The organism is Gilliamella sp. X-46 (genome assembly GCF_057063525.1).
Map to the genome: position 1 here is coordinate 1 of NZ_JBXSQH010000016.1, position 50,673 is coordinate 50,673.

Below are 50,673 nucleotides of genomic sequence, written 5' to 3' on the forward strand. Positions count from 1 at the left end.
AACACCTTGGTTTTGTGACGGGTTTTAGTCCTTCAATGCCTTTTCTTCTATATAAATTTACCCAACATTCAACTGTATTAGCAGGCATTTGGAAGCGTCGGGCGGTTAAACCATAACCATCATTACTCTTAAAATAATGTTCAATAACTTGTTTTTTAAAATCGAATGTATATTTTTTTGCCATAATTTTGTTCCCAAAAGTAGATTTAAACAATCCAACTTTTGGGGGGCAGTTCAAAACCGCACCCAATTTATTCTATTCACCAAAACAAAAAAGGCCTGATTTTCCGCCAAAAATCGGTCAGAAAAGGTATTGATTTTATTAAAGTTTTTTTGAGTGTTTTTTTCTAAAAAAAACAATCTCCCCCCACATTACAATTGGTTTTCATTTTGCATCTTGCCCTAATTATCGGTATAGTGACATCATCATTATTGCTCGGCTATCAATCACAAATACAACACCATGTCTATTTATCAAAAAATTGCAATTATTGTTCTTGTGGGGTTAATTAAAGTTAACTTTTCATACGCTGATGACAATCAGCTACTCCAATCCCTACGTCATTCGATCGAAGAACAAGAAAAGCGCCTAGCACAGCAAAAAAAAGAACGTACCGAGCTGGTTAATGATCTTAAAGAGCAAGAAACCGAAATCGCGAAATTGTTAACGTCGATTGAAAAAAACGATTTATCACTTAGAAAACTTGATCAAGACATCAATAGCTTAGTTAAACAAATTGATTTACTAACAGTAAAACAAAAACAGCAACGAGCTGTGCTGGCAAAACAGTTAGAAAGTGCATTTAAACTGGGTAATGCGACGGGGTTTGAACTTGTTTTTTCGGGCGAGAAGAGTGAGCGTAATGATCGCATTATTACTTATTTCAGTTATATTAATAATGCACGACAACAGCAAATTAGTGCGCTTGAAGATACGCAAGCCCAATTAGCCAATAAAAAGCAAGAACTGCAAAAAAAACAAGAAACCCATAAAGCCTTGCAAAGCAAGCAAAAAGAACAGCAAGCTGGGCTTGAAAAGAACCGTCAAAATCGGCAAAAGACAATATCTTCGCTTGAATTGTCAATGCAAGAAAATCAACAAAAATTAGCCAGTTTGCGTAACAATGAGGCCAAATTACAAGCCAAAATTGCTCAAGCAGAAAAGGAAAGCCGACGCATAGCTGAAGAAGAAGCAAGGCAGGCAAAACATATTGAAGAGAAGCAAAAAAATACAAGCTATACCCTTAACCCTGATGAGCGGGCATTGATGGCGCGGGTGAGTGGTATTGGTAAGCCGAAACATCAGTTTAATTGGCCTGTTAGCGGTAGTGTTGCTCACCGTTTTGGCGAATCGCTTCAAGGTGAGTTACATTGGAAGGGGATGGTCATTAATGCTAAAGATGGTGCTCAGGTGCGAGCTATTGCCGATGGACGGGTGATATTGGCGAGTTGGTTGCAAGGTTATGGTTTTGTTGTGGCGCTTGAGCATGGTAAGGGCGATATGAGTTTGTATGGCTATAATCAACGTATTTTGGTTGAGGTGGGCGATAAGATTCAAAACGGACAAGCCATTGCGTTGATTGGTTCGAGTGGGGGGCAAAATACGCCTGCTTTATATTTTGAAATTCGCCGTGATGGTAAGGCACTTGATCCAAGTGGGTGGTTAAAGTAATGCGCTGTTTTATTGGTATGCTGGTTATTAGTTTATTGGTGCTAAATTCACCGGTTTTATCTGCGGGGCAATTGGTGCTGGTTATTGATGATTTTGGTTATCGTCAACATAATGAGGAGCAGATTATTGGGTTTTCGCCTTTTATTACCATTGCTGTTTTGCCACACTCGCCTAATGCTAAACGTATTGCTACGATGGCTCATGAGCATGGTAATGATGTGATTATCCATTTGCCTATGGCGCCAATGAATAAACAACCGTTAGAAAAAGATACTTTGTTTCCTTCGATGAATGAAAGCGAAGTTAAAGTCATTGTCGATAATGCTGTTGAACGGGTGCCTTATGCCGTTGGGGTTAATAACCATATGGGTAGTTTGATGACTTCTAATCTAAGCGGTATGATAAATGTGATGAAAGCGCTGAGTCGTTATTCAATGTTTTTTTTGGATAGTAAAACCATCGGTAAAACCCAAGTTAAAAAAGCTGCTCTGGACTATAATATACCTGTGTTAACGCGTGATGTTTTTTTAGATGATAAGCAAACCGAAAGCGCAATTAGTCAGCAATTTGATTTGGCCGTGAAATTGGCTCGTAAAAATGGTGTGGCGATTGCTATTGGTCATCCACATCCGCAGACGGTTAATGTGTTAAGAACTAAGTTAGCTAATTTACCTGCAGATATTAAGTTGGTTAAACTCAGTCAGCTAATTACGACGGTGTCAGATTCTGTAAACCATAAACCTAAAATAACGTTGAAAGAAATTATTGAAAAATGCGAACGCCGACTTGAGGAAATCGTAAACCTTAAGCTGGTTGATGAGTAGAACTGTTTTTTTCGCGTTTTTCTAACGTTCGGTGACGTATTTGTACTTGTTTGTTTTGTGCTTTAAAAAACGATGCTAATTGTTCAACAATAAAGACCGAACGATGTTGTCCACCTGTACAACCAATGGCGATGGTTAAGTAGCTGCGGTTGTTTTTTTCTAACAATGGTAGCCATTGATTTAAGTAATTGGCTGTTTGGTAGATGAAGTGGGATACTTCGTCATGTTTTAGTAAGTACTCTTTGATAGGTGCATCTAGCCCTGTTAGTGGGCGCAAACTAATATCCCAATGTGGGTTGGGTAAAAATCTGACATCGAAGACAAAGTCAGCATCAACCGGTAAGCCATGTTTAAAGCCGAATGATTCAAATATGATGGTTAATTCGCGCTCTTTTTTACCTAAAATACGTGATCTTAAAATATCGGATAGTTCATGGACTGAAAGGTTGTCGGTGTTGATGATGAGGCTTGCGTGCGATTTTAATGGCTCTAGGTAAGCCTCTTCAAGGTCGATGGCTTCTTCAAGAGAGTAGCGTTGATTGGTTAATGGGTGGATGCGCCTTGTTTCGCTATAGCGTCGAATTAGGGTGTTGCGACTGCAGTCGAAAAAGATGATTTCTGGCGTTACTGATTGTGGTAAGCGTTGAAAAATGTCGTTATTGACGTCAAAATTTTCAGGTAAGTTCCGTATGTCAATGCTAATTGCCACAGGTGTGTTGTTGTCTTTTAATGAATTGGCTAATTGTGGTAATAACGCAACGGGGATATTATCAACACAATAAAATCCCATATCTTCCAGCGCTCGTAGGGCTATTGATTTGCCCGAACCGGAGCGACCACTTACTATCAGTAGAATCACAATATTAACTCCACGCCCATTGATGCATTAATTATATACTGTTTGTTTCTTGATATACAATTTTGAATATAAATAATATTGTTAATCATTAATAATCAGTTTTAATTTTTGCAATAAGTTGCTTAAGTGCTTGGCCTCGATGTGATATTTGGCTTTTTTGTTCTTTGGTGAGCTGTGCTGCAGTGCAGCCTAATTCTGGGATGTAAAAAAGTGGATCGTAGCCAAAACCGCCTTCACCTTGTTCTTCATTTAAGATAAAGCCATTCCATTTGCCTAAACAGACGATGGGGGTTGGATCGGCTTCGTGTCTCATAAAGACAAGCGCGCAATAGAAGTAGGCTGTGCGGGCTTCTTTGGGGACGTTTTGTAATGCTGTAAGAAGTTTTTGATTATTGCTTTTGTCGTTGCCATGTTCACCCGCATAACGCGCTGAATAGATCCCCGGTTGTCCACCCAGCGCATCGACCGCTAGGCCTGAGTCATCAGCAATGGCAGGCAGTCCTGTTAATTTGGCAGTATGCCTTGCTTTTAATATGGCATTTTCAATAAATGTTAAACCTGTTTCATCGGCATCAGGTACGTTAAATTGGCTTTGTGCAATAATATCAAAACCGGCATCGGCGAGTAATTTTTGCAATTCATTCACTTTACCTTGGTTGTTTGTTGCTAATACAATTTTTTGCATTTTAATTTCCTTTATTTTAATGAGTTTTAGCCATTGGTATAAACCGGTTTTGTATTTCAAAAATCGGGCTCAGAGCTAAACGTCATACTTTCGCCTGTTTTTGGGTGATTAATCGTGAGTAATTGAGCGTGTAATAGCAGTCTTTTAGACATAGCAAATGCTTCGGGATGCGCATAAAATTTATCGCCTAAAATTGGGTGGCCAATGGCTTGCATATGAACACGCAATTGGTGAGAGCGTCCGGTAAAAGGAAATAATTCTACTCGTGTTGTATTGTCGGGATTGCGAGCAATAACTTGATATTCAGTCAGTGCATGTTTGCCATTTTCTAAATCGACCATTTGCCTTGGGCGGTTGGGCCAGTCGCAAATTAGGGGTAATTCAACACGGCCAGTGTCCTGCTCAAGGTGCCCATGAACAACGGCGATATAGGTTTTTTTGGGAATGCGTTCCCGAAACTGTTTTTTTATTTCACGATCGGCAAGTTTCGATAAGGCGGCAACCATGATGCCACTGGTTGCCATGTCTAGTCGGTGTACGGATTCGACATAGCTATATTTTTGTTGCAAACGGTGAATAATACTATCAATAAATTGAGGTTTATTCCCTGAAACCGATAAGATACCAGGTTGCTTGTTGACAACGACAATGTGATCATCTTGATATAAAATAGACAGCCAAGGTTTAATAGGTGGGTGATATTCCAAAAGCATTTGTGTGTGACAATTTGTAAAATAAAATTGTCACACATTCTAACAAAATCAACAAAAAGTGCTAGCTCTATAAATAGTGTTACTTGCTCCACATTGAGCTTTTAGGTGCTGAAAATAGCTGTGATACTAATATGGCTAAGCCGACAATAAGGTAGCAAGCAAAGATGATGATCATCCATTGTGACATTTCGATAGTTAAAAATGTCCATATTTTATCAGCGCAAGATCCGTAAGCATTAAATAAACTAGGTAACCATGAGTCTAATGGTAACCAAGCTGGAAACTGAGGACTGAGTGAGCAAGTGTCACTTAAGTTTGGTTCAAATTGTAGATGGGCATGAAATGTTGCTAAAGCAAATCCTTTATAGGCGCTAAAAAGCCAAATTAAAATGGCCACTAACCGTGCAAATATGTTTTTAGGTGCAATTAGTCCTATGATGCTAGCTAGCATGATGCCAAATATGGCACAACGTTGGTAAATACAAAGTGTACAAGGTGCCAGCCCTAGACCATGTTGAAAATAAAGTGCGGTTATTTCAAAACTAAGCGTGGAAAAGAACAATAAGAACCAAGCGAACCTGCTTTGTGAGTATTGATTAAGCAGTGACAACATACTATTTTATTCCTCCATATTCCGTTATAATCATTTTTCTTTAATTATATTGGATATTATCTATCGTGATTCTTTAATGTCGATAGTGTAATTTATTTTTGAATAATGTAAACGACTTTATTTATTGATGGCGGATTAATCATTTTTTATGGACTCAAATGCTCCACAAACCAAGTTACAAGTCTCATTTGTTACCATTTCAGAGGAAAATGCGACACAACGAATTGATAACTTTTTAATCACCTATTTAAAGGGTGTGCCAAAAAGTATGATTTATCGTATTTTAAGAAAGGGCGAAGTTCGTGTTAATAAAAAGCGAATTAAACCTGAATATAAATTAAATATTGGCGATGAAATTCGTATCCCTCCTATTCGCGTAGCTGAAAAAGCCACGCCAGAAATTTCAACCAAGCTTAATAAAGTCGCTGATTTAGAAAAGTCCATTATCTATGAAGATGATGTCTTATTAGCGATTAATAAACCATCGGGTATTGCCGTTCATGGCGGTAGTGGTTTAAGTTTTGGTGTAATTGAAGGCTTACGTGCGCTAAGACCCGAGGCTAAGTTTTTGGAGTTGGTGCATCGTATTGACCGCGAAACATCGGGTGTGTTGTTGATCGCTAAAAAACGCTCTACATTAAAAGCGTTACATGAACAGTTGCGCCTTAAACAAATGCAAAAAAATTATTTGGCGCTTGTTAAGGGGAATTGGTCTTCTGAATGTAAGGTGATTCAGGCTCCATTACTTAAAAACGTATTGAAAAGCGGCGAGCGAGTGGTGAAAGTCGATAAAGAGGGTAAGCCATCGGAAACACGGTTTAAAGTTGAAGAGCGTTTTGATTTTGCCACTTTGATTAAAGCCAGCCCTGTGACTGGACGTACCCATCAAATCCGCATCCATACGCAATATGCTAATCATCCAATTGCTTTTGATGATCGTTATGGTGATAGGCAGTTTGATGTATTGTTAGCTGGCACTAAGCTTAATCGGTTGTTTTTACATGCCGCTAGCGTCAAATTTATTCATCCTAAAACGGGACAAGAGATGCAATTAAATGCACCTATGGATGATGCTTTACAGAGCTGTTTAAACTATCTTAGAAAAGATAAATATCAGCAAACAGAATTTTTAAATAGAAAAGGTAGTTAGTACGAATGAAAGATTTAAATTTATATTTAATTAGACATGGTCAAACGCAATGGAATGTTAAAGATCAGATGCAAGGGTCAAAAGATTCTCCATTAACCGAACAAGGTATTTTAGGTGCTAAATTAACTGGGCAATATTTAAAAGATGTACCTTTTATGCAAGCTTATTCAAGTCCTCAAAAACGTGCAATGGATACACGTAATTATATTGTGAATGAAAATAATATGGCTATTCCTACTTCTGAGCTTGCGGATCTGCGTGAAATGGATTTTGGCCTTTGGGAAGGTAAGTATGTGCCCACTTTAAAACAAGATGTGCCGGAATTTAATGTCTATTTGACTGATCCGGCTAATTTTGATTCGTCTGTTAACCAAGGCGAAAGTTACCCCGATATTTTAGCGCGTATGAAGCAAGGACTAAACACTATTGTGCAAAATGCGCCTCATGATTCGGGGAACATTTTGGTTGTGTCACATGGTACGGTATTGCGTATATTGCTTTGTGTTTTAAATGGTGGCGATTGGCGTTTACATCGTGATGAGGATTATTTTCCGAGGATGCTCAATACGAGCATTAGTGTAGTTAATTATAAGCAAGATGATAATCAGTCAGCTGGAAAATTTACAGTAAAATTCTACAATAATGTGGATCATTTGTCTGAAAAATAAGCTTTTTGTTAACTTCTCGACTAGTACTATTTCGATGATTAGTCGAGAAGTTATTGTTACAATCCATTATCGCATATAAGCCGCATAACGTTTTTGTAGTTGTTGTAATTGGTTGATTCTGGCATCGATTTTGGACATCATTATTTGATTGCCTTTGGTTTGGTTTTTCGCGTTTTGTAAAATTATAATCGCTTGTTTAAAATTCCCCTTTAATGCACTGACTTCTGCTTGAGCACTCATTTCTTGAGCTCTTGAACGTAACCCACCATAAGCTGTAACGAGCAAATCCCAACCATTAGTATCGTCATTATGGTCGAAAGTGTAACGATGTAATAAACTCACCGCTTGTTGATAATTTTGGTTTTTTATGTATGCATTTGCTAGATTTAATTGCAATGCCGAGCTATCGGGTGCTTTTTTTAACGCCGCTTGTAAGCGAGTAATGGCTGCATTGTTATTATTGAGTGCTAAATCAATATCTGTCATTAAGTCGATATACCAAATATTATTAGGATCATTGTCTAGTAAGGGTTGTAATTGTTGTTTAGCTTTTTGGTTGTTACCGCTTACGTTGTCAGTTAAAGCGTTGCCATAAATAGCGGCAATGTTACTTTGTTCATTGTTTAGTTTTTTGTAATCTTGTATGAGTAGTTTACCGGCATTTTTTTTGTTATTGATTAAAATTGCTAATCGTGCTTTTGCTAAATAATAGTTTAATGAAGGTGTTACGTTTTTTTTGCTGTATTGTAATGTGCGATTGCGAATATCGGTTATTCGGCTGTTGGGGAGTGGGTGAGTGAGTAATATTTCGGGTGGTTTGCTACTAAAACGGCTTTGATCGGCTAGTTTTTGTAAAAACTCCGATGAAGCATAAGGATCAAATCCTGCTTTTGATAGCGTTTTAAGACCAACTCGATCGGCTTCTTGTTCGTTACTTTGTGTAAAGCTAATCATATTTTGCGCCGAACCTGCCATAGTACTTGTTATTGCCGCCATGCCAGCTTCGGGATTCGCTAAAGTCAGTAAGATGGAGCCTAATGTTGCTCCCCACACATAAGGGCTGTTACGGTTTTGGTTTTCCATTGCTCGGGCTAAGTGGCGTTGGGTGACGTGTCCAATTTCGTGCGCCATGACTGAAGCTAATTGGCTTTCGTTGTCGGTGTCTAATATCAATTGTGAATGAATGACGACATTCCCACCAAAGAAAGCAAAGGCGTTAAGTACATCGCTTTTCATAATGTAAAATTGAAAAGGGGTTTTTACTGATTCTGATTTAGTGACTAATTTTTTGCCTAACTCATTAATATATTGGTTTAAAACTGGGTCGTTAATAATTGGCGCACTGGCACGTAACATTCGTATGTAGTAATCGCCCATTTCCATTTCTTGGCCAATACTGAGGGTTGTGGCCGCGGCAGTACCCATGTCTGGTAGGTTGATGTTATCAGCATAAACGATAGGTGTGCTTTGTAATAATAACGAGGCAGATAGTGTAAATGCCATGACTTTTTTTAACATTATTTCAACCCATTGAGATAAGATTTATTTTGATTTATTTTAGCTGAAAAAAAATACAATATCACTTTGAATTTGTAATCAAATTTAGCTTTTTAGTGGTTGCTTAGGTGATGGTGGTTTGGAGTACGATAAAAAATGCAAAAGCACAACAGTAATTGGTTTATTGCAGTTGTGCTTTTAGGCTATTTAGTAAGTTATTTGAACGTTAAGCTAATTGAGTTCGATGTTTGATAAAGTCGATAATGTTATCTGTTTTTACCATTTGTTTGTCGCCACCAGCGCGATGTTTGTATTCAACCTCGCCGTTTTCAAGGTTACGCTCACCAATGACAATTGTGTGTGGAATACCAATTAGTTCAGCATCAGCAAACATTACTCCTGGGCGCTCTTTGCGGTCGTCAAAAAGAACTTCAATGCCAGCAGCTTGTAGATCAGCGTAAAGTTTTTCGGCCGTGGCTTGGACTTTTTCTGATTTGTGCATATTCATTGGAATAATCACGACACTAAATGGTGCAATGGCTTCAGGCCAAACAATACCACGTTCATCGTGGCATTGTTCAATTGCTGCTGCCACAATTCGGCTAACCCCAATACCGTAGCAACCCATGATCATAACGTGATTTTGCCCATCTTCGCCTTGAACTGTTGCTTTCATAGCTTGAGAGTATTTGGTTCCAAGTTGGAATATGTGACCAACTTCAATCCCTCGTTTGATTTGTAATGTGCCTTTGCCATCAGGGCTGATGTCGCCTTCAACCACGTTGCGGATATCTTCAATACGAGGCAGGGCAACGTCGCGTTCCCAATTAATATTGAAGTAGTGTTTGTGGTCAATATTTGCACCCGCACCAAAGTCGCTCATGACTGCAACATCACGGTCGATGATGATTGGCATATTTAAGTTAATTGGTCCTAATGAGCCAGGCCCTGCATTCACAATCGTACGGATTTCTTCTTCGGTTGCAAATTCTAGTGGTGAGGCAACGATATCAATTTTTTCGGCTTTGATTTCGTTTAAGGTGTGGTCTCCACGGACTAATAGCGCAACAAGTTGGTGACCGCTTTCTTTTGTGGCTTTCACCATTAGGGTTTTCACGGTTTTTTCAATTGGTAAATTGAATTGTTCGACTAATTCTTCAATCGTTTTGGCGTTTGGTGTATCAACCAGTTCCATTGCTTTAGTCGGCGCTAAGCGTTTTTGTGTTGGCGCTTGTGCTTGTGCCATTTCGATATTAGCGGCATAGTCCGATTCTGTTGAAAACACGATGTCGTCTTCACCACTGTCGGCCAATACTTGGAATTCATGTGACCAGTTACCACCAATCGATCCTGTGTCAGCTCGCACTGCTCTAAAGTTTAAACCTGCGCGTGTAAATACAGCGCTATAGGCTTTGTACATATCATCATAAGTTTCTTGCAATGATTCTTGTGTGGTATGGAAAGAGTATGCATCTTTCATAATAAATTCACGCGAACGCATCACACCAAAACGTGGGCGTACTTCATCACGAAATTTAGTTTGAATTTGATAGACATTAAGTGGTAATTGTTTGTATGAACTTACTTCATTACGTAGTAAGTCAGTAATGACTTCTTCGTGAGTTGGTCCTAATACAAAATCACGATCACCACGATCTTTAATCCGTAATAGTTCTGGGCCATATTGTTCCCAACGACCACTTTCTTGCCAAATATCAGCAGGCTGCACGACCGGCATTAATACTTCTATTGCTCCTGCTTTGTTCATCTCTTCACGAACAATATTTTCTACTTTTTTAAGGACTCGGTAACCAGTGGGAAGCCAAGTATATAAACCCGCAGCCACTTTACGGATCATGCCTGCACGTAACATTAATTGATGGCTAATGACTTCTGCATCAGCGGGGGTTTCTTTTAACGTTGAAAGAAGATATTTACTGGTTCGCATAAATTTATCCCGAAAATAATTTATTTATAAATATAATAAAAATGTGAGCTAGTTTAGCAGTACCCAACGCAACACTAAAGCAATTTTATTGATAATTATTGTGAATCATAAAGATTAATTGTAAATTATCAGCATGAGTAATAGGAAAAATCGATATGAATAAATTAAATTTATCACGCTTGGTGGCAGCCTTTTTTGTGGTTTTGGTATTATACCAATCAGTTAAATTTATTATTTATTATTTAACTGATTTTAGTTATGAAGAAATGATGGAGCTTATGTGGGTGAATGAGAATACATGTTGAATCCGTATAACAGTAACGGTATTTATATCAAAGATGGGAATGGCTATATTATTGGTAGTGATCTGATGAAAAAAGTTTATTTGAAAAGAAAACCTGATTATATTCCTTTAGAACGATTTACTGGTGGGGAACTGTACGTTAAGGATTTTGAATCAGGCATTACCTGTGCCTTTTATTCATACAAGTAATTTAGTAATAAGTAATAAGAAAATAATGAAACTCAAAAAATTAAAAATATCGCATATTATTTATGTGCTATTAGTCTTTGCTATACTCTATTATCCTGTGAAAATAACCAAATATTATTTAATGGATTTAAGTTATGATGAAATTTTGGATTTTGGCTGGCGAGGAGATGGGTGCGAAACTAAAGATGGTCATAGGATTGATTCTATCGATTGTCCTTGTGGTACAGGATTGATGGAATCGGATGATCCTTATAATAAAATTAGTGATGAAGGGTATTTTTATTACAATGATGAGCTTTTGGGAAAAGTGACCCTAAAAAGAAAGCCAAGTTATTTTTCTGGTGATGAAATTTTAACAGGTGGCGAGTTAGAAATTGAGCATTTAGAAACAGGAATAATTTGTTATTATGATTCAATTCTTGATTGAAATACAATCTTTAATAATTAAGCCTTTAAAATTAGTTATTTTATAATTTTGGGATTTTTAACATTATTTTTTTCACTATAAAATGTTAAATTTCAATAGGTATAATCGCTATATTGTTTATGTCTTTTTTACTAAAAAATACCGTTTATTTGAAATTTCTCTTACTCGTTTTTTGCCAAAATTATTTAAATATTCATTCTAAGCTTAATTATGTTATGGTGAACCGCATAATATTTTCCTATTATGAATAGATTTTTATTTACTTTAAAAATAAAAGATAATAATTTCAAGGAGTAAAATGAGCTCAGTATTTGAAATATTTAAAATTGGTATTGGTCCTTCAAGTTCGCATACAGTTGGACCAATGAGAGCTGGGAAGGCGTTTGTTGATCAACTAATTAGCAATGATATGATGTCATCGGTTACTAAAATTGTTGCTGATGTTTATGGTTCTTTGTCGTTAACAGGTAAAGGGCACCAAACTGATATTGCTATCATTATGGGGTTAGCTGGTGAAAAACCTGATACTGTTGATATTGATAATATTCCTGTTTTTATCGAAAAATTAAGCCAAACTCACCGTTTACCGATTTATCATAATCGTTACGAAATCGACTTTCCTTTGGATAGTTGTATGGTGTTTCATTCCAAATTTTTGCCATTACATGAAAACGGCATGACGTTGAGTGCCTATAATGGTGATAAATTACTATTTCAAAAAACGTATTATTCTGTTGGTGGTGGTCAAATTGTTGAAGAGGAAAAATTTGGTCAACAAGAGCAAGATTCAATAAAACTTCCTTATCAATTTTCTTCAGCGGAACAGTTACTAAAACATTGTGAAGATAATTCATTGTCAATTTCCAGTATTATGATGAAAAATGAGCTGCAATTACACACTTATGAAGAAATTGAACATTATTTTTCGCGAGTTGGAAAAACTATTTTGAAATGTATCAAGCGTGGAATGAATACTGAAGGATTATTACCTGGACCACTAAAAGTCCCTCGTCGTGCGTTTTCGTTATATCGTCAATTATCTACGACCAAAGATAAAATTATTAGTGATCCCATGGTGGTTATTGATTGGGTAAATATGTTTGCGCTTGCTGTTAGTGAAGAAAATGCTGCTGGTGGTCGAGTGGTGACGGCGCCAACAAATGGGGCGTGTGGTATTATCCCAGCTGTGCTGGCTTATTATGATAAATTTATTAACGAAGTGACACCAGATATTTATATTCGATTTTTTCTAACTTGTGGTGCGATAGGGCAACTTTATCAAATCAATGCGTCTATTTCTGGTGCTGAAGTTGGATGTCAAGGAGAAGTGGGTGTTGCTTGTTCTATGGCTGCGGCAGGGCTTGCTGAGCTTTTAGGGGGTAATCCTGAGCAAGTTTGCATGGCTGCAGAAATCGCGATGGAACATAACTTAGGATTGACTTGCGATCCGGTTGCCGGTCAAGTGCAAGTACCTTGTATTGAGCGTAATGCCATTGCTGCGGTAAAATCAATTAATGCAACGAGAATGGCTTTAAGACGAATTACTGCGGCAAAAGTATCGTTAGATAAGGTGATTAAAACCATGTATGAAACAGGAAAAGATATGAATGCAAAATATCGAGAAACATCACGGGGTGGGCTAGCAATTACGGTTCACTGTAATTAATTGGGCGTCATGAGATAAATTTTTCAATTTTATTCTGCGACATAACATAGCTATTATGTCATGATATATCCTTTTGTATGATATGCCCTGTGATGAGCATATCTTATGTTGTTATTAATATATCGTGACTAGATTAATGGTTGCTCTTCTCGATCTTTTATTTGTTTTTTTTCTAGACTTTCTAAAATCTTGTTGTGAATACCATTAAAGCCACCATTACTCATAATTAAAATTACGTCTGTTGGTCGAGCTGATTTGGTGATCATTTCAACTAGTAAATCAATGTCGCCAGTCCAGTAAGCTGGTTGAATACAAGCATCCACTACATCAGCAACTAGCCAAGGGAGATGTTCCGGTTGGAAGATGAAAATTTCGTCTGCACGTCCAAGCGATGGGGCTAGCTCATCTTTAGATATGCCTAATTTCATTGTATTTGAACGGGGTTCAAGAACTGCTAAAATGCGACGGTTAGCACCGATTTTGCTACGTAAAGCTTCTAATGTTGCTAAAATGGCTGTTGGGTGGTGTGCAAAGTCGTCATAGATTTCGATGTTATTAACTTCACCGTAGAGTTCTAAGCGTCTTTTTGCATTCACAAACGAACCTAATGCTAAGCAGGCGTCAGCAGGTTCAATACCCACATTATGAGCAGCTGCGATTGCCATTAATGCATTATGCATATTATGTTCGCCCACTAATGAATATTTGACTTCACCTACTTTTTTATTGTTATAGAAAACAGCGAAATGGCTTGCATCATTGCTGATGCGTTGTGCCAACCAACCTGTTTCTGATTCAGTAAATACTTGTTCGCTCCAATAGCCTTTAGCCAATACTTGTTTTAAATTTACATCTTCTTGTGGTGAGATGATTAGTCCTTTGCTTGGTACTAAACGAACTAGATGGTGGAATTGTTTTTGAATTGAACTTAGATCATCAAAAATATCTGCATGATCAAATTCTAAATTGTTCATGATCAGTGTTTTAGGACAGTAATGCATAAATTTTGAACGTTTGTCAAAGAATGAACAGTCATATTCGTCCGCTTCAATGACAAAAAAATTACCTTCGCCTAATCTTGCTGAAACATCAAAATTGCCAGGTACACCACCAATCACAAAACCTTGCTTATAACCTTGTTTTTCTAAAATCCAATTGATCATCCCTGCGGTTGTGGTTTTTCCATGTGTGCCAGCTACAGCAATGACCCAACGATCGCGTAATACATTATCATGTAACCACTGAGGTGCTGAAATATAAGGAATATTATTATCCAAAATATATTCAACGCAAGGATTACCTCGTGATAGGGCATTACCGATGATGACTAAATCTGGTGTAGATGTTAGTTGTGATGGCTCATATCCTTCAATGATATCAATATGCTCTTTTTGTAAAAGTGTGCTCATTGGTGGGTAAACATTTTTATCTGAGCCTGTTACTTTGTGACCTAGAGAACGAGCTATTAATGCAATCCCTGCCATAAATGTGCCACAAATTCCAAGAATATGAATATGCATTTTTTATCCTTAATGTTGTATAAATTTTATATTAATGATGTTGGGTACCATTGTCTATTTGGTCAGCAATTTAGATGTAAATTCGGCGCAATTTTGTAATTATAATCGATTCTAGTAGCTTATGCGATAGGCCATAGATGTTTAATGATTAAATTTGGTGCTTGGTTACCACGAAATTCATCGACATCTAGATGATAAACTACTTTTACATTTTTTATTGATTGATCTGGCCATTGCTGTCTATTTACATTAAAAAATATCCCATCAATAAGTGGACCCCCATTTTGGGGTTCCAACACTAATTTAAGGTGTTTGTCGGCCAATAATCGCTGTTGATGAATAATAAATTCACCATCAAAAATGGGGGTACAAAATCCTTCGCCCCATGGGCCCGATTCTTTTACCTGTTTGGCAATTGCGTAAGTAAAATCTTGGCTATCTATTTCACCATCGGTTTCAATAATCTGTTTTAGTAAATCAGGTTTTAATCGTGTGTTTAAGAGTGCTTCAATGCTGATTTTAAAACGTTCTAAATCTTCTTCGCGAATAGTTAATCCAACCGCCATTGCGTGGCCACCAAAGCTGGCTATTAAATTAGGGTGTTGCTGATTTAACTCATCAATAAGATCTCGCAGGTGTAGCCCTTTAATTGAGCGACCAGAGCCTTTTAAAAAACCATCTTGAGTTGAGGCAAATGATATAACTGGTCGATAATATTTATCTTTTAAACGTGACGATAAAATGCCAATAATACCTTGGTGCCACTCAGGGTGATAAAACACAAGTAAGTTAGGAATGGAGGTGTTTTGTTTTTCGACTTCTTCAATAAAAGATAAAGCTTCTTTATGCATTGTTTGTTCAATGAGCTTTCGATCGTTATTGAGATTATCAAGATCAGTGGCTTTATTGATAGCTGAATCATAATTATCACAAAGTAATAATTGAACGCCTAATGCCATATTGTCCATTCTGCCTGCTGCGTTTAACCTTGGTGCTATGTAAAAAGCTAAATCTGTTGAGGTTAAAGAAGCTTGATCTTTTTTAGCGATTTGTAATAAGGCTTTAATGCCTTCACTACAATAACCTGATCGAATTCTGTTTATACCTTGATGAACTAAAATCCGATTATTGTGATCAAGTTTAACCACATCAGCAATAGTACCTAAAGCAACTAAATCCAATAAATTTGTCACATTATATTCGGTCAAATTTTTGTCAGCAAACCAATTTTCTTGTCGTAATTTTGCGCGTAAAGCTAGCATAAAATAAAAAGCTACACCCACTCCAGCTAAATGCTTGGATGGAAAACTGCAATTAGGTAAATTAGGATTGATTATTGCATCGGCATTAGGTAATCGGTCGGGGCATAAATGGTGGTCGGTAATAATAACCGATAAATTTGATTGTTTGGCAAAATCAACAGCCTCAGTGGCAGAAATGCCATTGTCAACGGTAATAATGAGCTGGGCTTTTTGTAGAATAGCTTTTTTTACAACCGATATACTTAATCCATACCCATCGTCAAAGCGATCTGGAATGATGTAATCAACAAATTGACAGCCCATATTTTTAAGTGCTCTAACTGTTAAGGCTGTGCTTGTAGCGCCGTCGGTATCAAAATCGCCAACAATCATGATGTGTTCATTATTCTTCATTGCTGAATAAAGAATTTCAACGGCTTTTTCAATACCTTCTAATTTATTGTAATTGCAAAGATTGCGCGTGCTGTAGTCAAGCTCTTGCATGCTAGTAATGCCACGTAAAGCATAAATTCGCTGCAATAATAGCGGAATATCATTAGTAAATTCTGGATATACTTCAACTAATTTACGATGTATTAATTTATTTTTTTTCATATTTTATATGCTAGCGTGTTGGCGCTAGCATGTATTATGTTTTAATTTTTAACAGAAATAATTTGTTAATTGTTATTTAGTTACTTTTTTATCTAAAGTTTCAATTAATTTATCTGCTGGAACATAACCAGAAACCAATTGTCCATCGGGTAAAATAATCGCTGGTGTACCATTAATTCCGATTTTTCTACCGATATTGAATTGCTGTGTTACGTAAGGCACCATACTGTTAGCTTTAGGAATGGTGTTGCCTTTATAAGCATTCTCAAATGCTGCTTTACGGTTAGTTACACTCCAAATGGATTGCATGTTTTTACCAACATCACTGTCAGCGCCTGCGCGAGGGAAAGCAAAATAGTGTACAGAAATACCCGCGTCTAAATATTTATTGATATTTTCATGTAGTAGTTGACAGTAATGGCAAGTGTAATCAGTAAAAACTGAAATGATGTATTTTTCATTATTAGCTTTATAAACGATAGCATCGTTTTCAATTGATTTTATTAAGCTAAGATTGTAGCTATTGGCGATATTTTCAGGTTGATCGCCTTGAACGTCATAAATAGGACCTTGACTTAGGTATTTTCCATCATCAGTAACATAAAAAATACCATCAGGTGTTTTGACACTTTTTAAACCGTTTATGGGGCTAGTTGTAATTTTGATATTTTGTTCATTGTAGCCTAATTTACCCATCGAATTAATAATATCGGCATTACTTGCTAGCGCTGTAGTTGATATTAATACCAAACCTAAAACTAATTTTTTCATTTAATTATCCTTATTTTTTCGAGTATTATGCTCGAGGATGATGTTTACTATGTAATTGTTTTAATCTTTCTGTTGCCACATGAGTATAAATCTGTGTAGTTGATAAGCTACTGTGTCCAAGCAACATTTGTACAACACGTAAATCCGCTCCATGATTAAGTAAATGGGTTGCGAAAGCATGTCGAAGCACATGGGGCGAAAGTGCCTCAATATTGATGCCAGTCAGTATGGCATAATATTTTATTCTATGCCAAAACGTCTGTCGTGTCATTTTTTTACCTAATCGGCTTGGGAAGAGAGCGTCAATAGCACCGTTTTTTAGAAGATCGTTTCGGGCATATTTAAAATAATATTCAAGCCAATAAATGGCTTCTTCACCCAGTGGTACTAGGCGTTCTTTGTTTCCTTTTCCTATAACTCTTACGACGCCTTGTCGTAAACTAATATCACTAATTTCTAAATTTACTAGCTCGGACACGCGCAAGCCTGTTGCATAAAGTACTTCTAACATGGCTTTATCTCTTAATTCGATAGGATCTTCGATACTGGGGGATTCAAGTAACGCACTCACTTGTGATTCGGTTAAATCTTTAGGCAATTTTTTGGGAAGTTTAGGGGATGATAGCACCGCAGAGGGCTCATCGGTACGATAATTTTCTTGATATAAATATTGGAAAAAACGTTTAGTTGCGCTAAGTAAGCGTGCCGAACTAGTTGCTTTATACCCATCTTTTACTCGTTGCATTAAAAATTCTTGCAAATTATGTGTTTGAGTAGTCAGAAAGGTGATATTTTGTTGTTGTAAAAATTGACTTAATGCCAACAAATCATGCCTATAAGACTCAATGGTATTTTCAGCTAAGTTTCTTTCTAGCCATAATGAATCTAGAAAACGTTCTATTAACCGTTTATTTTGGGTTGGCGTGTCTTGATTAGACATCAAAATCATCTCTACATTACATTTATTCGTTACATTATATACTATTTGTCAATAAGTTTCTTTTATAACAGCTGTAGCTTATTTTTTTATTTTCTTGATTAATTACTATATACTGCGGTTTTGGTTATTTTAATATTATTTATGTTAAAGCGAAGTGTTAATCTTTTTATTGCGCTGTTTGCTATCTTTATTATTGCCATGGAAACTTATATTTATTGTCATACTCGATTTCGTCCTTGGCAACCAAGTTCTTCAATAGGGCGATTAGTTTATTATTATAGTTTCTTTACTGTTTTATCGAATTTAATGTTGGCATTGAGTTGTTTTTGGCTAGCTGCCAATCCTAATTGTCAGCGGTATAGTTTTAAAGTTATTCGGTTGAATGGGTTAGTTGGTGTGATTATCACCACTATTATATATAACTTGGTGTTAAGAAGTATTCATAATCCACCTAATACACTGTTGAAAATAGCTAATGAAAGTTTACATGTTGTCATCCCTATTTTGGGAGTATTAAGTTGGTTTATTTGGGGGCCATTTCGACGAATTAATGTTAAGGTTATCGTTGGATCACTATTATCGATGATTGGATATGGCGTTTATATTTTTATTCGAGGTTATTGTACTAATCAATATCCTTATCCTTTTATTAATGTTGTGCAGGTTGGTTATTTTAAAGCGCTATTTGCTGTGAGTAAGATTTTTTTATTCTTTTTGGGATTAGCTTTTTTATGTTGGGCAATTGACTGCTTAAGGAGTCGAAAATGAAACTATATATTTATGAACATTGTCCTTTTTGTGTCAGGGCTAGAATGATTTTTGGTTTAAAAAATGTATCGGTTGAACAGCAGGTATTACTGAGCGATGATTTTGCATTACCAGAACGTATGATTGGTGAAAAAATGGCACCTATTTTACAAAAAGATGATGGCAGTTATATGCCAGAAAGCCTAGATATTGTTGATTATGTTGATACCAATTATGGCGGCAGTCCGATTTTAACTGGTTTGAGATCTTCAGATATTGCAAAGCGAATAAAACAGTTACAACAATACGATTATAAGCTAGTGTGTCCACGTTATATAAAACTGGGTTTAGCCGAATTTGCAACACAAAGTGCTATTGATTATTTTGTCACTAGTAAATCGAAGAAAATGGGTTCGTTTGATGAATGTTTGATGCAAACCGATTCGTTAGTTTCTGACGTTTCAGATGTATTAAATAAACTTGATTCATTGATTGTTTCGCCAAATGCGTGTAATGGTCAATTGTCTTTAGATGATATCTGTTTGTTTCCCATTTTACGAAATTTGACGTGTGTAAAAACTTTAACTTTTCCACCTAAAATTAAGGCTTATATTCAATCAATGGCAGACCGCACGAAGGTTGATCTGTTTTTTGATAGAGCCATTTAATAATCAGGAATGTCGATTTTACTATTTTTTTGATGTTAAGCCATAGTTATAAAACGTCACATCATAATAAAGAACGGGGGAAATAGAAATAACCCCCGTTTGTTTTTTTGATTTATTAATTACTTAATTTAATATCAATTACTTCAATATTATCTTTGCCACCATAGATATCATACCAAGGTGTAGCGTATTGTTTTAATATTTTGTTAAGCTGTTCAACGTTTTCACGACCAGTTTGATCTAACCAACGTTTTAAGCCCTCTTTACCACCATTTGCATAGGCTGCAACACCTTCAAACCATGTTGCACGACCGCCTAAAATACCGCTATATTTAGCACCATTTTCACCAGCAAAAATCAGTTCTTGGTGGAAGGTTTTTGTTGGTACGCCCGCACTTAAATAAATGAAAGGGCGCGTTGCGGCATCGCTGGCTTGTTTAAAGTAGTCTGCTGCTTGTTTTTGCGTGTAGACAACGACGTTGTTGTCGTTAAAGTCTTCTACATTTTTAAACAGCACAGGAACTTCGACTTTTAAAATATCAATGTAATATTGTTCTTTAGTAAATTCTTTAATGGTATTAATGACTTTTTGTGGTTTGATTTTTGCAAATTCAGGGCTTTTATCGTCAGTTATCACGTTATCATATACAATAGGTTCAACAAAAACAGGAATATCGGCAGCTCTTGCTTCATTGCCTAAACGTTCTAAAAAAGCGTGCTTTTTATCTAAAATATCTTGAGGATCATCAGGATTATAATAAACCAATACTTTTGCGGCATCCGCCCCTTTTTTTATTAAACGTTGTAATGAATCTTCGGGCAAAATATCGGGTAATCGCCCTGGCGTATTAGCGTCATATCCAGTTTTTTCGTATGACATGATTAATCCTGCATTACTATTTTTGGCAGCCATGCCTTTAAAGCCATATTCTTCATCTAACAAAATTGCACTGACATATTTAGTTAACTCTTGAGAAACGAGCTCTTTAAATTCATACACCATATCAATATGATAACGATCTTTACCAACGGCCGATTCCATCATCTTAACCATTGAACCTCGTTGATCGATCGCTAACGCAGCGATAACACCATCTTGGTTTGATAGTTGCTGCATACGTGTGAATTTGCCACGAGAAATACATTTTTTAGCCATTTTATAGCTCTCCCATTTATTATGAGATTTCATTGTAGTTTTTTTGTTTGGTTGTTTATTAATCATTTGTGCTAGTTTTAGCGCTATACTTAATTAAAGCGAACTCAATTATTATGTAATGCGATGATGATTGAGTTTACATCATCGTGCGAGCAAAGATTTCCTTTAAAAAAATAAGCGTTAGGGTATAGTAGTTCACAATGTTAAACTGTTTGTAAACAATAATTTACAAGGATCCACATGCAAGATGTAGTAACCCATACACCGACAAGAACTCTAAATGTTCAGGACTATAAAACATTGGCTCTTTCCGCATTAGGTGGAGCATTAGAATTTTATGATTTTATTATTTTTGTCTTTTTTTCAATAACCATAAGTCATCTGTTTTTTCCAAATGATATGCCGGCTTGGCTTAGTCAAGTTCAAACTTTTGGTATTTTTGCTGCTGGATATTTGATTCGCCCATTCGGTGGTATTGTAATGGCGCACTTTGGCGATCTGTTCGGTCGCAAAAAAATGTTTACGTTAAGTATATTACTTATGGCATTACCAACACTATTTATAGGTTGTTTACCTACTTACACGCATATTGGTATTTTTGCACCTCTATTATTGTTATTAATGCGATTGTGTCAGGGATTAGCGGTTGGTGGTGAAGTTCCAGGGGCTTGGACTTTTGTTGCTGAGCATGTGCCGAAAAATAAAATTGGATTGGCATGTGGCATTTTAACCAGTGGATTAAGTCTAGGTATTTTACTCGGTTCGTTAGTTTCAGCAGCTATGAATAAATTCTTATCAGCCGAACAACTCATTGATTGGGGATGGCGTATACCATTTATTATCGGTGGTGTTTTTGGATTGATTGCAATGTATTTACGTCGTTGGTTAAAAGAAACACCAATTTTTCTGGAAATGCAAAAGCGTAAACAACAAGAATTGGCTAAAAAAATACCAGTTATAACTGTGTTAACGCAGTATTTACCTCAGACTATTTTGTCAATGTTACTCACTTGGGTGCTATCTGCAGGTATTATGGTGATTATGCTAATGACACCAATTTTATTACAAAAGCAATTTGGCTACTCGCCGATCGATGCGTTGCAAGGAAATATATTGGCAATTATTGGGCTCATTATAAGTTGTACTTTTTATGGCATGATGATGGATAAATTTGCTATGGGAAAAGTGATATTTATAGGTTGTACTATTGCAACCATTGTTATCGCTATTTTTTATCTTTCATTAGATAATCCGCACCTTTTATTCGTGACTTATTCATTAACGGGTTTTGTCGTTGGTATTGTCGGTTCTTTTGCTTATTTTATGGTGACCGTGTTTCCTACTCAGATTCGTTACAGTGGGGTATCGTTTTCATTTAATATGGCTTACGCCATTACCGGCGGATTAACCCCTTTGTTGATCTCCTTTTTGAGTGATTTTGTGAGCAAAATGGCGCCTGCCATTTATGTTATTGGATTATTTGGATTTGGTGCATTGATTGGGTTATTTTTATTAATTAATAATAACAGTCAAAAGTATATCGCTAAAGATATTGCATAATAAATACTGACCGTAGAACTTTAATTATTATTTAGTTATATAGGAAAATATCAATGATATGATTGAGAAAATGTAGGCTGGTAAAATTCGAGGTCGTATGGTTGTTGATATGAAAGCGAAGAAAAATGAATAATTTTTCAAAAATATAACGAATAAAAAGTCAGTTCTTGCTGACTTTTTATTTATTTTATCATACTTATTTTTTAAGTTTTTAATTAGGTAAAGTGAATCTTTCTTGTATTTTATAAATAAATCCCTATTATGAATAAATTTTTTACGTTTATTTATATATTTCAGGGGATCTTTATGTCAGAACATAATTTAGAAAATAAATTAAGGAAAGATCTTGGTTTAGTTTCTGCATTATCACTGGTTGTGGGAATGGTTTTAGGGGCCGGTGCTTTTATGAAACCCCCTGCAGTACTAGAAGTCGCTGGTGATTATTATTATGCACTATTAGCTTGGTTAATTGGTGGTGTTATTTCTATTTGTGGCGGGTTAACGCTTTGCGAACTAGGTGTTATGTTTCCAAAAACTGGTGGAATGCTCGTTTATTTAGAAAAAATCTATGGTGCCAAAATTTCTCATCTTTATGGTTGGATGATGACAGTCATTTTTTCGCCTGCTTTAATTGGTGCACTAGTAGGCTATTTTAGTTCGGTGTTTTGTTCATTATTTGAAATTGAAAGTACATACAAAATGGCAGTAGGAGCTGGAGCATTAGGTTTTATTGCTTTTATTAATGCAATTGGTGTTAAACAAGCTGGCTATCTGCAAACTATTGCGACGGCTTGTAAATTGATCCCAATATTGTTACTAGCGATATTTGGATTATGTAAAGGTAATGGGCAAGTTGCATTATTTAGTGCTAGTGGTCAGGGTATTGAGACGTATGCCCCCTTTGCTGTTGCGATCTTAGCTACATTATTTGCTTATGATGGCTGGGCTCAAGTAGCATCGGTTGCGGGTGAAATTAATAATCCAGCTAAAGTATTGCCTAAAGCAATTATTTTGGGAATTATATTTTTAGTCATTGTCTATGCTTGTATCAATATTGCATTATTTAAAATCTTTCCAGTTCAAGAGATGGTCTCATTAGGACATAAGGCTTCTTCTGTTGCATCGCAACGTCTGTTTGGACATTTAGGTGGTAATTTGGTTGCAGTTGGTATCATGGTCTCAATTTTGGGAGGAATTAATGGCTATATAATGACATTATCACGTACTATTTTTAGTATGGCTGAGCGAGGCAATATCGTTGGTGCGCGCTATTTAAGCACAATAGATGAAGACAGCCGTTCACCGGTAAATGCAATTTTAGTGCTTGTCGTTTTTTCATTTTTATACTCGGTATTATTAGATGCCGATCGTTTGTCTGAAATTTCGATGTTTTCGATTTGGTTTTTTTATTTATTAACTTTTATTGGTGTTATTATAGCCAGAAAAAAATACCCTAATATACCAAGATCTTATAAAGTAATTGGCTATCCACTTATTCCTATTATTGCTATTGCGGGTTCTCTTTATGTCATTTATGGTATGCTGATTCATCAAACAGAAAATGGTATTGCATCAATCGTACTGACATTAATTGGTTTACCGATGTATTATTACTATCAAAGTAAGAACCAAAATAGAGATCTGTCAGTTGGTGAAGTGAAAAAGTATCGTATCAAAACACAATACACTACAGCGATATTAGCAATTGGTGTTGTTGCTTTGTTAATCATGTATGGCAGTATGGCTAGCTAATAGCACCTTGATTACTGATTAAATAGTTTGTTTGATAATATTTTAAAGTGGTAGCAAGAGAAACCAATAATTTTGGTTTCTTTTTATTGATTTTAATTGAATTTAATAAAGTTCGATAAAAGCTAAAATTTCATCACGATTTCGCTGGTGCTATCATTGTCTGCTAATAGAGTAATTAAATAGACAGGGTCATTCTCTTGAGAGTTAAATTTAACTCTTTGCTTGACTAATAACATGGATAAACCTAATTGATCTATACCTTGTTCTAGTCTAGCAATACCCTGTGCCAATACGTAATAAGGCCCTATTGATTCATGCAGCTCAAAAATAGCCTTAATATAACTTGGTGGAATGGTATTATTTTTTAATAATGGCGCAGAACAAAGTTGTATTGCCTTTTTTCGATCACTGACAGAATTGATAACATTGATTGTTGTTAAGTAGGTTAACATACTGAATAAACACTAGGTATTAAAAAATAATAGAAATGTGATAGCCCTAAATATGCTGGTGTGGGAACAATGACTGTATCAAAAGCTTTACGAATGCCAGGTTTCCGATAAGCTTAATCAAAATATCCAATTATCTGTGAGGGATTTGGTGATAATGAGTTTAGTCGAGTTAGCTTTCCCCCTTTGACAACAGTGGCATTGCAAGCCAAACAAATTGGGGAATACATTGCAACTTTATTATTAAATAAGCTAAAAACACAGCAGAACAGTATAAGTCAGGTTTATCGACATTATTTCCCGTGATTAAATCCCGTGACAGTTTATAGTTTTGATAAAGATTAGATAGAATAAAAACGATATTAGATTCTAGTTTTTAGTTGCATTATTAAAGCAACGTTATTTTGCTAAGTTAGGTTTGAAATATAAATCGGTTTTTATCATTTCGAAATAGGGATAATAAAAAGCCTACTCATATGAGCAGGCTTTTCTAATAAAATTGGTCGGCGAGAGAGGATTCGAACCTCCGACCCACTGGTCCCAAACCAGTTGCGCTACCAAGCTGCGCTACTCGCCGTTAGGAAGCGCATAATACTGCGCTAACTAAAAAGTGTCAATACTTACCGCAAAAAATTATGCCCATTACGTGTTTATTTTGATAAAGGTGCCGGTGTTTTACCTATGCGTTGATAAAATTCGACAACAAAATCTTCATAACGTTTGTTAGCAACAGCTTCACGAATTTCTGTCATTAAGCGTTGGTAATAACGTAAATTGTGGATGGTATTTAAACGCGCACCTAAAATCTCACCACACTTATCTAAATGATGAAGATAAGATTTAGTATAATTCTTACACGTATAACAGTCACAATGAGGATCAAGTGGTGTGGTGTCGTCTTTATATTTAGCATTCCGGATTTTTATCACACCATCGGTAACAAATAAGTGGCCATTACGCGCATTTCGGGTTGGCATTACACAGTCAAACATATCAATTCCGCGGCGTACTCCTTCAACTAAATCTTCAGGTTTACCTACTCCCATTAGGTAACGAGGTTTATCGGCAGGTAATTGTGGACAAGTACCTTCTAAAATTCGGTGCATATCCGCTTTAGGTTCTCCAACAGCCAATCCCCCAACTGCATAGCCATCAAAGCCAATTTCGGTTAATCCTTTAATTGAGATATCACGTAATTCCTGATGTATACCTCCTTGCACGATACCAAATAGCGCATTTTTGTTGCCTAATTCATTAAATCTCTGGCGACTTCGTTTGGCCCAGCGTAATGACATCTCCATTGATTTTTTGACGTAATCCCAATCTGCAGGAAAGGGCGCACATTCATCAAAAATCATGACAATATCTGAACCTAAATCGTATTGAATTTCCATTGAAATTTCGGGGGATAAGAAAATCGAATCTCCATTGATTGGATTACGGAAATAGACGCCTTCTTCTTTGATTTTGCGAATATCTCCTAAACTAAAAACTTGAAACCCACCAGAATCGGTTAAAATAGGGCCATGCCATTGCATAAAGTCATGTAAGTCGCCATGTTTGCGCATGATTTCTTGCCCAGGCCTTAACCATAAATGGAATGTATTACCAAGTAAGATTTGAGCCCCGGTTGCTGCAACCTCTTCAGGTGTCATACCTTTTACGGTTCCATAAGTACCAACAGGCATAAATGCTGGAGTTTCAACAGTATATTCGACTCCTCGGCGATCGAATTTCATACGACCTCGACGTGCTAACCCGTCGGTATTGTCTAATTCAAATTTCATTTTTTATTAACCTCTTGCGACCAAATAAACAGTTTGGCGCCAATCATTGTTATACTACGTAGTAGTATCATTCATTTGCGGGGCATAGTTTATCGTGCTAGGTCTCAATAGACAATATAGAAAGGAATTAAAACCCTTGAAACATATTATTTCATTTATAATGTCATGCTTTTTATTTAGTGTATTGGTTGGTTGTCAAAACCAAAATAATGACACTACATTTATTATTACATCTGAACAAATTAAACAGTTGTCTGAACAAGATCTTGTGGCTATTGGAGCACAATCGTGTACGCAATCAGATAAACGATCTGTTATTGCTAATGAAAATAGTTGGCTTTACAAAAGACTTGAAATGCTAACCCAAACATTACCTAAACAAGTTAATAATATTGAAGTAACTTACAAAGTTTATTTAAATACCGAACCTAATGCGTGGTCTACAGTTAATGGTTGTATTCGTATAAATAGTGGGCTAATGAAATTACTGAATGATAATGAGCTACAGGCTGTTTTAGCTCATGAGCAAGCTCATATTGCCCTTAAGCATGCTATAAAATCTTTTAGACTTGCCCCTTATGTTGAGCTAGTTAATAACGATATTGTTGTTCTTATTAAAGAAGATATTGCCCAACAATATGAGTTTGAAGCGGATCATTATGCTTTAGATTTATTAATACGCGAAAATATTAATCCTATAGGCCTTGTAACTATGTTAAAAAAGATGCCGATTCATTCAACCCAAAAAATAACATCACATCCGTCAAATACAAAACGTATTGATCGTATTTTAGGTAGATTAAGCAATAAATAAGTATTTATATGGATAGTTTTAAAATAGCCAATAAAGTTTTAGTTATTATGGCTTAGTCTAATTTTATTTGGCTATTTATTTAACATGCCTTTAAGATTGGTTATCCTCAGTGGTGATAAACATGGCATCACCGTAACTAAAAAATCGATAGTTTTCATTAACTGCATGTTGATAAGCATTCATGGTATTTTGGTAACCAGCAAATGCAGAAACAAGCATAATCAAGGTTGATTCAGGTAAATGGAAATTGGTAATAAGTGAATCAATAACCTTAAATTGATAGCCCGGATATATAAAAATTTGGGTATCAGCAAAAAAAGATGCTATTTTTCCTGTTTTTTGTGCAGCACTTTCTAAAGCTCGAACAGACGTTGTCCCTACAGCGATAACTTTATTGTTTCTTGCTTTACACGCTAACACTGCTTCCACAACAGATTCAGGTACTTCGGCATACTCAGAGTGCATAACATGTGTTTCAATATTTTCAACTCTAACCGGTTGGAACGTTCCTGCGCCGACGTGTAAAGTAACAAATGCCATTTCAACCCCTTTTTGTTTTAATTTTTCTAATAGAGGATTATCAAAATGAAGGCCAGCCGTCGGTGCAGCAACAGCACCAGGCACTTTGCTATAAACTGTTTGATAAATTTCACGGTCTTGGTCATCATCTGGACGATCGATATAAGGCGGTAATGGAATATGACCAATTTTATTTAAAATGCTAAGTATATCATCAGGAAACTGTAATTCAAATAAAGCATCGTGGCGTGCTAGCATGGTAACATAAATAGACGCATCTTCTCCTAATATCATTTCAGAGCCTACTTTGGGTGATTTTGATGCCTTAATATGCGCAAGAGCTCGGTTACTATCTAATATTTTTTCAATCAATATTTCAACTTTTCCTCCTGAAGCTTTTTTCCCATATAAGCGAGCAGGAATAACTTTCGTATTGTTAAAAATAAGTAAATCGCCAGGATTTATTTTATCTATAATATCAGTAAATACATTATCTTCAATTTTACCTGTGTGGCTATCAAGTGATAAAAGTCGACATGCACTTCTGGTTTTGGAAGGATGTTGGGCAATCAGCTCTTTGGGGAGATAAAAATCAAAATCGGATAGTTGCATAATTGTGTTCCTCAAAAAATGAGGCATTAGTCTAAAGCCCTCATAATACCTAAGCAAGTAATTATTTATTGATTATTATGATAGTTGCGTTAAAATTTCACCCGTCTAAAAAAAATAGGCAATTGAAATTTATATTGATATAAGGAAAAGAGTATGAAAAAACATCAAAAAACATTGTTGGTTGCACTACCTTTAGTTGCTGCAATGTCTCTAGTTGGTTGTAAAAACATGAGTGCAGATGACTTAACTAGTCTTGGAATGAAAGGTTTGAAAGCTGCAACTTTAAGTGATAATGATGTGAAAGCATTAAGTCAAAAATCATGCGCTGAAATGGATGCCCAATCAAAAATCGCTCCTGCAAAAAGTGCTTATACTAAACGATTAAATAAAATCGCTAAAGCCCTTGGTAATAACTTAGATGGAACTCCAATTAACTATAAAGTATACATTACAAAAGATGTTAATGCTTGGGCGATGGCTAATGGTTGTGTTCGTGTCTATAGTGGTTTAATGGACATGATGACTGACAATGAAATTGAAGGTGTTTTAGGCCACGAATTAGGTCACGTTGCTTTAGGTCATAGCAAGAAAGCTATGCAAGTTGCTTATGCAACCGAAATAGCACGTGATGCAGCGGCAGCATCAGGTAATGCAGCAGTAGCTTCATTATCTAAATCTAAATTAGGTGCTTTAGCATCAGCTGTGATTAATTCTCAGTTTTCACAAAAACAAGAACAAGATGCAGACAATTACTCTTTCGATTACTTAGTTAAGAAAAAAATTAATCCAGCAGGTCTTGCAACTGCATTTGATAAATTAGGTGGCGGTGATTCTTCAATTTTAAGTAGTCATCCATCTTCATCAGATCGCGCTAAAAACATTCGTAAAAAACTAGCTGAACTAAAAAAATAAAAAATAGTTATTCTTAGTCTAAAGCGCCATTCATGGCGCTTTTTTTTGCTATCTATCAAGTGTTGGCTCAGGGAGTGAAGAAAATAAAACCTGATAAAATAATGTCAAACTCTAAGATAGATAAAATTGATGAAATAAAAAAGCCGGTTTTTGGATTAGTCAATTTTTTATTCTAATTGCAACAGTTGCGGCGGGATACTTAGTAGCAAATCAAGGTTATAAACAAGCTGTTCAATTCGAAAACATGAGAAGTTATAAAGAAAACTTCTACCTTCAGAAATCTTTGCAATTTGAATTAACTGATAATATTGCTATTTTGGGATACGCAGTTAGCCTTTAAATTTTATACATTTGTTTGGGATAATATGAAGTTTTCGTCAACAACACTAGCAACTCAACGTTTTATTGTGAGGGTGCTTGTCTTCATGATGAAATAGTTAAAGGTAATATGGCTATTTTGATTGATCTATTAAATTTATTCCCAGTAAAAACTGGGAATAAATGAATTATCGATTTATTGTTTATAAGAAGATAAGAATTTAGCAAATCGCCCAATAGCATCTTCAAGTTCACCGGAATGAGGTAATGCAACAATTCTAACATGATCGGGTTTATGCCAATTAAATCCAGTCCCTTGTACAAGTAGCACTTTTTCTTGCAATAAGAAATCCAGAACTAATTTTTGATCGTTATGGATGTTAAATTTTTTCTGATCTAATTTTGGAAATAGATACAAAGCACCTTGTGGTTTGGTACATGAAACGCCGGGTATGTCATTAAGAAGTCTCCAGGCCAACATACACTGATCGTATAGTCGTCCTCCTGGTACAATAAATTCATTGATACTTTGATAACCACCTAGTGCACCTTGAATTGCATGTTGTAATGGTACATTGGCACATAAGCGCATTGAAGCCAACATATTTAAGCCTTCAATATAGCCTTTTACGTGGTGTTTAGGGCCACAAAGTGCCATCCAACCTTGCCTGAACCCAGCAACGCGATAAGTTTTTGATAGACCACTCATGGTAATAACAAATAAATCGGGCGCTAATGCGGCAATAGAATAATGCTCGGCATCATCATATAAAATCTTATCGTAAATTTCGTCAGCAAAAATAATTAAATTATGTTGTCTAGCGATTTCCGCAATTTCAAGTAACACATCTTTACTATAAACCGTACCAGTTGGGTTATTGGGATTGATAATCACTATTCCTTTCGTTTTTGGGGTGATTTTTTGTTTAATATCTTCTAAATCTGGTGACCAGTTTGCTTCTTCATCGCAAAGATAGTGCACAGCATTACCGCCAGACAAGCTAACTGCAGCTGTCCATAATGGATAATCAGGCATAGGAACGAGTATTTCATCACCACTATTAAGTAATGCCTGCATAGATTGCACTATTAGTTCTGATACACCGTTGCCAATGTAAATATCTTCAACATCTAAACTATTAATTCCTCGGGCTTGATAATGTTGCATGATTGCTTTACGAGCAGAATAAAGACCTTTGGAGTCACAATAACCCTGTGAAGAAGATAAATTTCTAATTACATCAACTAATAATTCATCAGGGGCAGCAAAACCGAAAGGAGCGGGATTTCCAATGTTGAGTTTAAGAATAGTTTGACCTTCTTCTTCGAGTCGCTTTGCATGTTCAAGAATTGGTCCACGAATGTCATAACAAACATGTTCCAATTTATTGGATTTTTGGAAATTCACCATAATATCGCCCTTTATATTTATTGTGATAGTTTTTTGTTTTAATAAAAAACAATCTACTCCTATTTCGATAATTTTTGAAGATGCTATTATAGTTAGCTCAATAAATACTATTTAATTGTCTAAAATTTGTGCGGGGAGTATTATGAAAACTATTTTAACAGTCATCGGCAAAGATCAAACGGGAATTATCGCTGGTATTAGCCAAAAATTGTATGAACTAGATATTAATATTTTAGATGTCAGCCAAACCATTATGGATGAATATTTTACGATGATTATGCTACTTGATTTATCTAAAATTAAAGTGTCATTTGATGAGGTAAAAACAACTCTTATCCAAACAGGCGATAAGCTTAAGGTCAAGGTCAACTTACAACGTGAAGAAATTTTTGATGCTATGCATCGTTTGTAATATTAATTCGTTGTTTATTTAAAAGGATAGTTCTAATGGAAACAAAACAGATCCTCGAAACCATTAAAATGATTGAGGAAGAAAAGCTTGATATCCGCACAATAACCATGGGTATTTCTCTCCTTGATTGTATAGATAGTAATGGTGAAAAAGCACGGCAAAAAATTTATGACAAAATCACACGATTAGCTAAAAACTTGGTCAAAGTTGGCAATGAGATTACCTCAGAATTTGGTATTCCAATTATTAATAAACGTATTTCTGTCACACCAATATCTTTGATTGCTGGTGCAAGCGATGATAAAGATTATGTCGCGTTTGCCAAAACACTGGATGAAGCGGCCAAAGCGGTAGATGTTAACTTTATTGGTGGTTTTTCGGCACTGGTGCAAAAAGGCTATCATAAAGGAGATGAGATTTTAATAAAATCCATTCCTCAAGCTTTAGCACAAACTGAACGAGTTTGCTCATCAGTTAATGTTGGTTCTACCCAAACGGGGATCAACATGGATGCTGTAAAGCAAATGGGACATATTATCAAAGAAGCGGCGAAATTAACGGCAGATAATAGCAGCATGGCATGCGCTAAGTTAGTTGTGTTTGCCAATGCGGTTGAAGATAACCCATTTATGGCTGGTGCCTTTCATGGTGTAGGTGAAGCTGATTGTGTGATTAATGTGGGTGTTAGTGGACCCGGTGTAGTTAAACGAGCGCTGGAAAAAGTTAAAGGTGAACCTTTTGATATTGTTGCTGAAACCATCAAAAAAACCGCATTTAAAATTACACGAATGGGACAATTGGTTGGTAAAGAAGCTTCTGAACGTTTAGGTGTTAAATTTGGAATTGTCGATTTATCGTTAGCGCCAACGCCAGCCATTGGTGACTCGGTTGCTCATATTTTAGAAGAAATGGGGTTAGAGGCAGTAGGCACGCATGGCACAACAGCGGCACTAGCTATGCTTAATGATGCAGTTAAAAAAGGTGGTGTGATGGCGTGTGGTCATGTTGGTGGTTTAAGCGGAGCATTTATTCCTGTTTCTGAAGATGCAGGTATGATTGATGCTGTTAATAACGGTGCATTAAATCTTGAAAAACTTGAAGCGATGACCTGTGTATGTTCAGTTGGACTCGATATGATTGCGATTCCTGGTGATACGCCGGCTGAAACTATTTCAGCAATTATTGCTGATGAGGCTGCAATAGGGGTGATTAACCATAAAACAACAGCGGTAAGAATTATTCCTGCGGAAGGTTTAAAAGTCGGCGATAATATCGAATTTGGTGGCTTATTAGGTCATGCACCAGTTATGCCGGTAAGCAAATTTGGTTCATGTGATTTCATCAACCGTGGGGGACGAATTCCTGCTCCAATTCATTCATTTAAAAATTAATATCTTAATTTTTAATGATCTAGTTATTTCCTTATTCTGTTTGCATTAAAGCAGGCGGAATACAGGGAAATCAACTTATTTATTTGGTAATGCTTAAAAGGCTATTTTGTTTCATTGGTTTTAGCTGTTTATTGGTGTGTGGGGTATTTTTTTATGCTCGTGAACTGCGTAAAGAAGTCATGCAGGATATAGCGGAAAAATAATGAATAAATGAGATCTAAAGTATTCGTTGAACATATTTTGCAATAAATCTGGTGGTAATATTAGTTGCCATCAGACAACGAACAATAAGGTAATTATTATATGGTTGTCGATAAGCGAATTCATGTTGTTTTAAAAGCATTAATTCATAATCCAAATATGAGTGGTGTAGAGCTTTAATCTGAATTTGGGTTAACTCGTAAACAGCTTAGTTATACTATTAAGAAAATTAATGACTTTCTTGAATCCTCTAATCTTGAATTAATTAAACGATTTAAAACTGGTAAATTTAGTGTTCCCAAATTAGTCATCGAAACCTTTAGGGATGAGCCTGTATCGCTTGCTATTGGACGTTATATTTATTCTGAAGATGAACGAGTTCATTTGCTACTCTTTTTTCTATTAATTAGAACGGAAAGGATGTCGTTAATACATCTTTCTTCGTTCCTTACCGTCAGTCAAAACACTGTTCTTAATGATATCAAAAAAGTACAAGCAATGATTGTTCAATATCATTTACAAATCAACTATGACCGCGAGAGAATGGTTATCGTATTATCGCCAATACTTTGTTCAAACATCGTATCGGTTAATAATGCATTACTTTTTTGTACATTCATGATTAATTTATTATAAGGATAGGGTTCATCTAAATCTTTTTGAGAATCGAAGATTTCTTCTGGCTCGTATTTTTTAGTTTTAACTACTTTGCCATTTTTATTTAAAATTTGATTTTCTATATGTTTGGGTTTTTCATAACGAATCACATGATTAGTTTTAATTCCTTGATTATCAAAATAATCATCAATTGCGTAGATACCATCTTGTCTAATATAGGATTCAATGACTGAATTTCCTGATTTTATATTTTTTCTAATTGCTTTGGTCATTAATCCCGTATCTTCATCAAAAAATACCTCAGAAGAATATATAATATTGTGATCATTATCATATAATTCTATTTTAAGGTTTTTTAAATTATGATTTTGCCAATAATCATAATGATAATGATTAATTGTTGATAAAGGTCTTTTTTGGATACTGACCACTATGCCATGTTTTTTTTCAACCCGTAAATAGCAAGGTAGCTCAAAAACCTCTTTGAATGAGGCTTGTTTATGTAATTGCTTATGTTCATCTAAGGTATAAAAATAAACTCCATCAGCTAGCGATTGAAAGGAATCTGTTGGATATAATATTTCGATAATATTACGCTTACGCTGCCATACATCGTTGTATTGATAGTTTTTATTTAATTTTACCTGAGCTATATTTTGAATAGCCATTTTATACATTTTGGGTTTTGTTTCTAAATTAACTAATGACGAGAATAGCTCTTTTTCAGGGACACTGTATTTATTATTAAGAAAGTTTAGAAAATCATGTTGAAAATAGACATTATCAGGTACAATGCCCTGAGCTTTTAATTTTTGTATCATTTGTTGTTGATTATTTATGTTTACCTCTGCTAAAACACAGTGAAAAGTTCTCACCCATAATAAAAAAGGGATTAAGCATATCTTTACCAAGTTTTTCATATCGTCTTCAACTCCTTTCAAATTAGATTTACTAGTTGTTGTATTCCGGCTTTGCATTTTCAGATATATCTAATAGTTTTTTCATTAGTATTTTTCTTATTATATTTTTTTCTGTTGTTTTTTTAGAAAGGTTATCTAAAGATTTTTTATAACGGATAAAATGCCTATCTTGCTCTAGCCCAATACAATCAGGATCAGCTAAATTACAGGTGGCTAATAATAAAAACAAAAAAGTATGGCAATTGGTTTCCTTATAACTGTCATTGGTCCAACTCCATTCTTCATGTGTCCCATCCTGTTGTATTGCATCAAATATCTGCTCTTCATTTCGCGTATCATTAGGCAACAAATAAGGCGATGTTGTAAATTTGATTTTCTCCAAATGGAAATGACCATTTTGATGCGGCTCAAAGGCTCGGCAAGAATGGTCATTATTATTTTTTTTGCGCCCTGCATTTCGATCTTTTGTTGGCGTTAATTCAGTTAATTCTTTGTTGTGATCTTTCTTTTGTCTTTTGGAGTGGTCACCATTTAAAGTACCATCGCTAGAAATGATGTTTTTGCCATTAAAAATATTTATAGGTTGGAAAGGAAAACCTACAGGATACCAACCATAACTTTCCCGAAAGCTATTGGCTTTACTTGAGATTTGTGATGGATTTTTATTGTTATCAACAAGATCTTTTTCTTTTAATCCCCTTTCACGTGAATTTTTCATTACTTCATCTATTTCAGATTCGTCTTCATGTAAAAATTTAATCCTAAAATGCCCAACTTCAAATATCAGCAAATTAATCGGTATTCTTCGAATTAAAATCTCTTCTAATGGTCTTACTCCCGCCTTGACTTTGGCAATGACTTTTGAGGATTGACGTGGATAGGTGACGGATTTTATGGTTATCCAAGTCATGAAATAATCCTTAATTTTTTTATCAATACGAGCTATATTTTCTATATAGTGACAATTGGTAATAGTAGTTTCCTTAGGTTCAATGTATTAAATTCTTTTTAGAAAAATGTCGTTGATTAACGCACCTTATTTAAGTTATCTAAATTATTTAGTTATTATTTTTTTTCATTAAACATGTTCAAATAGTATCATTTCAAAACCATCAGGGTTAAAAGGTAAATTATCATAGAGTTGAGGATTATTTTGGTCTTCAATTTCATGGGTGGTAAATAACACATTGCCTTTATTATCAAGATATTGGTTCAGGATATCTCCTTCATTTGATATTTCAATATGGTTAGTTTTAATGCCCTGCTCATTAAATCTTTCTAATATCGCAGCAATATTCTTCTTTTTACAATGTATAAATGTTCTGATGGTGGTTCCTTGTTCATTTTTGATAATTTGAGATAACGGTATATAACTACCTTTTTCATACTTGGTTTCTATCATTAATTTAGGTATCACTAGGCTTTCAAGTACGGTCAATTTACTGCTAATAGGGACATTTTTTTTATATTCAAATTCGGTGGATAACCACTGTATTCGTTTTTTTTGTAATATTGATATGATTTTGCCCATTTCTTTTTCAACACGGATATAAGTGGGTAAGCTAACTGCCTGCTCAATGCTATCTAATGGCGTTAATTGGTCTTTATCTGTCAACGTATAAAAATATACACCATTTTCTAATGATTTAAACTGCGCTAAAGGTAGTGAAATTGGCGATTGTTGCCATTTTGTTTTATTAATTTTTTTATACTGATAATTATCACCTATTTCTACTTGGATTAAATCGCTATATTTATCATGAGGAGATTGGTTTTCGGCCTCAATTAATGTTAATGGGGCTTGGTGGGGAAAGTTTTTGTATCGCTCTGCCATAAAACCGGGAAAAGGTAATTGATGGTAATAAACTTGCTTAGGTTTAATGCCTAAATATTCGACGCGTTGTTTAGCCTCACTATCGTATTTACTATTATCATCCAGACCCTGTTCAAACAACGAATCCGTAAATAACATATGGGCTTTTTTTACATCTATCATTAATTTATTGTAAGGATAGGGTTCGGGCAAATCTTTTTCAAAATCAAAGATGTCTTCAGGCTCCCTATTTTTTGTTTTTATAACTTGACCTGCTTTATTAAGTATTTGGTTTTCTGCATGTATTAGGGACTGGTTATGATGAATGACATGATTAGTTTTTATGCCTTGTTTGTTAAAGTAGTCCGCAATGCTATAAAGATTAATCTCTCTAATATAATTTTCAATTGAATAGCGCCCCGTTATCGGGTTTTTTCTCGTTGCTTGAGTCATTAGCCCCGTATTTTCATCAAAAAGGACTTCAGAGGTATAAATAATATTATGATTGTTATCATACATATCGAGGTTAAGCTGTTTTATGTTCTTATTGTCCCAATAATCATAACGATAATGCGTCATTGCAGCTAAAGGTCTTTTTTGAATACTGACCACAATACCATGCTTTTTTTCAACCCGCAGATAGCAAGGTAATTCAAACACTTCTTCAAATGAAGCGTGTTGTTGTAATTGTTTATGCTCATCTAAGGTATAAAAATAAACACCATCCTCTAGCGATTGAAAAGAATCGGTCGGATATAATATTTCAATAATATTGCGCTCCCGCTGCCATATATTACTATATTGATAATTCTGATTTAATTTGACCTGAGCAATATTTTGAGTTGCGATTTCATACATATCAGGATGGTTTTCTAGAGCAATTACCGATGTGGATAAATCTTCTTCAGGAAAGCTATATTTTTTATCAATAAAAATATCAAAATCACGTTGAAAATAGACTTTATTGGGTATAATGCCCTGTGTTTTTAGTTTTTTGACTAGTTGTGCTTGTTGGTCTTGCATCTTTACCTCGGCTAAAACAGATTGAAAAGTTGCTACCCATAATACAAAAGAAAATAAACATATTTTTATTAAATGTTTCATGTCATTATTAACTCCTTTAAATTTAGGTTTACTTATTACATTATTCAAGCTTCGCATTTTCAGATATATCTAATAGTTTTTTCATTAGTATTTTTCTTATTATATTTTTTTCTGTTGTTTTTTTAGAAAGGCTATCTAAAGATTTTTTATAACGGATAAAATGCCTATCTTGCTCTAACCCAATACAATCAGGATCAGCTAAATTACAGGTAGTTAATAATAAAAACAAAAAAGTACGGCAATTGTTTTTCTTATAACTGTCATTGGTCCAACTCCATTCTTCATGTGTCCCATTCTGTTGTATTGCATCAAATATCTGCTCTTCATTTCGCGTATCATTAGGCAACAAATAAGGCGATGTTGTAAATTTGATTTTCTCCAAATGGAAATGACCATTTTGATGTGGATCAAAGGCTCGGCAAGAATGGTCATTATTATTTTTTTTGCGCCCTGCATTTCGGTCTTTTGTTGGCGTTAATTCAGTTAATTCTTTGTTGTGATCTTTCTTTCGTCTTTTGGGATGGTTACCATTTAAAGTACTATCGCTAGAAATGATGTTTTTGCCATTAAAAATATTTATAGGTTGAAAAGGAAAATCTACAGGATACCAACCATAACTTTCCCGAAAGCCGTTGGCTTTACTTGAGCTTTGTAATGGATTTTCATCGTTATCAACAAGATCTTTTTCTTTTAATCCCCTTTCACGTGAATTTTTCATTACTTTATCTATTTCTGATTCGTCTTCATGTAAAAATTTAATCCCAAAATGCCCAACTTCAAATATCAGCAAATTAACTGGTATTCTTCGAATTAAAATCTTTTCTAATGGCCTCACTCCCGTCTTGACTTTGGCAATTACTTTTGAGGATTGACGTGGATAGGTGACGGATTTTACGGTTATCCAAGTCATGAAACAATCCTTAATTTTTTTATCAATACGAGCTATATTTTCTATATAGTGACAATTGGTAATAGCAGTTTCCTTAGGCTCAATGTATTAAATTCTTTTTAGAAAAATGCCGTTAGAACAAAATAGTACAAAGTCAAATGATATCCTTACTAAATATAAGGTCTTTGTCAAGCAACAGTTTGTTATCATTAACAATGACGTTGATTGACACACCTTATTTAAATTATTTAGAGGTCACTCTATAGCATAGAGATTTAACTCGAATTCCAGCGCTTGCTTTTTTATATTGATACAATGTTGTGCTTTATCATGGTTTTCTAGTTTACCTCCTTTGTTTTTATAATTGCGAATTGCTACTTCTGAGTTGCAATAGCTTAAGGGATAGCTACATCATTGTCCCTGTGATGAGCAATATCATGGATATTATTTGGTATCAAATCCATTCGTTTCTTTTACCTTAATTTCCTACAATTGATGCTATCAAATTAGTGTTGATTTAATTCTAGCAATAGCAAATTAACAATATTTCTAAAAGTTTGCTGATCACATCATGATGGAGGATGAAATGGGAAATGAATCTAACGACCAAATGTTTTTTCAAGATTTGATTCTTTTAGATAAAGACTTTCAAGATACAAATCAATTTTTCGATTTTACTTTTCCTATTTTAAAAAGTGGTGGTTATGTAAATCATTCCTTTTTAGATGCAATTAAACAAAGAGAGTCTTCATTTCCTACCGCATTACCAACTGAGCCTTATGTGGTTGCGATGCCGCATACTGATGTCGAACATGTTATTAGACCGTTTATCTTTTTTACTCGAGCCAAAGAAACCATTCCATGGCGTGAAATGGCAAATAATGACCATGTGTTAAAGGCTAACTTTGTGTTTTTGCTAGGGTTTAATCAAAAGGATGGGCATATTGATTTATTGCAAAAATTGATGTCCTGCTTTGTGAATTCGTGTTTTTTAGAAGAACTTTATCACGCAAAAACTGAACATGAAATTTTTACACTATTGACATCCAATATCAATTTATAAGGAGGCATTATGAAAAAAGTTATTGTTGCATGTGGCAGCGGAGTGGCCACATCACAAACCGTCGCCAGCAAGGTTACTCGTTTATTAAAAGAACGGAATCTTGATGAAATAAAAGTAGAAGTTGTTGATCTTAAATCTGTCGATACTCACATTAAAAATAGTGCTGCTTATATAGCGATAACTAAAATTGAAAAACAGTACCCTATTCCTGTCATCAATGGTATTGCGTTTTTAACAGGGATGAATATGGAAGCGGAGCTACAAAAAATTATTGATGCCTGTAAATAGGAGTACAAATATGGAATTTTTAGGAACAATTATAAATTATATTTTGAATTTAGGTGCGCCAGTTTTTGTACCATTCATTATGCTCATTGCGGGTTTAATTGTACGCATGAAATTTAGAGATGGTGCTTCGGCTGCCATTACGTTAGGTGTAGCATTTGTTGGTATGAGTATGTTGATTGGTTTTATGGTGGGTGCTATTGGCTTAGCAGCGCAAACTATGATGGAGCGAACAGGGATTGAATTGAGTATTATCGATGGCGGTTGGACAACTATGGCGAACGTATCTTGGGCTTGGCCATATGCTTTTCTTATGTTTCCTTTGCAAGTAGGTGTCAATATTTTAATGTTGGTACTAAAAAAGACTGATACCTTTAACGCAGACTTATGGAATGTGTGGGGGAAAATTTTTACCGCATTTATTGTTGTTGCCGTCGCTACACCAATTTTAGGTGCTGTTGTGGCTTTGCCTCTTGCCTTTATTATTGCTACTTTGCAGATCATATTAGAGCTTAATTCGGGGGATATTAACCAACATCGAATTGAAAAACTAACGGGTATTCCGGGGGTAACTTGTACTCATAGAATGTTATTTTTCAGTGCGATTTATTATCCTTTTGATCTACTCCTTCGCAAAATACCTATTTTAAATAAACCAATGGACGCAGCAACATTACGTTCTAAAATTGGTGTATTTGCTGAAAATCATGTGATTGGTTTTTTGTTAGGTGTGATTTTCGGGATTATTGCTGGTTATGATGTTGCAGCTATCTTAATGCTAGGTGTGCAAGCCGCTACAGCGCTTATGCTATTTCCAATGATTTCTAAGTTATTTATGCAGGCATTATCGCCAATTTCTGAAGCAATTAGTGAATATATGAATAAACGCTTTGCTGGACGTAAATTATTTGTTGGCTTGGATTGGCCATTTATGGGTGGTTCAAGTGAAATTTGGTTTACAGTTATCGCAGCTATTCCTTTTACCTTAATTTGGGCTGTTATTTTACCTGGTAACAAGCTTCTCCCTTTTGCTGGCATTATCAATTTGGCACTTATTGTTCCTGCATATATTTTAACTAAAGGAAACACATTAAGAATGGTGATTTTAGCCATCATTGGTGTGCCATTCTTCTTATTTGTTGGAACTCAATTTGCACCGATTATTACCGATTTAGGATTAACAACTAAGGCTATTGATATCCCAGCTAATCAGCTAATTTCAAATAGTTCAATTGATGCGCCTATTTTTACTTATGCATTTTCATTTATTTGGCAATGCTTAAAAGGCTATTTTGTTCCATTATTTTTTGCTGTTTATTGGTGTGTGGGGTATTTCTTTTATGCTCGTGAACTGCGTAAAGAAGCCATGCAGGACATAGCGGAAAAATAATGAATAAATGAGATCTAAAGCATTCGTTGAACATATTTTGCAATAAATCTGGTGGTAATATTAGTTGCCATCAGACAACGAACAATAAGGTAATTATTATATGGTTGTCGATAAGCGAATTCATGTTGTTTTAAAAGCATTAATTCATAATCCAAATATGAGTGGTGTAGAGCTTCAATCTGAATTTGGGTTAACTCGTAAACAGCTTAGTTATACCATTAAGAAAATTAATGACTTTCTTGAATCATCTAATCTTGAATTAATTAAACGATTTAAAACAGGTAAGTTTAGTGTTCCTAAATTAGTGATCGAAACCTTTAGGGATGAGCCTGTATCGCTTGCTATTGGACGTTATATTTATTCTGAAGATGAACGAGTTCATTTGCTACTCTTTTTTCTATTAATTAGAACGGAAAGAATGTCGTTAATACATCTTTCTTCGTTCCTTACCGTCAGTCAAAACACTGTTCTTAATGATATCAAAAAAGTACAAGCAATGATTGTTCAATATCATTTACAAATCAACTATGACCGCGAGAATGGTTATCGTATTATCGGTACTGAAATTGACAAACGTTATTTGTTGCTAAAATTAATTCGCCGAATTATTAGTATGCCAATAGCTGATAAAATTTTTAGAGAAAATGAGACTATTACTCAAGGTCGTTTAGAACAAGTAGGGCAGGTTTTTAGCGAAATAGAAAAAAAATTAAAAATTGTTTTTACTGATGAGCAGTTGCAAGAGCTGACTTACTTTATTTGTTTTATGTTACAGCGCATAGAAACCGATAAAAAAATTGAGCTTTTGCCAGAGAATTATATTGAAGCTGCAAATAGTCGTGATTTTCAATTATTGAAAAAGCTCATTGAAAAATTTGGTATCACTGATCTTAATGAGCAAATTTTTTTGATGGTATTAGTGCAAAGCTCTAATATACAAACTCTATCCGATAAATATTTCCATTTAGATGCGGTGCTATTAGAATGTGTCGTTGAGGTTATTGCTAATTTTGAACAGATTAGTTGTATCACCTTTAAAGATAAGAGCGAACTGATTGAACGTATTTATCAGCATTGGAAACCTGCTTATTATCGTATTCGATATCATATTTCAAATATCAACAGTGTATATGACATTGTATTGCAAGAATTTGGTCACTTACATGAAATGGTACGAAAAGCAATTTCCCCTTTTGAAAAAATATTGCATTGTAATATGCCAGATGAAGAGGTCGCTTTTATTACTGTACTTTTGGGCGGTTGGTTAACTCGAGAAGGTTTGATTAATCGAATTAAAACAAAGAAGATCGCTATTTTTGTTTGCGAAAATAGTGCAACTGTCTCAACTTATCTTTACCTGACTTTACAAGTATTGCTCCCTGAATTACATTTTTCTGATGCCATGTCTAAACGTGAGTTCGAAAAATATCATCATTATTATGATATTGTTTTTTCTACCTCACATTTATCTACCGATAAATTGTTATTTATTGTTAATCCTTCACTGAATAACTTTCATAAAAATGCTTTTCGTCATCAAGTGATTGGCACTTTACAAGGTATTGATCCTAGCATTATTCAAATTGATGAGCTGATGTTAATTATTGAAAAATATAGCAATATCAAAGATCAAAAAGCACTGCAAAAGGAGTTAACTGCATATCTTTATAACGATGAAATGAATGATAACCCCGTACTAATAACACAACAAGAAATTCCCTCATTAGCCGACTTAATGCAAAAAGAACATATCAACATTATAGAAAAAGTGAATATAGCATGGGAGGATGCATTAGCATTAGCTGCCCAACCATTGTTAAACAACCAATCCATAGAAAGTGAGTATCTTGAAAGAATGGTGAATAAAATCCAATTTGAGCAACCTTACATTATGCTGGTCGATGGGTTAATTATTGCCCATGCTGGTATTGATGATGGTGTAAATAAAGTCGCTATGTCTTTACTTAAATTATCAGAAAGAATCACTATTTGTGGTTATATGCAAGCTGATTTAATTGTTGTTTTAGCAACAAATAATCCTCAAAAACACCTTAAAGCACTTGCTCAATTAAATGAATTATTAGAATTTCACGAAGGTGCAACGCGCATACGAAATGCCAAAAATAGCAATGAAATTTGGGAATTGTTTGCCAATTATCAATGAATATCTTGTCAAAATAGGAGTTACACAATGTTAGAGATACAAAAACAATATGTGGTCGACATGGCTAAAAAATCGAGTGAGTGGGGGCTTTGTAAACATAAAGCAGGTAATTCTAGCGTTCGTGATAAAGAGTCAGGGTATGTTCTTGTCACGCCAACAACAATTGATAAAAAGTTGTTAACAATTCGGGATATTGTTGTGATGGATATTGATGCTAACGTTATTGAAGCCGATTCAGGATTGAGACCAACCAGTGAGTGTTTAATGCATCTTGAGATTTATAAAGCCCGTCCAGATGTTTTTGCTATTTCACACACGCATTCTATTTTTGCAACATCATTTGCTGTATTAGCAAAACCTATTCCTGCCGTTGTTTATGAGTGTGCAATTCTTAATTTAAAAGATGGTGTGATCCCTGTTGCACCCTATGGTCGACCGGGTACCCCAGACCTTTCAAATAGCGTTATAGAACCCATAAAACGAGCTGATGCCATTTTAATGGAAAAGCATGGTGCTATTGCCGTAGACAAAGATCCTTATGAGGCTGTATTAAAGGCTGCATATATTGAAGAAATGGCTGAAATATACTATCACGCTTTACTGATTAATGGTGGTAAAGATCCAGGTGGATTTCCGCCAGAGGAATTACAGCGTTGGGCATATCCTTCGCAAATTAAATTTAAAAAATGATTTTTAGTCTATTGGTTTTAGCCAATTAATAGAAAAATAGTGAATCAGTAAGAAATTTTATTTTAAAAAATTAGATGTTGTTTGAATACTTAGAATATTATTTTATCTATATTGCGATGATGATGTCCGCCGATAATGTCGGCGGATTTATTGTTTTATTGGGTTTGGATATATTTATTCATATATTTTAAGATATACGCCATTGAAGCCGCTCCCGGATCCATGTGACCAATTGCGCGTTCACCTAAATTTTTAGTTCGTCCAAATACAGCGATCATCTGTTTCGTTTTTTCTGCGCCTTCCATAGCAGATTGTGCTATTTTAGGGAGCGCATCGATTAACTTCGAAGATGTTAATTGACTTGCGGTTGTTGCACTAGCGGCTAAGGCATCAACCATAGTTTTATCCCCTGGTTTGGCTTTTCCTCGTTGATAGACTGCCTGCCAACCTTCATTAAGGAGTTTTGATAATGCATCAGAATCAAACTCTGTTACGCCTGTAATACTTTTTCCGCCCGCTCTAAATAAAGTACCAAAAATAGCGCCAGAAGCTCCGCCCATACTTATCATTAATTTTGTACCAATTTGCGTAAAAAAATCACCTATATTAGTTGGTTGAAATTTTTCGTCTTGTAGTAGCACCATGATAGCTGTAAATCCACGTTTCATACCGATGCCGTGATCGCCATCGCCGACTAATTGATCTAAAGCGGTTAATGTTGGTTCACTTTCGATCATTTTTTGGGCGGTAAATAACATCATTTTACGAACTTGTAATAAATTCATTCTATTTTCTCCATCCTAGTGTTTGACAAGGTAAATCATAAAGATGTTGTAATTCTTCATCTAATTTCATTAAGCTAATTGAAAAACCAGACATTTCAAGGGATGTACAAAAATGGCCAACAACGACATCGTGGCTGATTATGCCGCGTGTATCCAGCTCAATACCGACTTTACGTGTTACAATGAACAGTTCGGCGTTACTCAGTGCGCCTAAATTATTAATTAATACACATACGCGGTCGCCTTTTTTAAACGGTAAATCATCACACAAGCTGTCTATCATCTCGTTAACAACTTCATCAGATGACGTTATAGCTTGTCGACGTAATCCAGCTTCACCATGAATACCAATACCAATTTCAATTTCGTTATCATCTAATTCAAAATTGAAATGATTTGATTGAGGTAATGCGCATCCATCTAGGGCGACACCGATGGTACGAACATTGTTGTTTGCTTTTGATACAACTTGGTAGAGATTTTCAAGGTCGTATTTTTCAAATTGTGCGGCAGCGCCAGCAATTTTGTATAAAAACATAATACCAGCAACGCCACGGCGATCAGAAATCTTAGATAATGGTGCCGAAGCAATATCATCAGTTGCTCGAATCGTTTTGATGACAATATTTTCTTCTCCTAATATTTCGGCTGCAATATCAAAATTCATTCCATCACCAGAATAATTACCAAACAAAAATAGTACGCCTTTTCCTTTTTCTATAGCTTTGGTTACCTCAATAATTTGATCTGGAGATGGCGATGTGAAAACTTCGCCAATTGCACAGCCATCAATTCCGCCTTTACCAATAAATCCTGCAAAGGTTGGTTCGTGGCCACTACCACCACCTGAGACAATAACTACTTGATCACTGGCAATATGGTTACCATAAACGGCACAATGTTCAGAAATTGCAGTTAATCTACCCTGATTGGCATAGATTAACCCCTGCATGACTTCTTGTCTTACATTATTTGGATTATTAAGTAGTTTTTTGGGTTTTCGCATTCTTTATTTCCTCTTTTATTATAGTTAACAACATTTATTGTAGGGAAAATTAATAACTCAAACGAATACAATTAATGACAAATAATATCCTACTTATTGCGCATCATCGGGATGATTTAGTTGATCTTTATGAGAGCTAGAAATTTAGTGTTTTATTCTTGAAAAGGTATAGTATCACTAATACTTATTAATAACTTGTTTATAAAATAATATTGCAGTTATAATTTGTAAAAAATTTCAGGAGCGTAGGTGTTTAGCTATAAGCACCATCAATCATAATCGATGAATACAGAATCTTATCTTCAACGTTTTAGTGGTATTGCAAGGCTTTATGGTCAGTCGGCTTTGCAATGCTTTTCACAAGCGCATATTTGTGTAATTGGTATTGGAGGTGTCGGTTCTTGGGTTACAGAGTCACTCGCGCGTAGTGGTATTGGTAAAATTACCTTAATTGATATGGATGATGTATGCGTGACAAATACTAATCGTCAAATTCATGCTTTAAAATCTAATATAGGTAAAGCTAAAACCTCAGTGATGGCAGAACGTATTTTACAAATTAACCCTGAATGTGTGGTGAATGAAATTGATGATTTCATTAATATCGATAACGTCAGCGAATATTTGGGAACAAAGCAATCACCACGGTATAACTATATTATCGATGCAATTGATAGTGTACATGATAAAGCAGCGGTACTTGCATATTGTAAGCGACAAAAATTAAAAGTGATTACCATTGGCGGGGCTGGTGGTCAAAAAGATCCGACACAAATTAAAATTGCTGATTTAGCAAAAACCGTTCAAGATCCATTAGCGGCGAAGTTACGTGAAAAGCTAAAGCATAATTATAAATTAAACAAAGATAGTAAAGGTAAATATGGCATTCCTTGTGTATTTTCAACGGAACAATTAACGTATCCTTCTAAAAATGGGCAAATATGCTTTACAAAAAGTGATGCAGAGGGGCCTAAAAAAATGGACTGTGAATCGGGGTTTGGAGCAATTACAACAGTTACAGCTACCTTTGGTTTTGTGGCCGTTAGTTATGTGTTAAATAAATTATGTAACATATAACTTTTTAGAACTAGCCATTTTTTCTTTATCAGAAATAGCATTAAAGGATAACTACTTATTTATTAAAAGTAGTTTCCCTTTGTGTACTGTTTAATTACTTCTTTTCAGTGGTTCAAAGTATAAATAAATTAGTTACTTTTATTAACATGCTTTTTTTTCTTCAATATATTATTGTATAAAGTAAAAATCTGATTTACGATAACGTCAATTTCGTTTTGTTATTATGCTTAAGCATTAAATAGTTTCATGGAAGACGCCAAACGATCCCGATTTATTTTTTAATTTCAAGGAGAAATCTATGGCAGTAACTAATATGAATGAGTTAAATGAGTTAATGGCTCGCGTCAAAAAAGCACAGGAGACTTATTCGACTTATACTCAAGAGCAAGTTGACAAAATCTTTGTGGCAGCAGCAACCGCCGCTGCTGCTGCACGTATCCCTCTTGCACAGCAGGCTGTTGCTGAGTCAGGAATGGGAATTGTTGAAGATAAAGTCATAAAAAATCTTTTTGCTGCAGAGTATATTTTAAATAAATATCGTCACGATAAGACTTGTGGGGTAGTCGCTGAAAATGAGCCATTTGGTACTATTACTATAGCAGAACCACTTGGTATTATTTGTGGAATTGTTCCTACTACTAATCCAACTTCTACCGCAATTTTCAAATCCTTAATTAGTCTAAAAACACGTAATGCAATTGTTTTCTCTCCACATCCTAGAGCAAAAAAATCAACGATTGAAGCGGCTCGAATTGTGTTAGATGCAGCAATAAAAGCGGGTGCACCAAAAGATATTATTGGTTGGATTGATGAACCATCTATCGAATTATCAAATGCATTAATGCATCACGATGATGTGGCAGCTATTTTAGCGACAGGTGGACCGGGTATGGTTAAAGCTGCTTATAGTTCAGGTAAACCAGCATTAGGTGTTGGAGCCGGTAATACGCCTGTTGTTATTGATGAAACAGCTGATTTAAAACGTGCTGTAGCTTCTGTACTTATGTCTAAAACTTTTGATAATGGTATGATTTGTGCTTCAGAGCAAGCTATTGTCGTGGTTGATTCTGTGTATGATGAAGTGCGTCGTTTATTAACCCAATATGGTGCATATGTATTAAATGCTAAAGAAACCAAAGCAGTACAAGGTATTATTTTAAACGATAAAGGCGCATTAAATGCCAATATTGTTGGTCAACCAGCAACAAAAATTGCTGAAATGGCTGGTCTTAAAGTGCCTGCTGGTTCAAAAGTCCTTGTTGGTGAAGTGAGTAAAGTCGATTTGTCTGAGCCATTTGCCCATGAAAAACTTTCACCAACGCTAGCCATGTTTAAAGCGAAAGATTTTTCTGAAGCGGTAGATAAAGCGGAAAAATTAGTTGAAATGGGGGGAATGGGGCATACTTCTGTTCTTTATACTGATCAAGATAGCAACCGTGAACGTATTGCTTATTTTGGTAGTAAAATGAAAACTTGCCGTATTTTAATTAATCAACCAGCGGCTCATGGTGGTATTGGTGATTTGTATAATTTTGATTTAGCGCCATCTTTAACTTTAGGATGTGGCTCTTGGGGTGGAAACTCGGTATCTGAAAATGTTGGACCGAAGCACTTAATTAATAAGAAAACCATCGCTAAGAGAGCAGAAAATATGTTATGGCATAAACTACCAAGTTCTATCTATTTTAAACGTGGCTCACTACCTGTTGCTTTAAGTGAAGTGATTGAGCAAGGCGCAAAACGTGTATTTTTGGTAACAGATAAATTCTTATTTAATAATGGTTACTCAAAACAAATTACTGATCAATTAGAAGCTCAAGGCGTTATTTGTGAAACCTTCTTTGATGTAGAAGCAGATCCAACTTTAAGTGTTGTGCATAAAGGAACAGATTCTATGCGAGCATTCCAACCTGATACTATAATTGCATTAGGTGGTGGTTCACCAATGGATGCAGCTAAAATCATGTGGGTTTTATATGAGCATCCTGAAACCAAATTCGAAGAATTAGCATTGCGCTTTATGGATATCCGTAAACGTGCTTGCCATTTCCCAAATATGGGTCAAAAAGCAAAATTAATTTGTGTAACAACGACATCAGGTACAGGTTCTGAAGTGACGCCATTTGCTGTGGTTACTGATGATGCAACGGGGCAAAAATATCCATTAGCCGATTATGCAATTACTCCACATATGGCTATTGTTGATGCTAATTTAGTGATGAATATGCCTCGCTCACTTTGTGCAGCTGGCGGTTATGATGCAGTAACACATGCACTAGAGGCTTATGTATCAGTCATGGCTAGTGAGTTTTCTGATGGACAAGCATTACAAGCTTTAAGCATACTTAAAACTTATCTACCTGCAAGTTATCGGGAAGGTGCTAAAAATCCTGTCGCTCGAGAAAAAGTGCATAGTGCAGCGACATTAGCTGGTGTTGCTTTTGCTCAGGCATTTCTTGGTGTTTGTCACTCAATGGCGCATAAAATTGGTGCAGCTTTCCATATTCCACATGGTGTGGCAAATGCGATGTTAATTAGTAATGTTGTGCGTTTTAATGCAACTGACAAACCAACTAAGCAAGGCACATTTAGCCAATATGGTTATCCTAAAGCAATTGCCCGTTATGCAGAAGTTGCTGATCATTTAGGTTTAACCGCAGCTACTGATAAAGATGAGAAAAAAGTCGAGAAATTAATTGGTTGGTTAGATCAACTTAGAAAAGATCTTGATATTCCATTCTCCATTAAAGAATTTGGTGTGGATGAAAAGACTTTCTTGTCTCAAGTCGATCAATTAGCGGTTGATGCTTTTGATGACCAATGTACTGGTGCAAATCCTCGATATCCTTTAATTGCAGAGTTAAAACAAATTCTGCTTGATACCTATTATGGTCGTGCATATCAGGACAAAGGGGACATTAATGAGGATGTTGCTATCCATACCGCAGCAAAAGGTGCTGAGACCCCTAAGAAAAAAGTCGCTAAAAAGAAATAATCTAAATTAATTTTTTGATTAAAAAAAGGCCTGAAATAGCTCATATTTCAGGTCTTTTTTATATTTTTGACTTTTTTTTAATCAAACAAAATAAAATTTGTTTTTTTTGCTTGCAAGGTTAAATGTTCTAGTCCATAATGCGCAGCACTTAGGCCGGCTTAGCTCAGTAGGTAGAGCAACTGACTTGTAATCAGTAGGTCGCCAGTTCGATTCCGGCAGCCGGCACCATTTTCCTAAGTAAACAGTTTATAAAGATTCGGGGTGGGGTTCCCGAGCGGCCAAAGGGAGCAGACTGTAAATCTGCCGTGTCACACTTCGAAGGTTCGAATCCTTCCCCCACCACCATCATCTAATATTAGCAATAGCTAATTGAAGCATTTAGGTAGCCGAGTTTGAACATGCGGGCATCGTATAATGGCTATTACCTCAGCCTTCCAAGCTGATGATGCGGGTTCGATTCCCGCTGCCCGCTCCAATTGCTGATATAGCTCAGTTGGTAGAGCGCACCCTTGGTAAGGGTGAGGTCGGCAGTTCAAATCTGCCTATCAGCACCATTCTTGTTAATTTCCTAAACTTCTAAAAATATCAAATTTGACTGCTTTAAAGCTTGTCACTTGATAGCTTTATCTGTTATTATTCAGAGCTAATTTTAAGTTAGTATTATGTTGATATTGAATATGATACTTGGTTAATGTGGTGACTCACCACCGATTTGTATTACATTGAGGGACGATAAATGTCTAAAGAAAAATTTGAACGTACAAAACCCCACGTTAACGTTGGTACAATCGGCCACGTTGACCATGGTAAAACAACTTTAACTGCGGCAATTACTTCTGTACTTGCTAAAAAATACGGCGGTC

The 50,673-nt window shown here is 35.4% G+C and carries 48 protein-coding genes and 5 tRNA genes; 30 read left to right on the forward strand and 23 right to left on the reverse strand.

The window, feature by feature from the left end; all coding sequences use genetic code 11:
• Nucleotides 1-184, reverse strand: a 184-nt coding sequence (locus ACYIAJ_RS09200; protein ID WP_483564687.1) for a transposase, incomplete at its 3' end; no start/stop codon positions are given.
• Between the two features lie 279 nt (nucleotides 185-463).
• Between ACYIAJ_RS09200 and envC the strand changes: the two genes are divergently transcribed.
• A complete protein-coding gene (gene envC / locus ACYIAJ_RS09205; RefSeq protein WP_483564688.1) occupies nucleotides 464-1,672 on the forward strand; it encodes a murein hydrolase activator EnvC in 1,209 nt (402 codons plus the stop codon).
• Nucleotides 1,672-2,496, forward strand: coding sequence for a divergent polysaccharide deacetylase family protein (locus ACYIAJ_RS09210; protein ID WP_483564689.1), 825 nt, complete (start codon nucleotides 1,672-1,674; stop codon nucleotides 2,494-2,496). Before envC ends, ACYIAJ_RS09210 begins: the two co-directional genes overlap by 1 nt.
• Here the strand turns inward: ACYIAJ_RS09210 and rapZ are convergent.
• The 4 genes from rapZ to dsbB form a co-directional block, all read right to left on the reverse strand.
• The gene (gene rapZ, locus ACYIAJ_RS09215) at nucleotides 2,477-3,355 is read right to left on the reverse strand and encodes an RNase adapter RapZ (RefSeq protein WP_483564690.1); all 879 of its coding nucleotides are present in this window, start codon (nucleotides 3,353-3,355) and stop codon (nucleotides 2,477-2,479) included. The genes ACYIAJ_RS09210 and rapZ overlap by 20 nt on opposite strands.
• A gap of 88 nt (nucleotides 3,356-3,443) precedes the next feature.
• Entirely contained in the window at nucleotides 3,444-4,040 is a 597-nt protein-coding gene (locus tag ACYIAJ_RS09220; protein WP_160402750.1) for an XTP/dITP diphosphatase, read from the reverse strand.
• Nucleotides 4,041-4,096: 56 nt separating this feature from the next.
• A complete protein-coding gene (rluA, locus tag ACYIAJ_RS09225; RefSeq protein WP_483560166.1) occupies nucleotides 4,097-4,753 on the reverse strand; it encodes a bifunctional tRNA pseudouridine(32) synthase/23S rRNA pseudouridine(746) synthase RluA in 657 nt (218 codons plus the stop codon).
• Nucleotides 4,754-4,832: 79 nt separating this feature from the next.
• Complete coding sequence (gene dsbB, locus ACYIAJ_RS09230; protein ID WP_483560168.1) at nucleotides 4,833-5,366, reverse strand: disulfide bond formation protein DsbB; 534 nt, start codon at nucleotides 5,364-5,366, stop codon at nucleotides 4,833-4,835.
• Nucleotides 5,367-5,514: 148 nt separating this feature from the next.
• Here dsbB and rluC point away from each other — a divergent pair, with 148 nt between their 5' ends.
• Both rluC and ACYIAJ_RS09240 read left to right on the forward strand, forming a co-directional pair.
• Nucleotides 5,515-6,516: a 23S rRNA pseudouridine(955/2504/2580) synthase RluC gene (rluC, locus tag ACYIAJ_RS09235; RefSeq protein WP_483560170.1), complete on the forward strand. Its 1,002-nt coding sequence runs from the start codon at nucleotides 5,515-5,517 to the stop codon at nucleotides 6,514-6,516.
• A gap of 5 nt (nucleotides 6,517-6,521) precedes the next feature.
• Nucleotides 6,522-7,184, forward strand: coding sequence for a histidine phosphatase family protein (locus tag ACYIAJ_RS09240; RefSeq protein ID WP_483560171.1), 663 nt, complete (start codon nucleotides 6,522-6,524; stop codon nucleotides 7,182-7,184).
• A gap of 66 nt (nucleotides 7,185-7,250) precedes the next feature.
• On the opposite strand, the gene bepA is transcribed toward ACYIAJ_RS09240, so the two are convergent.
• Both bepA and proS read right to left on the reverse strand, forming a co-directional pair.
• A complete protein-coding gene (gene bepA / locus ACYIAJ_RS09245; RefSeq protein ID WP_483560173.1) occupies nucleotides 7,251-8,702 on the reverse strand; it encodes a beta-barrel assembly-enhancing protease in 1,452 nt (483 codons plus the stop codon).
• Between the two features lie 205 nt (nucleotides 8,703-8,907).
• Entirely contained in the window at nucleotides 8,908-10,629 is a 1,722-nt protein-coding gene (gene proS, locus ACYIAJ_RS09250) for a proline--tRNA ligase (RefSeq protein WP_483560174.1), read from the reverse strand.
• A gap of 155 nt (nucleotides 10,630-10,784) precedes the next feature.
• Here proS and ACYIAJ_RS09255 point away from each other — a divergent pair, with 155 nt between their 5' ends.
• The 4 genes from ACYIAJ_RS09255 (at nucleotide 10,785) to ACYIAJ_RS09270 (ending at nucleotide 13,215) form a co-directional block, all read left to right on the forward strand.
• Nucleotides 10,785-10,934 (forward strand): hypothetical protein, encoded by a 150-nt coding sequence (locus ACYIAJ_RS09255; protein ID WP_160402761.1) that lies wholly within the window; start codon nucleotides 10,785-10,787, stop codon nucleotides 10,932-10,934.
• Nucleotides 10,928-11,122: a hypothetical protein gene (locus tag ACYIAJ_RS09260; RefSeq protein ID WP_160402763.1), complete on the forward strand. Its 195-nt coding sequence runs from the start codon at nucleotides 10,928-10,930 to the stop codon at nucleotides 11,120-11,122. Before ACYIAJ_RS09255 ends, ACYIAJ_RS09260 begins: the two co-directional genes overlap by 7 nt.
• Nucleotides 11,082-11,549, forward strand: coding sequence for a hypothetical protein (locus ACYIAJ_RS09265; protein WP_483560176.1), 468 nt, complete (start codon nucleotides 11,082-11,084; stop codon nucleotides 11,547-11,549). Before ACYIAJ_RS09260 ends, ACYIAJ_RS09265 begins: the two co-directional genes overlap by 41 nt.
• 298 nt (nucleotides 11,550-11,847) lie before the next feature.
• Nucleotides 11,848-13,215: an L-serine ammonia-lyase gene (locus ACYIAJ_RS09270; RefSeq protein WP_483560178.1), complete on the forward strand. Its 1,368-nt coding sequence runs from the start codon at nucleotides 11,848-11,850 to the stop codon at nucleotides 13,213-13,215.
• A 128-nt stretch (nucleotides 13,216-13,343) separates the two neighbouring features.
• Here the strand turns inward: ACYIAJ_RS09270 and mpl are convergent, their stop codons facing one another.
• The 4 genes from mpl to xerD form a co-directional block, all read right to left on the reverse strand.
• Nucleotides 13,344-14,735 (reverse strand): UDP-N-acetylmuramate:L-alanyl-gamma-D-glutamyl-meso-diaminopimelate ligase, encoded by a 1,392-nt coding sequence (gene mpl, locus ACYIAJ_RS09275; RefSeq protein WP_483560179.1) that lies wholly within the window; start codon nucleotides 14,733-14,735, stop codon nucleotides 13,344-13,346.
• A 119-nt stretch (nucleotides 14,736-14,854) separates the two neighbouring features.
• Nucleotides 14,855-16,591 carry a single-stranded-DNA-specific exonuclease RecJ gene (gene recJ, locus ACYIAJ_RS09280; protein ID WP_483560181.1) on the reverse strand — a complete coding sequence of 579 codons (1,737 nt, stop codon included), beginning with the start codon at nucleotides 16,589-16,591 and terminating at the stop codon, nucleotides 14,855-14,857.
• A gap of 72 nt (nucleotides 16,592-16,663) precedes the next feature.
• Complete coding sequence (gene dsbC, locus ACYIAJ_RS09285) at nucleotides 16,664-17,362, reverse strand: bifunctional protein-disulfide isomerase/oxidoreductase DsbC (protein ID WP_483560183.1); 699 nt, start codon at nucleotides 17,360-17,362, stop codon at nucleotides 16,664-16,666.
• Between the two features lie 25 nt (nucleotides 17,363-17,387).
• Nucleotides 17,388-18,302 carry a site-specific tyrosine recombinase XerD gene (gene xerD / locus ACYIAJ_RS09290; protein ID WP_483560185.1) on the reverse strand — a complete coding sequence of 305 codons (915 nt, stop codon included), beginning with the start codon at nucleotides 18,300-18,302 and terminating at the stop codon, nucleotides 17,388-17,390.
• Nucleotides 18,303-18,443: 141 nt separating this feature from the next.
• Between xerD and ACYIAJ_RS09295 the strand changes: the two genes are divergently transcribed.
• Together ACYIAJ_RS09295 and grxB are read left to right on the forward strand one after the other, a co-directional pair.
• On the forward strand, nucleotides 18,444-19,070 hold the full coding sequence (locus tag ACYIAJ_RS09295) for a Pr6Pr family membrane protein (RefSeq protein ID WP_483560187.1): 627 nt from the start codon (nucleotides 18,444-18,446) through the stop codon (nucleotides 19,068-19,070).
• Nucleotides 19,067-19,717 carry a glutaredoxin 2 gene (gene grxB, locus ACYIAJ_RS09300; protein WP_483560188.1) on the forward strand — a complete coding sequence of 217 codons (651 nt, stop codon included), beginning with the start codon at nucleotides 19,067-19,069 and terminating at the stop codon, nucleotides 19,715-19,717. The genes ACYIAJ_RS09295 and grxB overlap by 4 nt, the downstream gene beginning before the upstream one ends.
• Nucleotides 19,718-19,832: 115 nt before the next feature.
• Here grxB and ACYIAJ_RS09305 read toward each other — a convergent pair whose 3' ends face one another.
• Nucleotides 19,833-20,873 carry a tagatose 1,6-diphosphate aldolase gene (locus ACYIAJ_RS09305; RefSeq protein ID WP_483560190.1) on the reverse strand — a complete coding sequence of 347 codons (1,041 nt, stop codon included), beginning with the start codon at nucleotides 20,871-20,873 and terminating at the stop codon, nucleotides 19,833-19,835.
• A gap of 240 nt (nucleotides 20,874-21,113) precedes the next feature.
• Here ACYIAJ_RS09305 and ACYIAJ_RS09310 point away from each other — a divergent pair, with 240 nt between their 5' ends.
• Nucleotides 21,114-22,433, forward strand: coding sequence for an MFS transporter (locus ACYIAJ_RS09310; protein WP_483560191.1), 1,320 nt, complete (start codon nucleotides 21,114-21,116; stop codon nucleotides 22,431-22,433).
• A 306-nt stretch (nucleotides 22,434-22,739) separates the two neighbouring features.
• A complete protein-coding gene (locus ACYIAJ_RS09315; RefSeq protein ID WP_483560193.1) occupies nucleotides 22,740-24,185 on the forward strand; it encodes an APC family permease in 1,446 nt (481 codons plus the stop codon).
• Nucleotides 24,186-24,307: 122 nt separating this feature from the next.
• On the opposite strand, the gene ACYIAJ_RS09320 is transcribed toward ACYIAJ_RS09315, so the two are convergent.
• Entirely contained in the window at nucleotides 24,308-24,637 is a 330-nt protein-coding gene (locus ACYIAJ_RS09320) for a PTS sugar transporter subunit IIA (RefSeq protein ID WP_483560195.1), read from the reverse strand.
• 132 nt (nucleotides 24,638-24,769) lie between these two features.
• Between ACYIAJ_RS09320 and ACYIAJ_RS09325 the strand changes: the two genes are divergently transcribed.
• A complete protein-coding gene (locus ACYIAJ_RS09325) occupies nucleotides 24,770-24,940 on the forward strand; it encodes a substrate-binding domain-containing protein (RefSeq protein WP_483560230.1) in 171 nt (56 codons plus the stop codon).
• 194 nt (nucleotides 24,941-25,134) lie between these two features.
• On the opposite strand, the gene ACYIAJ_RS09330 is transcribed toward ACYIAJ_RS09325, so the two are convergent.
• Together ACYIAJ_RS09330 and tgt are read right to left on the reverse strand one after the other, a co-directional pair.
• Nucleotides 25,135-25,211: transfer RNA gene (locus tag ACYIAJ_RS09330), tRNA-Pro, on the reverse strand.
• 73 nt (nucleotides 25,212-25,284) lie between these two features.
• Nucleotides 25,285-26,421, reverse strand: a complete 1,137-nt coding sequence (gene tgt, locus ACYIAJ_RS09335) for a tRNA guanosine(34) transglycosylase Tgt (RefSeq protein ID WP_483560197.1) — start codon at nucleotides 26,419-26,421, stop codon at nucleotides 25,285-25,287.
• 136 nt (nucleotides 26,422-26,557) lie between these two features.
• Between tgt and ACYIAJ_RS09340 the strand changes: the two genes are divergently transcribed.
• On the forward strand, nucleotides 26,558-27,235 hold the full coding sequence (locus ACYIAJ_RS09340; RefSeq protein WP_483560199.1) for a M48 family metalloprotease: 678 nt from the start codon (nucleotides 26,558-26,560) through the stop codon (nucleotides 27,233-27,235).
• Between the two features lie 90 nt (nucleotides 27,236-27,325).
• Here the strand turns inward: ACYIAJ_RS09340 and queA are convergent, their stop codons facing one another.
• The gene (gene queA, locus ACYIAJ_RS09345; protein ID WP_483560201.1) at nucleotides 27,326-28,366 is read right to left on the reverse strand and encodes a tRNA preQ1(34) S-adenosylmethionine ribosyltransferase-isomerase QueA; all 1,041 of its coding nucleotides are present in this window, start codon (nucleotides 28,364-28,366) and stop codon (nucleotides 27,326-27,328) included.
• A 153-nt stretch (nucleotides 28,367-28,519) separates the two neighbouring features.
• Between queA and loiP the strand changes: the two genes are divergently transcribed.
• Nucleotides 28,520-29,278, forward strand: coding sequence for a metalloprotease LoiP (gene loiP / locus ACYIAJ_RS09350; RefSeq protein WP_483560203.1), 759 nt, complete (start codon nucleotides 28,520-28,522; stop codon nucleotides 29,276-29,278).
• Nucleotides 29,279-29,792: 514 nt separating this feature from the next.
• Here the strand turns inward: loiP and ACYIAJ_RS09355 are convergent.
• Nucleotides 29,793-31,007 carry a pyridoxal phosphate-dependent aminotransferase gene (locus tag ACYIAJ_RS09355; protein WP_483560204.1) on the reverse strand — a complete coding sequence of 405 codons (1,215 nt, stop codon included), beginning with the start codon at nucleotides 31,005-31,007 and terminating at the stop codon, nucleotides 29,793-29,795.
• 142 nt (nucleotides 31,008-31,149) lie between these two features.
• On the opposite strand from ACYIAJ_RS09355, the gene ACYIAJ_RS09360 reads away from it, so the two are divergent.
• The 3 genes from ACYIAJ_RS09360 (at nucleotide 31,150) to ACYIAJ_RS09370 (ending at nucleotide 33,647) form a co-directional block, all read left to right on the forward strand.
• Complete coding sequence (locus ACYIAJ_RS09360; RefSeq protein WP_091350381.1) at nucleotides 31,150-31,419, forward strand: ACT domain-containing protein; 270 nt, start codon at nucleotides 31,150-31,152, stop codon at nucleotides 31,417-31,419.
• A 35-nt stretch (nucleotides 31,420-31,454) separates the two neighbouring features.
• Nucleotides 31,455-32,810 carry a DUF711 family protein gene (locus ACYIAJ_RS09365; RefSeq protein ID WP_483560205.1) on the forward strand — a complete coding sequence of 452 codons (1,356 nt, stop codon included), beginning with the start codon at nucleotides 31,455-31,457 and terminating at the stop codon, nucleotides 32,808-32,810.
• Between the two features lie 585 nt (nucleotides 32,811-33,395).
• Nucleotides 33,396-33,647 carry a hypothetical protein gene (locus ACYIAJ_RS09370; protein WP_483560206.1) on the forward strand — a complete coding sequence of 84 codons (252 nt, stop codon included), beginning with the start codon at nucleotides 33,396-33,398 and terminating at the stop codon, nucleotides 33,645-33,647.
• Here the strand turns inward: ACYIAJ_RS09370 and ACYIAJ_RS09375 are convergent.
• From ACYIAJ_RS09375 to ACYIAJ_RS09390, 4 genes are all read right to left on the reverse strand, one after another.
• A complete protein-coding gene (locus ACYIAJ_RS09375; protein ID WP_483560207.1) occupies nucleotides 33,539-34,549 on the reverse strand; it encodes a hypothetical protein in 1,011 nt (336 codons plus the stop codon). The two genes, ACYIAJ_RS09370 and ACYIAJ_RS09375, sit on opposite strands and share 109 nt — an antisense overlap.
• A 31-nt stretch (nucleotides 34,550-34,580) precedes the next feature.
• Nucleotides 34,581-35,459: a hypothetical protein gene (locus ACYIAJ_RS09380; protein WP_483564691.1), complete on the reverse strand. Its 879-nt coding sequence runs from the start codon at nucleotides 35,457-35,459 to the stop codon at nucleotides 34,581-34,583.
• A gap of 168 nt (nucleotides 35,460-35,627) precedes the next feature.
• Nucleotides 35,628-37,466 (reverse strand): hypothetical protein, encoded by a 1,839-nt coding sequence (locus ACYIAJ_RS09385; RefSeq protein ID WP_483560209.1) that lies wholly within the window; start codon nucleotides 37,464-37,466, stop codon nucleotides 35,628-35,630.
• Nucleotides 37,467-37,506: 40 nt separating this feature from the next.
• The gene (locus ACYIAJ_RS09390) at nucleotides 37,507-38,376 is read right to left on the reverse strand and encodes a hypothetical protein (protein ID WP_483560211.1); all 870 of its coding nucleotides are present in this window, start codon (nucleotides 38,374-38,376) and stop codon (nucleotides 37,507-37,509) included.
• A gap of 565 nt (nucleotides 38,377-38,941) precedes the next feature.
• On the opposite strand from ACYIAJ_RS09390, the gene ACYIAJ_RS09395 reads away from it, so the two are divergent.
• From ACYIAJ_RS09395 to ACYIAJ_RS09415, 5 genes are all read left to right on the forward strand, one after another.
• Entirely contained in the window at nucleotides 38,942-39,418 is a 477-nt protein-coding gene (locus tag ACYIAJ_RS09395) for a PTS sugar transporter subunit IIA (protein WP_483560212.1), read from the forward strand.
• A 9-nt stretch (nucleotides 39,419-39,427) separates the two neighbouring features.
• On the forward strand, nucleotides 39,428-39,706 hold the full coding sequence (locus ACYIAJ_RS09400) for a PTS sugar transporter subunit IIB (protein ID WP_091350389.1): 279 nt from the start codon (nucleotides 39,428-39,430) through the stop codon (nucleotides 39,704-39,706).
• A gap of 10 nt (nucleotides 39,707-39,716) precedes the next feature.
• Nucleotides 39,717-41,093: a PTS galactitol transporter subunit IIC gene (locus tag ACYIAJ_RS09405; protein WP_483560214.1), complete on the forward strand. Its 1,377-nt coding sequence runs from the start codon at nucleotides 39,717-39,719 to the stop codon at nucleotides 41,091-41,093.
• A 100-nt stretch (nucleotides 41,094-41,193) separates the two neighbouring features.
• On the forward strand, nucleotides 41,194-43,257 hold the full coding sequence (locus ACYIAJ_RS09410) for a BglG family transcription antiterminator (RefSeq protein WP_483560216.1): 2,064 nt from the start codon (nucleotides 41,194-41,196) through the stop codon (nucleotides 43,255-43,257).
• Between the two features lie 27 nt (nucleotides 43,258-43,284).
• Nucleotides 43,285-43,947 carry a class II aldolase/adducin family protein gene (locus tag ACYIAJ_RS09415; protein ID WP_483560218.1) on the forward strand — a complete coding sequence of 221 codons (663 nt, stop codon included), beginning with the start codon at nucleotides 43,285-43,287 and terminating at the stop codon, nucleotides 43,945-43,947.
• 155 nt (nucleotides 43,948-44,102) lie between these two features.
• On the opposite strand, the gene dhaL is transcribed toward ACYIAJ_RS09415, so the two are convergent.
• Both dhaL and ACYIAJ_RS09425 read right to left on the reverse strand, forming a co-directional pair.
• Nucleotides 44,103-44,732, reverse strand: a complete 630-nt coding sequence (gene dhaL, locus ACYIAJ_RS09420) for a dihydroxyacetone kinase subunit DhaL (protein ID WP_483564692.1) — start codon at nucleotides 44,730-44,732, stop codon at nucleotides 44,103-44,105.
• A gap of 1 nt (nucleotide 44,733) precedes the next feature.
• Nucleotides 44,734-45,738, reverse strand: a complete 1,005-nt coding sequence (locus ACYIAJ_RS09425; protein ID WP_483560221.1) for a dihydroxyacetone kinase subunit DhaK — start codon at nucleotides 45,736-45,738, stop codon at nucleotides 44,734-44,736.
• Between the two features lie 282 nt (nucleotides 45,739-46,020).
• Between ACYIAJ_RS09425 and tcdA the strand changes: the two genes are divergently transcribed.
• From tcdA to ACYIAJ_RS09460, 7 genes are all read left to right on the forward strand, one after another.
• The gene (gene tcdA / locus ACYIAJ_RS09430; RefSeq protein ID WP_483560223.1) at nucleotides 46,021-46,815 is read left to right on the forward strand and encodes a tRNA cyclic N6-threonylcarbamoyladenosine(37) synthase TcdA; all 795 of its coding nucleotides are present in this window, start codon (nucleotides 46,021-46,023) and stop codon (nucleotides 46,813-46,815) included.
• 298 nt (nucleotides 46,816-47,113) lie between these two features.
• On the forward strand, nucleotides 47,114-49,810 hold the full coding sequence (adhE, locus tag ACYIAJ_RS09435) for a bifunctional acetaldehyde-CoA/alcohol dehydrogenase (RefSeq protein ID WP_483560225.1): 2,697 nt from the start codon (nucleotides 47,114-47,116) through the stop codon (nucleotides 49,808-49,810).
• A 152-nt stretch (nucleotides 49,811-49,962) separates the two neighbouring features.
• A tRNA-Thr gene (locus ACYIAJ_RS09440) sits at nucleotides 49,963-50,038 on the forward strand.
• A 32-nt stretch (nucleotides 50,039-50,070) separates the two neighbouring features.
• Nucleotides 50,071-50,155 (forward strand) — tRNA-Tyr (locus tag ACYIAJ_RS09445).
• Between the two features lie 55 nt (nucleotides 50,156-50,210).
• Nucleotides 50,211-50,285 (forward strand) — tRNA-Gly (locus ACYIAJ_RS09450).
• 3 nt (nucleotides 50,286-50,288) lie between these two features.
• A tRNA-Thr gene (locus ACYIAJ_RS09455) sits at nucleotides 50,289-50,364 on the forward strand.
• A gap of 182 nt (nucleotides 50,365-50,546) precedes the next feature.
• A partial coding sequence (locus ACYIAJ_RS09460) for a GTP-binding protein (protein ID WP_238786112.1) occupies nucleotides 50,547-50,673 on the forward strand: 127 nt, incomplete at its 3' end.

Excerpts from the sequence above, each read along its gene's own strand:
- ACYIAJ_RS09405 (WP_483560214.1), top strand. The coding sequence starts at position 39,717 with ATGGAATTTTTAGGAACAATTATAAATTATATTTTGAATTTAGGTGCG.
- ACYIAJ_RS09390 (WP_483560211.1), bottom strand. The coding sequence starts at position 38,376 with ATGACTTGGATAACCGTAAAATCCGTCACCTATCCACGTCAATCCTCA.
- ACYIAJ_RS09320 (WP_483560195.1), bottom strand. The coding sequence starts at position 24,637 with ATGTTAACCTACTTAACAACAATCAATGTTATCAATTCTGTCAGTGAT.
- ACYIAJ_RS09220 (WP_160402750.1), bottom strand. The coding sequence starts at position 4,040 with ATGCAAAAAATTGTATTAGCAACAAACAACCAAGGTAAAGTGAATGAA.
- rluC (WP_483560170.1), top strand. The coding sequence starts at position 5,515 with ATGGACTCAAATGCTCCACAAACCAAGTTACAAGTCTCATTTGTTACC.
- ACYIAJ_RS09365 (WP_483560205.1), top strand. The coding sequence starts at position 31,455 with ATGGAAACAAAACAGATCCTCGAAACCATTAAAATGATTGAGGAAGAA.
- ACYIAJ_RS09210 (WP_483564689.1), top strand. The coding sequence starts at position 1,672 with ATGCGCTGTTTTATTGGTATGCTGGTTATTAGTTTATTGGTGCTAAAT.
- recJ (WP_483560181.1), bottom strand. The coding sequence starts at position 16,591 with ATGAAAAAAAATAAATTAATACATCGTAAATTAGTTGAAGTATATCCA.
- ACYIAJ_RS09385 (WP_483560209.1), bottom strand. The coding sequence starts at position 37,466 with ATGAAACATTTAATAAAAATATGTTTATTTTCTTTTGTATTATGGGTA.
- ACYIAJ_RS09310 (WP_483560191.1), top strand. The coding sequence starts at position 21,114 with ATGCAAGATGTAGTAACCCATACACCGACAAGAACTCTAAATGTTCAG.
- xerD (WP_483560185.1), bottom strand. The coding sequence starts at position 18,302 with ATGTCTAATCAAGACACGCCAACCCAAAATAAACGGTTAATAGAACGT.
- mpl (WP_483560179.1), bottom strand. The coding sequence starts at position 14,735 with ATGCATATTCATATTCTTGGAATTTGTGGCACATTTATGGCAGGGATT.
- ACYIAJ_RS09400 (WP_091350389.1), top strand. The coding sequence starts at position 39,428 with ATGAAAAAAGTTATTGTTGCATGTGGCAGCGGAGTGGCCACATCACAA.
- ACYIAJ_RS09270 (WP_483560178.1), top strand. The coding sequence starts at position 11,848 with ATGAGCTCAGTATTTGAAATATTTAAAATTGGTATTGGTCCTTCAAGT.
- dsbC (WP_483560183.1), bottom strand. The coding sequence starts at position 17,362 with ATGAAAAAATTAGTTTTAGGTTTGGTATTAATATCAACTACAGCGCTA.
- ACYIAJ_RS09395 (WP_483560212.1), top strand. The coding sequence starts at position 38,942 with ATGGGAAATGAATCTAACGACCAAATGTTTTTTCAAGATTTGATTCTT.
- ACYIAJ_RS09380 (WP_483564691.1), bottom strand. The coding sequence starts at position 35,459 with ATGACTTGGATAACCATAAAATCCGTCACCTATCCACGTCAATCCTCA.
- ACYIAJ_RS09240 (WP_483560171.1), top strand. The coding sequence starts at position 6,522 with ATGAAAGATTTAAATTTATATTTAATTAGACATGGTCAAACGCAATGG.
- adhE (WP_483560225.1), top strand. The coding sequence starts at position 47,114 with ATGGCAGTAACTAATATGAATGAGTTAAATGAGTTAATGGCTCGCGTC.
- tcdA (WP_483560223.1), top strand. The coding sequence starts at position 46,021 with ATGAATACAGAATCTTATCTTCAACGTTTTAGTGGTATTGCAAGGCTT.
- ACYIAJ_RS09360 (WP_091350381.1), top strand. The coding sequence starts at position 31,150 with ATGAAAACTATTTTAACAGTCATCGGCAAAGATCAAACGGGAATTATC.
- ACYIAJ_RS09295 (WP_483560187.1), top strand. The coding sequence starts at position 18,444 with ATGTTAAAGCGAAGTGTTAATCTTTTTATTGCGCTGTTTGCTATCTTT.
- ACYIAJ_RS09355 (WP_483560204.1), bottom strand. The coding sequence starts at position 31,007 with ATGGTGAATTTCCAAAAATCCAATAAATTGGAACATGTTTGTTATGAC.
- tgt (WP_483560197.1), bottom strand. The coding sequence starts at position 26,421 with ATGAAATTTGAATTAGACAATACCGACGGGTTAGCACGTCGAGGTCGT.
- ACYIAJ_RS09375 (WP_483560207.1), bottom strand. The coding sequence starts at position 34,549 with ATGAAAAACTTGGTAAAGATATGCTTAATCCCTTTTTTATTATGGGTG.
- bepA (WP_483560173.1), bottom strand. The coding sequence starts at position 8,702 with ATGTTAAAAAAAGTCATGGCATTTACACTATCTGCCTCGTTATTATTA.
- ACYIAJ_RS09255 (WP_160402761.1), top strand. The coding sequence starts at position 10,785 with ATGAATAAATTAAATTTATCACGCTTGGTGGCAGCCTTTTTTGTGGTT.
- ACYIAJ_RS09415 (WP_483560218.1), top strand. The coding sequence starts at position 43,285 with ATGTTAGAGATACAAAAACAATATGTGGTCGACATGGCTAAAAAATCG.
- ACYIAJ_RS09305 (WP_483560190.1), bottom strand. The coding sequence starts at position 20,873 with ATGGCTAAAAAATGTATTTCTCGTGGCAAATTCACACGTATGCAGCAA.
- ACYIAJ_RS09315 (WP_483560193.1), top strand. The coding sequence starts at position 22,740 with ATGTCAGAACATAATTTAGAAAATAAATTAAGGAAAGATCTTGGTTTA.
- dhaL (WP_483564692.1), bottom strand. The coding sequence starts at position 44,732 with ATGAATTTATTACAAGTTCGTAAAATGATGTTATTTACCGCCCAAAAA.
- loiP (WP_483560203.1), top strand. The coding sequence starts at position 28,520 with ATGAAAAAACATCAAAAAACATTGTTGGTTGCACTACCTTTAGTTGCT.
- grxB (WP_483560188.1), top strand. The coding sequence starts at position 19,067 with ATGAAACTATATATTTATGAACATTGTCCTTTTTGTGTCAGGGCTAGA.
- queA (WP_483560201.1), bottom strand. The coding sequence starts at position 28,366 with ATGCAACTATCCGATTTTGATTTTTATCTCCCCAAAGAGCTGATTGCC.
- ACYIAJ_RS09260 (WP_160402763.1), top strand. The coding sequence starts at position 10,928 with ATGTTGAATCCGTATAACAGTAACGGTATTTATATCAAAGATGGGAAT.
- envC (WP_483564688.1), top strand. The coding sequence starts at position 464 with ATGTCTATTTATCAAAAAATTGCAATTATTGTTCTTGTGGGGTTAATT.
- dsbB (WP_483560168.1), bottom strand. The coding sequence starts at position 5,366 with ATGTTGTCACTGCTTAATCAATACTCACAAAGCAGGTTCGCTTGGTTC.
- rluA (WP_483560166.1), bottom strand. The coding sequence starts at position 4,753 with ATGCTTTTGGAATATCACCCACCTATTAAACCTTGGCTGTCTATTTTA.
- ACYIAJ_RS09425 (WP_483560221.1), bottom strand. The coding sequence starts at position 45,738 with ATGCGAAAACCCAAAAAACTACTTAATAATCCAAATAATGTAAGACAA.
- proS (WP_483560174.1), bottom strand. The coding sequence starts at position 10,629 with ATGCGAACCAGTAAATATCTTCTTTCAACGTTAAAAGAAACCCCCGCT.
- ACYIAJ_RS09410 (WP_483560216.1), top strand. The coding sequence starts at position 41,194 with ATGGTTGTCGATAAGCGAATTCATGTTGTTTTAAAAGCATTAATTCAT.